Below are 54,681 nucleotides of genomic sequence, written 5' to 3'. Positions count from 1 at the left end.
GCTTTTTCCAGCACGTAACCGGTCAGGAAGGCGAGTGTCTGGGTGTTAGCCACTTCGCGTCCTGCGCTGCCTTCCAGATACCACCAGAAAGCGGCGCTGAACAGCAGTGAGACGGAAACCCAGATCAGCGACCAGATCGCCGCCTGTTTAAAAGACATGGTCTGCGCGCCGCGGCGTCCCTGCAACAGCAGGTCGATAGCCAGCATGATAAGCACCACAACCGCAAAGCTGCCCCAGAGTAAAGGTGTCCCCACAGTTTGCATATTCGTATCCTGTCTGAAAAATAAAAAAAACGGCTGAAGTCAGAAGACATCAGCCGCTTATTTTTGTGTAAGCAAACCTCGCCTTCCGGCAAGGTCTCACTTACAACACAGAAATTGATTCCGGGTTGCCTGACGACCGGATGCTTGCGCAACGTAGTGACGATCAATCAGATTACAAGTTACTCCCCTTTGCAGAAAGCTACGTTACGGTTTCACCGCCCAGGAAGCAACAGCTCGCAGACATATTTAGAAATATTTACACAACCCTCCGGTCGGCCGGGAAGATAACACCGGTCTGCCGACGGATTTCAGTCAGCAGTGCCGCCGTGGTGCGTGAGATCGCAAGCCCGGGATGCGCCACCTGACGCTGCGCCACCAGCCGGGCAAATTCGGCCGCTTCATAACGCATCGTATTGCTATGCTGCGGCTGACTTAGCACCTGCTTTTCTCCGCCGCGGGGCATAAAGGTCAGCTGCTGACACTCTGATAACTTCTCAATAAGCAGCGATCCGGCTTCTCCCTGAATCTCGCTGGGCAGGCTGGAGTCACTGACTTTCGAGTGCAGAATCGTCACGTCGAAATCGCCGTAGTCGAGCACCACCACCCCATGCCCGTCCACGCCGCTCTCAAGCAGGGTGGCGCTGGCCTGCACCCGCTGCGGCGCGCCCCACAGTGCCACCGCCGAGGCCAGGCAGTAATAACCGATATCCATGATCGAGCCGTTCGACCAGCGCGGATCAAAGGTGTTGGGATTTTCGCCGTTGAGATAGCGCGGGTAGCGCGATGAATACTGACAGTAACTCAGCAGGGCTTTCCGCATCCGCCCCACGGCGGGCAGCGCTGCTTTTAAATGCAGGAAATTGGGCAGGCTGGCCGTTTTGAACGCCTCAAACAGCACCACCTGATGTTCCCGGGCGCAGGCGATCATCTGCTCCGCCTCGGCCAGATTGGAAGCCAGCGGCTTTTCACAGATGACATGCTTGCCGTGCGACATAAACAGCAGTGCCTGCTGGCAGTGCAGGGCGTTAGGGCTGGCAAGATAGACCGCATCGATCGCCGGGCTGGCGGCCAGGGCCTCCAGCGAGGTAAAGGTTGCCTGGCAGGGATAGTCGGCGATAAAGGCGTCCGCCTGCTGCTGACTGCGCGAATAGACCGCACAGAGTTGCATCCCGCCGGTTTCATGCGCGGCATCAATAAACTGGCGTGTTATCCAGTTTGTTCCCACAATGGCAAAACGAATCACGTTTTCTCTCCGGCAGCGGTAAAGCGGCAGAGTAACATCTCTCCGGCGCGGTGCAATGGGGAGGGGCGGGCAGGGATTGATCCTGCGATCCCGATTCCAATACTATGCGGGAGCGATGAATGTCAGGCACCAACCAGGGAGCGCAGGTGAAAGCAAGTAAGCACGCATTAAACTGGACCACACTGCTGATCGCCATTCCGGTCGGATGTGCCGCATCGCTGGTGACGCTGGCTTTTCGCGGCGTGATTGAACTGATCAACCATCTGCTGTTTGCCCGCAGCGGGGAGATTAGCGGGTTACTGCCGCTCTGGCCGTGGATTTTCTGGCCGCTGCTGGTGGGGGCTGGTGGTGTGCTGGCGGGCTTTTTTCTGCGTTATGCGGTCGCCATTGAGCAGCAGCAGACGGTGAAAACCGACTATCTTGAGGTGATCAACGCCCGGCTCGATGCGGTGCCGACCCGAACCTCACTGTTCCGCGCCTTGTCCTCCATCGCCAGTATCGGCAGCGGCGCGTCGATAGGGAAAGAGGGGCCGATGGTGCAGCTTTCGGCGCTGTGCGGCAGCGCGATTGGCCGCCTGCTGCCCGCCTCGCTTAACCTGAAAAACAGTGACGTGGTGGCGATGGCGGCGGCGGCGGGGCTCTCATCGGTCTACCATGCGCCGCTGGCTTCGGCGATATTCGTCGCCGAAATCGCCTTTGGCATCTCCGCCCTGCAGCGGCTGATCCCGCTGATTATCGCCTCTGCCACGGCGGTGATGACCATGTGGACGCTGGGCTTTCGCAGCGTGCTCTACCCGCTGGCGGAGGCGAACTTTGCCATGGATCTCAGCAGCCTGCTGATGACGGTGCTGATTGGTTTGTGCGCCGGGCTGGCGGGCTGGCTGCTGATTAAGTGCATTGCCCGCAGTAAAGCGCTGTTCAGCCGGGTCGCCTCCCTGCCGCTGCGCCTCGGTGCAGGCGGACTGGCCGTGGGCTTACTGGCACTGCTCTCAACCGATATCCTCGGTAACGGCTACGAAGTGATTGTGAAGGTAATGGCGGGCCACTATCTGCTGCCGGGCCTGCTGCTTCTGCTGCTGCTGAAAACCGTTGCCACCAGCCTCTCGGTGGGCTCGAATGCGGTCGGCGGGCTGTTTACGCCGTCACTGCTGATTGGCGCGCTGCTCGGCGTGATCCTGGCGACGCTGGGGGCGATGCTGCATCTGCCGCTCGGTAATGTGCTGCTCTATGCCGCTATTGGCATGGCGGCGGTGCTGGCGGCGGTCAGCCAGGCCCCGCTGATGGCGATGCTGATGGTGCTGGAGATGACCCTCAACAGCAGCCTGCTGTTTCCGCTGATGATCGCCACGGTGCTGGCCTCCATGGTGGTCTATCGGCTGCAATCGGCCAGCACCTACCCGGTAGTAAGCCATCACTTCACCCGTTCAGAAGCGAAATATGATTTCGATAACATGCGCATTGCCGAGCTGATTATTCCCGGCGCGGCGTTGCAGCCGGAAGCGTCGGTGGGGCAGGCGCTGGCGGTCAGTTCACTGAAGCGCGAACGCTACGTCTATGTGATCAACGCTGAGGGGGCTTTCCTCGGCGTGGTCTCCATTCATGAGATTTCACGCCGGGTGCTGGCGCAGGAGATCACCCTCGACTCGCCGGTGCAGTGCGTGATGGATCAGGATTTCCCGGTGATCTATCAGAACCAGAGCATGCGTGAAGGGTGGGAAGCCTTTGCCGCCGTCACGCTGGAGCGGTTGCCGGTGCTGAACAACCCCGCTGAGCGCCATTTTGAGGGCGCGCTGACCAAAACCAGTCTGATCCAGAAAGCGCAGGAGTTTCTTTAAGCCGCGTTGCCGCGCATCGCCTGGTCGGTCATCCAGAGCCGCGCATCAAATTCGAGCTGGTGGTAATCCGGCTCCATATGGCAGCAGAGCTGGTAAAACGCTTTATCGTGATCTTTCTCTTTCAGGTGAGCCAGCTCATGCACCACGATCATGCGCAGAAAAGGCTCCGGCGCGAGGCGGAAAAAGGTGGAGATACGGATTTCCGCTTTTGCCCGCAGTTTGCCGCCCTGCACGCGCGAGATAGCGGTATGCAGCCCCAGCGCATGCTTCATCACTTTAATTTTGTTGTCCCACACCACCTTACTGATCGGCGGCGCGTTGCGCATAAAGCGGTTTTTCAGCGCCTGGGTGTAGTCATACAGCGCCTTATCGCTCACGACATCGTGGGTATCGGGATAGCGTTCCTGCAGAAACGCGCCTAAGCGCTGATGGGTAATCAGGGTCTGCACCTGTTCAAGAAGGGGAGCAGGATAACCCTGAAGGTAGATGAGTGAGGACATTAGGGATTCCAGGCGAAAAAGAGTATACTGCGCGCCCTTTTTATCGGGGCGAAAATTAATCAAAGTGTACCACGCCGGAGAATTCATGAGCCAACTTGAACTGAACGATCGCACACTGATCCTGCATCGCTTCCCGCAGATGCGTGACGAAAGTCCATTACAAGCCTGGGATGCGGCTGATGAGTATCTGTTGCAGCAGGCGCTGCCAGAGGGGCCGGTGCTGGTATTCAACGACAGTTTTGGTGCCTTAACCTGTGGTCTCAATCCGCGTCCCGTCTGGCACGTCAGCGACTCCTGGCTGAGCCAGCAGGCCGCCCGGCAGAACCTCTCTTTCAACGGGATGGATGACAGCGACGTCCACTTTATTGACAGCCTGGCGGCGCTGCCTGCTTCCCCGGCCGCGGTGCTGATTAAAGTGCCGAAGACGCTGGCGCTGCTGGAGCATCAGCTGCGCGCGATTCGTGAAGTGGTGACCCCGGAGACGGTGATTCTGGCGGCAGCCCGCGCCAAAGAGATCCATAACTCCACCCTGCAGCTGTTTGAACAGATCATCGGCGAGACGAAAACCTCGCTGGCGTGGAAAAAAGCGCGGCTGATCTTCAGTCAGTTCAGCCAGCCTGCCCTGCGCGAAGCCCGTCCCACGGAGGTCTGGCCGCTGGATGGCACCCCTTATCAGATCCACAACTACGCCAACGTTTTCTCACGCAGCTCGCTGGATATCGGCGCACGCCTGTTTGTGCAGCATCTGCCGGAAAATATCGAAGGCGAGATTGTCGATCTGGGCTGCGGCAACGGCGTGGTGGGGCTGATGGCGCTGGCACAGAACCCGCAGGCTGAGGTGCATTTTCTGGATGAGTCCTACATGGCGGTCGCCTCCAGCCAGCTTAACGTGGAAGTAAACCGTCCGGAAGATCTGTCACGCTGTCAGTTCCTGGTCAATAACGTGCTGAGCGGCTATCCCTCGGACCGGCTGCACGCGGTGCTGTGCAACCCGCCGTTTCACCAGCAGCACGCCGTCACCGATCACCTGGCGTGGCAGATGTTCCGCGATGCCAAGCGCTGTCTGCAATATGGCGGCGAATTGCGCATCGTCGGCAACCGCCACCTCGACTATCACCAGAAGCTGAAAAAGCTGTTCGGCAACTGCACGCTGGTCGCCTCTAACCAGAAGTTCGTGGTGCTGCGCGCGGTAAAAATGCGCTAGTCAGACACGCAGCGCCAGCGCGGTCGCCTGTGCGATGGCGCGGCGCGCATCCAGTTCCTGCGCCACATCGGCACCGCCGATCACCGTCACCTTCTGTCCCCGTGCACGCAGCGCCGCTTCCAGTTCGCGCTGCGGCTCCTGTCCGGCACAGATAATCACATTATCGACCGCCAGCAGCAGGGTTTCACCGTTGCGCCGCAGGTGCAGCCCGCGATCGTCAATCGCCAGATACTCCACGCCGCCCCACATCTCTACGCCGCGCGCCTGCAGGCTGGCCCGGTGGATCCAGCCGGTGGTTTTTGCCAGCCCGGCGCCGGGTTTGCCTGTGCGGCGCTGCAGCAGCCAGATCTGCCGCAATGCGGCGGGCGGCTCCGGGGCCACCACGCCGCCGCGCTGCGTCAGGCTCTGATCGATACCCCACTCAGCGTAAAAGGCCGCGCGATCCGCGTCATGCGAAGGCTGCGACAGAAACTCCGCTACGTCAAAACCGATACCACCGGCTCCGATAATCGCCACCCGTTTCCCCACCGGACGCCGATCGCGCAGCACCTCAAGGTAGCTCAGGACGCTGGGGTGATCGATGCCCGGAATATCCGGCGTGCGTGGCTGAATGCCGGTGGCCAGCACCACCTCGTCAGCATCACCCAGCCCCTCGGCTGTGACCCGGTAGCCGGTCCTGACCGTCACCCCGGCGGCCGCCAGCTGGTGGCGGAAATAGCGCAGGGTTTCACTGAACTCCGCTTTGCCGGGGATCAGCCGGGCAATATTGAACTGGCCGCCGATATCGGCGGCGGCTTCATACAGCGTCACCTGATGTCCGCGCCCGGCCGCCTGCAGGGCAAAGGCCATTCCGGCCGGGCCACCCCCGACCACCGCCAGCCTGCGCGGGGCGCGACTGGGGACCACCGGCATCAGCGACTCGTGGCAGGCGCGCGGATTGACCAGGCAGGAGGTGATCTTTCCGGCGAACACCTGGTCGAGGCAGGCCTGATTACAGGCGATGCAGGTGTTAATGCTGTCCGGTTCGCCGCGCTGCGCTTTGCTGACAAAGGCGGCATCGGCGAGGAAAGGGCGCGCCATCGACACCATATCGGCGCAGCCTGACTGCAGCAGCTCTTCGGCGACGGCGGGGTGGTTGATGCGGTTAGTGGCGATGACCGGCACCGACACGTGAGCACGCAGGCGCTGCGTGACCCAGGCAAAGGCCGCGCGCGGCACGCAGGTGGCGATGGTCGGGATGCGCGCTTCATGCCAGCCGATACCAGTATTGAACAGCGTGACCCCACACCGCTCCAGCTCGCCCGCCAGCAGCAGCGTCTCCTCCAGCGTGCTGCCCTCTTTAATCAGATCGAGCATCGACAGCCGGAAGATAATGATAAAACGGTCGCCGGTAGCGGCACGCACCGCGCGGCTGACTGCCAGGGCAAACTGCATTCGCTGGCGGAAGTCGCCGCCCCAGCGGTCGCTGCGCTGATTGGTGTGCTTCACCAGGAACTGATTAATCAGGTAGCCTTCAGAGCCCATGATCTCCACGCCGTCGTAGCCGGCCTGGCGGGCCAGGCGGGCGCAGCGCGCAAAGTCATCAATAGTCTGTTCAATCGCCGCCTCGCTCATCGCCTGGGGCGTAAACGGATTGATCGGCGCCTGAAGGGCAGAGGGGGCGACCAGATCGGGCTGATAGCTGTAACGGCCGGTGTGCAGGATCTGCAGGGCGATTTTGCCCTGATGCTGATGAACGGCATCGGTAATCTGCCGGTGCCAGTGACACTGCGCCTCCTCTGTCAGCATCGCACCGTGGGCGGTGGTAACACCCTGCGCATTAGGGGCAATGCCGCCCGTGACAATCAGCGCGACGCCTTCGCGCGCGCGCTCGCCATAGAAAGCCGCCAGCCGGGCTGCGCCATCCGGGTGCTCTTCCAGGCCGGTGTGCATGGAGCCCATCAGGAAACGGTTTTTCAGTCGGGTAAAACCCAGGTCCAGCGGCCTGAACAGCGCGGGATAGTCGGAATGAACGGCCATGAGCAGCACTCACGATAAAGTGGTCGGATGAGTTAACTCTAGCCATTTCTGTGTTAAAAAAAAGTGAAAGAGTGTCAGGGTGTGAGTGAAATCAACATCAGCCGCGACAGGCCGTGCGTCCGCCGTGGCCGATTTTCAGGGCGGGCGCGATTATCGCCGCCGGATCCAGGAGTAGCGGGAGTGATAGCCGCTGCCCGTATGGGTGTTGAAGCGGTAGCTTGAACCGCTCTCGGCCATGCAGTAGGTGCAGACGCCGACATTATCGATCTGCGCAGCCGGAACGCCCGCATCGACCAGCATCTGCGTCGCCAGCGCCGGCAGATCGAACCAGAGACCCTGCTGACGCGCCGTCGCCTGCGGGCGCTGAGCCTCAGCATTGACCGGCTGCTGCCTGTGCCAGCGCAGCCCGCGGGCCAGCGCCGGATTCCGGGCGATCTCCGCCAACTGAGGCTCGCCCAGCTCATAACAGCAGGGGCCGAGTGCCGGGCCGATCGCCACCAGCAGATTCTCTGGCTCGCTGCCCTGTTCGCACAGTTTTTCCACGGCGCGGATCAGCACGCCCGCCAGCGTGCCTTTCAGTCCGGCATGCACCGCCGCCACGATGCGCTGCTGAGGATCGGCGATCAGCACCGGCAGGCAGTCAGCGGTATACACCGCCACTGGGCGCGTCCCGCTGCTGATAATGCCATCCGACTCGCAGCTTTTGGATGGGGTGTTTTCGACGTCGAAGACGACCGTGGCACTGTGGCGCTGATGACCCCAGGCGCCGTCGGCGGGCGGTGGCTCACCGGCGGGCTGAAAGGCATAATCCACCCAGTCCAGCGAGTCGAGCAACGGCGAGCGCGGGATAACGGCCATAGGAATCTCCTGTGATAACAGCGTGCATTGGGCTGCCAACAGCTTACGTTAACTGCTACATTTTTGAAGCGTCTCCTCAGCCCTTTCTCACCTTAAGGATGAAATGATGAAAACCTCCGCAAAACTTGCCGCCTCCGGACTGGTTGCCCTGCTGCTGACCGGCTGCGCCTCCTCGTCACATCAGACCGCTCAGCAGCAGCTCGGGCAGCAGTCGGTGCTGGCGGTCAACTGGTTCCAGCAGTCCGGCGAATATCAGGCGCTGACCTGGCAGGCGTTCAACACCGCACGCATGGCGTTCGATCAGGCACCGTCGCTGACCGGCAAACCGAAAGCCGTGATTGTCGATCTGGACGAAACCATGCTGGATAACAGCGCCTACAGCGCCTGGCAGGCGAAAAACGGTCAGCCGTTCAGCAGCAAGAGCTGGTCAGCCTGGACCCAGGCGCGACAGGCGAAAGCGGTGCCCGGCGCGGTTGAGTTTGCACGCCACGTCACCCAGAACGGCGGCACGCTGTTCTATGTGTCGAACCGCGATCAGAAAGACTACGCCGCCACGGTGGCGAATATGCAGCAGCTCGGTTTTCCTGGCGTCAGTGAAAAAACGGTGCGTCTGAATACCGACAGCTCCAACAAGCAGGCGCGTTTCGATGCCATCAAAAATGCGGGCTACAACGTGGTGCTCTACGTGGGCGATAACCTCAACGATTTCGGCGGGGCGACCTGGCATCAGGGCAATCAGCAGCGTCGCGATTTTGTGAATCTCAATCATCAGCAGTTTGGCACGCAGTTCATCGTGCTGCCGAACCCGCTTTACGGCGACTGGGAGAGCGGTATGGCGGAGAATTACAATAAGCTGACGCCGGAACAGCAGCTCTCCGTGCGGGAATCGCGCCTGCAAAGCTGGAACGGTAAATAATTCGTCAAGAAAAAGAGCCTGACCCGTTCAGGCTCTGTTAAATTCTGGTCCTGATTTACTTTCCGCTGTCACTATTTTGCTGCGAATTAAATTAATCATCTCTTGCTTTATTCTTATCTCAAAGCAGGCGTATTTAACTGGCTCTTTGTTATTAAGATGGTTGATTGTGCTAATGGTTAATTTTTTAATTAAGAGTAATCCTGGTAAAAGTGGGGCGAACGGGCAGGGCAAGAAAAAGCCATGCGGTTAGTGTTTGTATTTATTTGTCAGCAATAAATTAAGTCTTTTATTTTATAGTTTTTAACTGACTGATATATCTTGTTTTAATCTGCTCTGTTTATGTGTCCTCATTTTTCTCCTGCTGAATTAAATTTACTTTCTTCTGACTTTTGCTGACGTTTAATTGACAAATTACGCCATGTTAAAGCGTTGTGAAATATTGCTCGTGCATTGGCAATGGTTAACGTCTATAACCTTTTTCTGTGACCTGGTTCTTATTTACCTGGCGGCTCTCACGCTATTAGTGAGCCGATACACTTTGTGATCAGCCAGGATGCGACATCCCGGTAGTAGAGAGAAGATGAATGTGACGACACTTAAACCCTTATTAGCGAAAAATCGCAGTTGGGCATTACAGCGCCGCCAGCGTAATCCAGACTATTTCAAAAAATCTCTTCATCAGCAAAAACCGCACTCGCTCTGGATTGGCTGTTCAGACAGCCGTGTTCCGGCCGAAGTGCTGACCGGCTCCCACCCAGGCGAACTCTTTGTGCACCGCAATATCGCCAACATGGTGCTGGAGGAGGATGACAATCTGCTGAGCGTGCTGCAATACGCGCTCTTCTTTCTCAACGTGAAACGCATCGTGCTCAGCGGCCATTACGGCTGCGGCGGGGTTGAAGCCGCACAGAACCTGCCAGGCAGCGTGCTGGAAGGACAGGACACCGCACTGGGAAGGCGTATTCAGCGGCTGCGTGATGACATTCAGCAGGGGCTGGCCGAGGAAGGGCCAGCAGACGCCACCCCCGATGAACAACGCGATCGGCTGGTAGAAGCCAACGTTAAAGCGCAATTCGCCAGGCTGGTGAAGTCTGAGCCGGTCAGGCAAATCTGGCAATCGGGCCAGGAACTGGAGGTGTTTGGTTGTGTTTATGACCTGCGCTCCGGCCATCTCAAAGAGCTGATTCATCAATCTTCAGAGGAGCCTTCATGATGAATTCTGATACCCTGCGCCGCGACATCCCGGCGGGTCTGGTGGTTTTCCTGGTGGCTTTACCGCTCTGTCTGGGTATCGCTCAGGCCAGCGGGCTGCCGCCGTTTGCCGGTCTGCTGACCGGGGTGATTGGCGGTCTGGTCGTCACCTCGTTAAGTCCCTCCCGCTTTGCCGTCAGCGGTCCGGCGGCGGGTCTGGTCACTATCGTTGTCGCCTCAATGGCGACGCTGGGCAGCTTCTCCGCCTTCCTCACCGCGCTGATTATCGCCGGGGCATTGCAGTGCCTGTTGGGTCTGTTGCGTGCCGGACGGTTTATCTCGCTGGTGCCGGGCAGTGTGATTAAAGGCATGCTGGCGGCGATTGGCCTGCTGCTGATCATGCAGCAGATCCCGGTGGCGCTGGGCGCGGCGGGCGATGCGGAGCTGGTTTCGCTGGTCAATGGGCAGATGACCTTCTCACTGCCGTCGATTGTCGTGGCGGCGGTCGGTTTAGCCATTCTATGCCTCTGGACAACCGCCCCGATCAAATGCATTAAGGCGCTGGCCTGGATCCCCGGGCCGCTGATTGCGGTGCTGGTCGGCTGCGTCGCCACGGTGGCAGGCGGAAGGCTGTTCCCGGAGATGGCGCAGGGGCTGGCACGCATCTCGCTGCCCGCCTTCGACAGCGTCTCTGCGCTGGTGGCTGAGCTGGAAACGCCTGACTGGATGGCCTGGCAGAATCCGCAGGTCTGGGTCGTCGCCGTGACGCTGGCTCTGGTTGCCAGCCTGGAAACTCTGCTGAGTCAGGAAGCGCTGAAAAAGCTGCGTCCGCAGACGCCCGCGCCGTCGCCCAACAAAGAGATGTTCGCTCAGGGCATCGGTAATCTGACCGCCGGTTTTCTGGGCGCGATGCCGATAACAGCGGTGATTGTGCGCAGTTCGGTCAACGTCAGCGCGGGGGCGCAGACAAAGCTCTCCATCTTCATTCACGGTGTGCTGCTGCTGATCTGCGGCATGTGGTTCAGTGAGATGCTGAACGCCATTCCCCTGGCCAGCCTGGCCGCGGTGCTGCTCTACACCGGCTATAAACTGGCGACCCCTAAACTCTTTGTCGAACAGTTCCGGATGGGGGCCCAGCAATACGTGCCGTTCCTGGCGACCATCGTCGGCATTATTACGCTGGGGATGCTGGTCGGTATCGGCATCGGTATCGCCACGCAGATCCTCTACAGCATCTATAAAAGCCATCGCAACGCGCTGCAGCTTACCCGTTATGACGACCACTACGTCCTGCGCTTTCAGCAGAACCTGACTTTCATGCACAACCCAAAGCTGCAGGGATTGCTGGATGAGATCCCGGAGAACAGCGTGGTGATTATCGATAATGACAATGCGGAATATATCGATCCCGATGTGAAAGCGGTGCTGAAAGATTTTGGCGACAACGCGGACAAGCGCGGCATCCGCCTGAGTCAGTGGCCGGTGGCCGTAAAATAGCCTGAAGCGCAACGGTAGTATCAGCAGAAGAGCAAAAATCGGATATCTCGGATAGCCGATTTTTTTACTGGCGGGGCATAATAAAGCCCCGTTTTCTGCTGTCATCTGCTGTGCTTACCCGGCACTGGGTCATTTTATTGAGTTAGCCCATGAAGTGGGGTTTTATCGCAGGATGACATTGAGGGCATTCAGGATTTAATCATTCTGACACCACGCGCCTGTTCAGGCTGGCGTGGAGAGCCAGCCTCACCGCGATAAGGTCCGGACGCATGCGCACACCGCTGTTTGAAGAGCACAACGCAAAGAAGAACGCAGTTTTGCTGTTTTTAATCACGCTGCTGTTTTGTTTTATCGGCGGACATCTGCGCTTTCCCAAAGAGCTCTCTCTCTTCTGGCCGGTCAATGCGATCGTGACGGGCGTCATCGTCCGCAATCCCTTTCTGCACCGGGGCCGCTACTACCTGGCTATCCTGGCCGCCATGGTGTTCAACGACACCGTTTTTTCGGGCTGGGCGTTCTCAGCGTTAACCCTTAACGTGGCGAATGTGCTGTTTGTGCTGGTGGCGGTGACGCTGCTGGTCAGGCATCTTCAGCACGATTCCGGCAGTGAGCGGATTACCAGCGTGCTGCGAATCTTCCCGGCCTGCCTGCTGGCGGCGTTCACCTGTGCCAGCTGGGGCGCGCTGGCGCAGCAGGCTGATTTTGATACCGGGCTGGCGGTGGCATGGGCTGACTGGTTCAGCGAGCAGTTCTCCACCGGGCTGATGCTGCTGCCGTTTTTGCTGACCCGCGACTGGTCGTCGCTGTCGCCCCGCCAGTTTCTGCACATCCGCAAGCTGCTCCCGGTTATCGCCGTGGCGGGTTCGCTGACAATCGGGGCGATGATGGGTGGCGCGGGCAGCCTGACGTTCCCGGTTCCTGCGCTGATCTGGTGTGCGGTGGTATTGCCCATGCCGCTGACCAGCCTGGTGATTTTACTGACCGGCATTACCGAAATTATCCTGGTGTCGCACGGCGTGATGAACATTCAGGGCAGCGACGCGATGCTGCCGCTTAACCATCTCACCTCGGCCCGGCTGGGGGTGGCGACCATCTCCATCAGCCCGCTGATCGTGGCCGCGAGTATGGATGCGATCCGCCAGCTTAACCAGCGCCTGGCGCTGCGGGCGAATTACGACTTCCTGACCCGGTTGCTGTCGCGCTCCGGTCTCTATGAAAGCCTGCGCAGTGAACCCATCTTCCCTGAACGCAAAGCGGGCGTTATCCTGCTGGATGTCGACTACTTCAAAGCCATTAACGACAATTTTGGTCACGACGCGGGCGACAGCGTGCTGGAAGAGATCGCGCGCCGGATGCAGCGGGTGGTGGGCAAAGCGGGACGCATCTGCCGTTTTGGCGGCGAGGAGTTTGTGGTGGTGCTGTTCGATCAGAACCCGGAGAGACTCTATTTTCTGGCTGAGAATATCCGGCAGACGATGGCGAAAGAGAAATTCTGGCTGCAGGGGAATACCGTGACGGTGACCGTCAGTCTGGGACTGGCGCATGACAGCGCCGCTGAGGCGACGGAGTGGCCCCCCGTCATCAACCGGCTGATCTCAGCGGCAGATAAAAACCTCTATCTGTCGAAACGCAACGGCCGCAACCAGACCTCACCGGTTAACTACCGTACCTTCACCAGCGACGTGGCCTGACGCCACGCCGCCGATGTACTCAGCTGACGCTGCTTGTCAGGGTGCTGGCCTGCTGGTGGCGCTCGATGGCCAGGTCGATCAGGCGGCTGATCAGATCCTGATAGCTGAGTCCGGCTGCCTGCCATAATTTCGGGTACATGCTGATATTGGTGAAGCCGGGCAGGGTATTCACTTCGTTGACAATAATCTCGCCGTCGTCGGTTAAAAACACATCGACGCGCGCCATACCAAAACACTCCAGTGCCGTGAAGGCTTTAATGGCGACCTCACGAATGGCATCGCTGGTTTCCGTGGAGAGGGCGGCGGGCACCACCGTCTGCGCACCGCTTTCCGAGATATATTTGGTGTCGTAGGAGTAGAAGGCATCATGCACCACCACTTCGCCACAGGGGCTGGCTTCGGGCGCATCGTTGCCCAGCACCGCGCACTCAATTTCGCGCCCTTTAATGCCCTGCTCGATCAGCACTTTACGGTCAAAGGAGAAGGCGAGCGCCAGCGCGGCGTCAAATTCCTCCAGGCTGTCCACTTTGCTGACGCCGACCGATGAACCCTGATTGGCGGGTTTGATAAACAGCGGCAGGCCAAAGCGGGCAATGACAGCCTCTGCATCCAGCTGGGCGCGCTGCGCCTGGGTGACGCTCAGCCACGGGGCGACCTTCAGACCGGCATCGCGTAACAGGCGTTTGGTGAAATCTTTATCCATGCTGACCGCAGAACCGAGTACGTCGGAGCCGACAAAGGGTAACGAAGCCATCCGCAGCAGGCCCTGCAGAGAGCCATCCTCACCCAGCGTGCCGTGAACGATAGGGAAGATGACATCGATCTGCGACAGCGGATGTGCGTTGTGACGGGTGATAACCTGCTGCTGAGTATGACCGGGTACCAGCGCCACATCGTCAGCCGCGCGATTCAGGGCGATCAGTGACGGATTCTCAGCGTTCAGTAAGAAGTTGGACGCATCGTTAAGACGCCAGTGCCCCTGTTTGTCGATGCCCAGCAGCACCACGTCAAACCGGGTTTTGTCTATCGCCTCAAGGATATTTTTGGCCGACTGCAACGACACTTCATGCTCAGCCGATTTCCCGCCAAACACGATCCCTACCCGCAACTTAGTCATCAATTTTGCCCACTGAAAAATCAAAACCTTAAGATAGCATGGGGTTTGCGCGGGAAAACAGGGTAAGGCGCGAGATAATTTTTCAGCGGCCGTTAACCCTCATCGCTGACGATAAAGCTGCCGTTAAGCTGCCACTGTTTCCGCTCACTCACCCGGGTGGCATCGGCAGCCAGCCAGGTGACTATCGTCACTTTTGCACGCAGCGTGCTGCCGGAGGCGATCTGGCCCTCTTTGCGGAACTGCAGAGGCTGACCGGCGCTGAACGCCATCGCTGCCGCCTCTGTTCCGGCTCGTTCGATCGTGACCGGACGATCGTCGAGCGTCACATCATGCAGGGTCAGTGTCGCCCGGCCCTGTTCGCCAAACAGATAGCTGTCGGCGTCTTTCGCGGGCCCGCTGAACATCAGTTTCAGCGGTGTCGGGCGGTCACAGATGACCGTGATCTCTGACTCTCGCGGGTCACCCATCCGCAGTTCGACGGCAGTCAGCGCATTGCCCGGGCGGCCGAGCAGCTCGCCCCGTGTCATTTCACCGTAATCAATCCGTGGATCGCTGAGCTGAATTTCGCACGCCGCACGGGCAGGGAGTGCGGCAAAAAGGCCACTGAAAGCCAGCAGCAGAGGCAGAACAGAGAGCTGTTTCATGGGACGCATCTCGCGGAAAGTGAGGCATAAAGGGTGCCGGGCTGGTTATACCAGGGCGTAAGCATATCGATGGCACACTGGCTGCCATTGCGGTCGAGGCTGAATAGCGGCTCGTCCGGCAGGTCGTCGAAAAAGAGCGTGCCATCCTCATTCACAAAGGCGATCAGGTGACCTTTGCCATTTTTGACAGGGGCACCCGGTGCCGGACTTTGCTCTGGCGGGAAGCTCACCAGCGCCCGGCGAACCGTATAGGCGGGCAGAATCACCGGCACTACCGCGCCGCGGTAAGGCGTGATGTCTGCAATACCGCTGATGACCTGGACATTGTCAGGCAGGCTCTGGTTTTCGATCTGTACGGTATTCTTCTGCCACGGTGTCCAGGAAGTGATGGCATGACCCGTGTGGTCGCTCCACACCACGCCGCCAGGGGTGTGGATACTGACGTCAGGCTGGGGGCTGTTGAGGGAAATAATGCCAAAGGTATCGCCTGTTTTGCGGGGCGAAAAGGTCACTCCCTCACTATGCAGGACGGCGCTGCCGCGCGCGCCCGCGTTGTAACTGGTGCTGTTTTCATTATGCGAAACGCCGCCGCTCAGCTGACTGTATTTGGTGGTCCAGGTTGCGGAACCCGCAACTGACGCATCCTCACGCTGACTTTTCTCCCCGGAGACGCTCCAGGCAAATTTATCATTCAGGGTGCTGTCAAAACCCATGCCGGCGCGTGTTTTTCCCCGGGTGTCATTAACCCAGCTGCGCACGCTGCTGCGGCTGCCGAGCGGAACAGCGAAATTGAGGTAAACGTAATGGTCATCAGTGTGGCGCTGATCCTGCGTGAGCCGGTTTTTCTGGATGCCGAGATTGACGTTCACTTTTCCGAAGGTGCGGCCCCAGCTGAACATGTAGCCCAGACTTTCTGCATTCTGCCAGCTCTGTGACAGGCTGCCGGAAAAGGCGAGTACGCCGAGCTGCGGCTGGCTATAACTTATCCCCGCGGCGTACTGTGAACGGATCTGTCCATTCTCCTGACGGGCGTCTCCGGCGCGCCATGAACTGCCGGGATCCCTGAAATCACGGCTGCGAAAGCTGGCGGAAGAGGTCAGTGATAATCGGGGCGTCACGCCTGCGCTGATGCTGAGCTGGTGATTGAGGCCCTGCATGTTGCCTCGCTCCCCGGCCGAATCCTGCACCTGCGAGGCGGTCTGGGTCAGGGAAGCGATAAGGCGTTCTGTCAGCCGCAGCGTGGTGCGCCAGGAGGCGGCCTGATAGTGCTCGCTCATCAGCCCGCCTGCCGTCACGGCCATGAAACCATTCTGATAAAGCCCGGCGGAACCGACGAACACCGGGAACGACTCATCGGTCAGGCGCAGACGTCCGGCGGCCAGAGAGAGTCCGGCATTCGCCAGAGAAACCGTGGTCTGAGCCTGAATATAGGGGATCGTCTGCTGCTGACGATGACCGGACTGGTCATGGCTGACGATCTCAAAATCATCGGACTGATTGATCGCCGGGATGTCAGCCAGTGTGTTCATGCCTGCTGTGACCTGATAGGTCTTCAGCAGGATGCCTGCCTGCCAGACCTCGGCAGTACCGGCTTGTGAGAAGAGCAGATTCAGTGACACGCCGCTGTTTCCGCTATTTTCTGCACTGCGTTCTGGCATGAGTTGTGCGCCCAGCAGGTTGATGCCGGAAAACAGGGTGTCGCCCGCGGTGATCTCACCTATCTGCACGACCGACGCCCAGCCGGGAAGGGAGCGCTGGGCATAACTGTAGAGTCGGGTCAGCTGGTGGTGTTCATTCTGGCTGGTATAGCTCTGCCCGCTGCGGAGTACCCAGTTGTTGATATTGCCCCCAATCTCGGAGGTCAGCGTCTGCGAGTGGTGGTTTTGTCCGGCGCGCGTCTGGTACTGATAGCGTCGGCCATCGTAATTCATCACCAGCGCATTCCCCCCGCTGGAGAAGCGCGGATGCGCAGACAGGTCGCCTGCCGGGACCTTGAGCAGCAGGCTGCTGCGATCAACCTGCTGCTCCAGCAGAGTCGGGCTTTCCGGGGGCAGCTGCAGGCAGCGCGCATCCTCTGCCTGACGAAAACGATCGGGGATGATCCCCAGCTTCTCTGGCAGATCGGCTGGCCAGCAGGGATTACCGGCCTGATCAAACGTCAGGATATGCACCCCTTTGCTTTGACCGTTAACGACAATATTGACGGGCTGTTTCCCCGGCAGAAAGTGCGTGCCTGCATCAAGCAGTTCAGCGGCACTGGCGTCGTAGCCGAGCGCTTTGAGCATCTCTTTGTCATAGCGGTTTGCCGCCTGCACACAGGCTGAACTGACCACAAGGCTGAGTATCAGAAATTGTTTCATGGATAAAGGTGAACGGACTCAGAGCGGCACATTAAAAGGGGCGGTTAAAATTCCATATCGGGTGACGGGGTGCAGAAGCAGGGCTTTCACCTTATTCGCGGAGGCAGCAGGCAGAGCCACATCAAACTTTTCACCCGGAAGAATGTAGGAATTTTTCAGTTCAACCGACCCTTTGCCGGGCAGTAAATTAATCTCTCTGGTGAGCCTGACGATATAAGGTGTCGGATTTTCAATGTGCAGAGAGGCACCTGAAAGATGGAAGGTCAGCCCTGTCCAGGGCGCGGTGTTTACCGGCAGGCTGGCGGGGGAAATAATGACCGGAATATTCTGGCCAATGAGAATGCGGGCGCGATTCTTTTTACCATCATCCTGCGGGATAGAGACAAAATTAATTCGCTGCATCTTCTGGGTATCCAGCCTGACACCCTCTTTTAACACCACCCGGATCTGCTGGTTTTTCCCTCCATCGACACGAACCAGTTGAGGGGTAATAATCAGCCGGTTTTCAGGGTCTTCAGGAATTGTCTGCAGGCTGCTGTGCAGCAGCGCCGTATCCCTGTCTGTGTTCAGTACATTAACCGTCACTTCACGATTCTGGTCATCAAGAAATAAAGCCGGTACTTCAGGCTTCATGCCGGCTGCAAATACGCCGGATACAGATAAGGAAAAGAGAATGGCAACAGAGAGAATTATTTTCATTTTATTTTTACCCTGTATTTAAAACGCGAAGGCCGGACGGCCTTCGCTGACAATCATGAAAAATTACAGATAAACCACAGAGAAAGTGACGTTACCGTCAATAGGCACTTCTTCACCGCTCGGGTAGGCATCCGCTTTCTTCAGAATCATTCTTGACGCAATGGAATAAGAGGCTTTAGTCATGGCTGCCGGGGTGGTGCTATTGGCATCCGCCGCCAGGGTAAAATAGCCGTTTTTGGTCAGCGTTGCGGGTGCTGTAGCCGTCACATGAGTGAGGGACCATGCCGCTTTATCGCTACTGGTCAGCACATTGGTATTCGCTGCACCGTCGGCGGTTGCGTCGGTAATCGCCAGTGCCATCGCCCCCACATGTCCCTGAGCGCTGTCTGTCCCTAAGCCAAAAATGTGTGCATCTGATAAGCCTGAAACGGTTGCTTTCATCTCTTCAGACATGTTCGCCAGCGTCATGGCACTTGCCGCACGGTTATCTGTGGTCTGAACGGCAATCGCCACAGGCGCTTCACAATCCACATTCAGGGTAACGGTGTTGCCCTGTTTAACATTGCTGTCCTTCAGCAGCGTCGCTGCGGCGATGGTGCCAAGATCAATGCTTGCAGAGCTTAATGCCACACCACAGGCGGCTGGAGTGATGGTACCCGTGATGGAAAGGGTCGCAGATTCTGCAGCCTGACCCGCAAAACTGACGGACGCCATCGCGGCAATAATAGCGGTGCTTAATAATAATTTTCTCATATTATCTCTCTTATCAGATTTGTTATAAATGAGCAGTTCTGAACAGACGGAACGCTCTCTTTGCTGTGCGGAGTAATCAGCGTGCAAAGTGATAATGAATAAGAGATATGAGGCGCATAATATTCTTATCCCTTAAACTGAGCGCACTGATTAATCGCCTTCTCCTGATTTTTAATTTTGATTCAGGAAGGTCAGGCTAACATAGAATTTTATTAATGGTTTAGTTAACGAATAAGTAAAGTTGTCTTCATTTGAAGGTGAGTGTTTATAGCATGTTTGATGCGTTATAGTTTTTTCTGTTTAACCTTATATTTATAATTGAAAATTAACGGCAGGGGGAAAATGGTAATAAAAACCTCCTCTGAAATAGATCTCTTTTAAAAACAAGATGTCTAAGCGCGGACAGTTTTGGGGACCGTAAGCAATCCTGCCTGCTAATGCGCAAGAGGTGGGGTATGCTCTGGGTGAGTGGTGAACACGGCTGTCAGCGATCGGGGTGTCGGGGATAACGTTAATCGGCATCATGCCACCCCCGCCCTTAAATCAGCATCATTATCAGCGGCGTTTAACGCGCTTGTTTTCGATAGATTCGATCACAATGAATGCCAGCATAAGGGCGGGGATTTTTGAAGTCCGTTATTTTAGCGGTCAATTTCTGCCATTCGCTACGGCAAAACTTAAAGGCTGAGTTTATCCGGGAGGGGTAAGGATTTACGTCAGCATTTATTTGATCGGTGATAACGGGCTGTGCTGTTATACCAGCAACTGTGAACCGCTGGTACCGTAGTTGACGCGGAAGTCAGCAGCGTATGCGGCGACAGCATCTTTTCCCCACAAGGCACCCATAATGACGCATACGGCCGGGCCAATGACGCCGCCCAGAACCGCACCACAGAGTTGAGCAATAGGTCCGAATACAGCACTGCGGCTTGCACTTCCACCGACCGTGACACCGGTTGCCAGACCTTCGATAAAGCCCCAGATAGCCCCTTCAAGCGCCCCTTCAATGGTAGAGACAAATTCACCACCGCTTACGGTTTCAATTTCACACAGAGTTAAATCACGCATATTTCAATTCCTTTTAATGTATTTTCGGTTAGTTAAAGCATCTTTACTGCTGTTATACCCGCGTTATGAAGCTGATGCCTTTTAAAAGCGCGCCACTGCATTACGCTGAGTTCTTTACCTCCAGGCCGATACCTTAAGCGACTAATGCTACATGAACGAAAAGAGGGCCTGTTAAATACTACCGTTTACCATACTGCGGAAATCCTTCCGCCTATGCCTGCAGCGGGAAACGTTGCCTGACTGAAAATCGTGGTGAATTGAATCATCTTTAAAACTGTACCCCGGCTCACTGAGTTTTATCGGGCTGGCCTGGCGATGAATAACGGAATAATCTTCTCTCTGTAATAAGCTTTTTTGCGGAATGTAACAATATATTTTTTTATGCATAAATAAAGTTTTTTCTGATGGCTGGAATCACTTATTTGTCCTCATTTTGCATCATTTGTTTTTTATTTTTACATTTTATCAGTGAGTCGACTCATCGTCGTCTGGCTAAAATGGCTGCCTGTTCATTTGAGTAACTGTCTGATATCAGGGTTTTTATTTAGTGTTTAATTTGCCTTTTTCTGTATCAATAATACATAACCGCTATCACCGCGGATAAACCGGAGTATTAAGAATAATAAGTAGGCCACGGGTCTCTTTTTTAAACAGGGCGCCGTCAGGTTATAGAACCAGCGGTCTTGTCGGTCCCCTATGAATATCACCGGAAAAAAGGGAGCATGGCATCTGTTAACAGAAGAACTTCACGGAATCAGTCAGATTTAATCCGATGTTCTGTGAATTCATCGGTGTAATAGAAAAAGCAGCGCGTCATGCATGATGACTTATTACAGATGTGCTGAAATTCGCTGGCAGGCCAGCCCCCAGGGCGTGCGGAACGTTCTGTCTGCCACCATCTGCCGAAGATCGCGATTGGTGGCGGCGATCAATCTTACATCCACCGGGATCAGCCTGTTTCCCCCGACACGCTCGAACTCCTGCTCCAGTAAAATATACAGCAGCTTCTCTTTCAGGCTCTTAATCTGCTGACAGGCGAGCGCATTATCTACCGCAATCGCAATACGCTCAGCAATCTGCTGTAACACCCGCAGATTAGCTGCAGTAAAACTGTTGAACTGGCACTGAACCAGTTTCAGCACCCCCAGCGTTTTAAGGTAAAACCCAGTGGCAGGATAGTGAGGGTTTTGCTCTGATCGCGCCAGGACTCGTGAAAAAGGGAACGCTCATAATCTTCTGGCTCCTCGTTTGGGCCAACATGTATCAGCAGCATCTCTCCACTTGTCATTACCTGCTGATCTGCAGAGCCGGCCAGCAGCATGCGCGACTGTTCACGCTGAGCCACCTGAGGCTGAAGATAATGAGTCACATAAACACTGGCCTGCTTACTCTCTTTATCCGCCTCACAGAGCACAATGCCTATCGCGTTGATCATCATCTATTGTTGGGGCTATTTTACAATTTCGACAGTAGACTCAGATTTAGTTAAGAAAATTATAATCTGGTTGAGTAGTGGTATTTATCTACGCCATCAATGAGTGGTTCTTGGCCATCACCAACTGAAAGTGACAATGAAGGTTCAATTTCAGCAAATGAATGGTTAGAAAACGATGATCAAATAACAATGGATTTGAATGTTTATAATGGTAAATTCGATGGAGTAATTTCAACTCCAGCTATCAGGAATTTCATTCGAGCAACACCACAAATTACTGATTACTTCTTATTGAAAGGATACAAACAACCTTTAGAAATTCGGGCGTTGGATATGTCTATGCAATTATTATGGGTAAAAAATATTTATTTGCAGTTGTTGACGTAAAGTTAGAGGGGGAAAGCCTGGTATTAACTGACAAAACAGAAGGAGGAAGTGAATTACTTCCTGAAGATATCACCCTTCTGAAAAGGCCGGATGAGGCCACACTCCTCGGATAGAGTTAAGCAAAAAAATGTAACAGTTCAGCAAGGCTCGATAACGAGCAGGGGAATGATGAGGTTACAGGATGCGGATTCGAAGAGCTGTGTTTCAGTTTCACTAAGTTTGGCGTTCTTACATGCAATTGTGAAGTTAAATAAAAAATGTGGGGGGACAAAAAGGGGGGCATTAATTTGCAGAAACAAAAAAGCCACCCTGAAAGGTGGCTCTAATTTGCTGATTTAACAGCTAAAATTTGGTGGCCCCTGCTGGGTTTGAACCAGCGACCAAGCGATTATGAGTTCCTGTGAGGCCAACCTATTATCAATGATTTGCGAAGTGAATCAATGACATAGTCTGACAGTGTTTGCCACTGATGACACATTGTTTATCATCTCTATCGCCATCTCATCGCCACTCTTTATGACTTAAAACTTTAAGAGGGTAGGAGAGAAGCAATATCTATAGAGTCATCCTCAACAATTTCTTTTAAAATTTTATCGTATTTTTCTTTTTCTAAAAGCGAGCCTTTTAATGCCTTCTCCCTTATTTTTGGTATTGAGCTGAAGTTGTTATTAACTATTTTTTCAGGATGTGTTGCACCATAGACTTTAGCCTTGTAAATTCCAGCAAGGATGCTGAAGCATTGCTTTTCGCTAAAAAGGTTAACGAATTCATCATCCATGCTTACTATAAATTTCGCAAAGTCGTTAGCCGTTTTAAAATCGTAAGCTTTTGCCAAGTTAAAGAATGTATCAAATAGAACATCAATCATCCAGCTTGTATTTTTTATTATTTCGTAAAGATCTGTATTGTACTTATATTTTTTTATTATGGCTTCCGTGGCATCAAATAGTTTAGTTTTAGCAACTTCATGTTCAATCTTAGATATTGACTTTAAGTTTTGCAAAGGGTTTTTTGGTTTGTTAGTAGGTGTTGTAATATCAACTTGGTCATTGTTGTTTTTGATTACCTGATTCATTCTTATGTAAGTTGGATCATTCAGTCCTTCAAGTAATTTATGGTTGCATGAAATTAGTAAAATGATGCAGTATTCTCGTTCTTTATTATGTATTTGTTTCTCTATTAATATCCTCCGTAAGTAGGATAGTATTTCCTCTTTTGCGCCATCATTGCCCATCCCTAAAATGAATCTAAGAGCATTGCTCTGTATTAAGTCATTTTTATCATCAAGGCTTTGTATTAGTTTGTTTAATAAATAAGGTATCCCCTCAGTAGTTAGTCTTGAAAGTTCATGACGGGCAATGACTGCGTAGTCTGAAATTTTTAATGTCGGAAATAAATTGCCGCCGCCCAAACTTTCTAAAATCTCATCTGAAACTTGATGGGCTGATAAGATAGGTTTCGATAAAAAACGAGTAATGCATTCAGAAAATATATATCTTGCCTCTTCGGCTGAAGGAGAGTGTCCTGAGGGATGAGCAGCTTTATTTCTTAACTTGCCTAATATTTCAATAAATGATGCATCTAGTTTAGATATAATATTCTCTTTTGAAAGTTTATCAATCATATCCTTTTCAAAAACTGCTTGGTTTTCTTTTAATGGGCTTATTTCTTGGAATATTTTTTTTGCTGTACTATTAACAAGTGAAAGCCTGTCTAACTTTGTGTATATATTTTCATGAATTGTAATGAATGACATTATTATACAGGCTCGATGTGCGTCTGTCATATAACAGCGTAAAGCCTCTCGCATATAAATCTGCATATTAACATCTTCAATTGTACCAATTAACTCTTCCATGTCTCTAAGGTGTGCCATTTGGTTCTCCGTTGTATAAGGTTTTAGTCAAATACTGCAGGTCTTTAAGGTTGATATTACGACTGTGTTTATCTAATGAAGTCGCTGAAAAAGGCCTAATTCCTTTCTTTCATTGTGACTGTTTGTGTAAGCGGATTGAGCCTAACAGCATCTTCTAGATGGTCGGGTGAAAAATGCGCATATCGCATAGTCATTTTAATATCACTATGACCGAGTACTCGCTGTAAAACTAATATGTTACCACCATTCATCATAAAGTGACTTGCAAAAGTGTGGCGTAAAACATGAGTAAGTTGTCCAGCGGGCAATTCAATGCAAGTTCTTTCCAGTGCTGTTCTGAAAGCGCCATAACAATCACTAAATAGCCTGCCTGTTTTGTTTTTAGGTAGAGAATCATATATATCTGTGCTGATGGGGACAGTACGATTTTTCCTGCCCTTTGTATTTATAAATGTGAGTTTGTATTTAGCGAGCTGACTTTTTCTCAGGCTTTCAGCTTCAGACCACCGAGCGCCAGTGGCGAGACAAATTTTCACCACGATTTCTAAATCTGGATGATCGTGCCGTCTGCACTCTCCGAGCAATTGTGCAATCTGGTCTTGAGTTAGCCAAGCCATTTCCATTTCCTCTGTGCGGAAAGGGCGCATAGTTTTTAGAGGATTTTCGTCTTTCCATTCTCCGAGGCGGCTTAACTCATTGAACACTGCGCGAAAGTAGGCTAACTCAAGATTAAGCGTGCGGGGTGATACTTCTATAACCCTGTTTGATCGAGCATACTCACCTTTCAACCGCTTTTCCCTATAGCGGGAAAACATCTGCGCATTAAAGTCGCGTGCGAGTGGTTCACCCATGCACTCAAAAGCATGGTACATAGCTAACCGGCGTTTTAAGCCATCTTTTAGGGTAATCCCATGAGCGCCGTACCATGAATCAACCAATTCCTTTACGGTACGCCTGTCTTCCTTTTCTTCCTGCCATGGAGTTTTAACCGCGTATAGCTCAAACGCCAGTGCCTCACCTTTGGTGGCGAATTTCTTTCGGATGCGTTTGCCTCCAGCGCCGTTTGGATAAATCTCGCAAAGCCAACCTCCTGTTGGCAGTTTACGCACGGCCATTATTTAACCTCGCGATAAACGCCAGTGACCCTACCCAGTACACGTATATCCTCGGCTAAGCACTCAAACGGAATTTTTCCGCCAGTGACGTGAAGCCGCTTACCAGGTAAAACCGCGATTTCACGAATGCTGATTGTTCCATCAACGTCGATTAGCTTTTTACCCTCTGAAACTGTGCTGCTCTCTTCAATGATGTAAATAGAAGAGTCAGCTTCTACGCAAAAGACGTTCCCCATAGGGCTGCTCAAAACATTCGCATCAATAACAAAGCTACCCACAGAGCAAAGCTTGCTTTCACTAATTGTGAATTTTTCAAGGTTTATGGATTCTCTTTTGTTTAACTCATCTTTTTGGTTTTGAATCCGCTGCTGACCTTCACCGGTCATCAACCACTTTAAGTCTGCGCCCGTTTCGAGAGCGCACAAGACAGCGAAGTCATACGAGACATTACCGCGTGTGTAGCGGTTTTGGAGGGAGCTTGCTGCGATATTGAAATGATTCGCTAGCTGGATTTTCTGATGAAAGCCATAAACCTCACAAATTCTATTTAGTAACTCTTCGTTATTAAAGTTGGTATTTATCATTAAAATTAGCATCCGATCGTTGCGCGATACTAAAATTAGCATTAATATCGCTGCTTATGGTGGTGATTGGTGGCAAAAGTTGGCAAGACTTAGGCAATCACTGGCTGAAATCTCAAAAAAGGAATCATGCTATATGGCTTCTGAAATCGCAATCATCAAAGTATCTTCACCTGTAGTAACTGCTGAGCAATTCGCAGCTTTAGAGGGTGTTTCTGTACGCACCGTATATCGGTGGACAACTGGCGATAATCCGCAGTTGCCAATCGAACCGCGCACCATTCGTAAAGGATGCAAAAAAGCCGGAGGGCCGATCCGTATCTACTACGCACGCTGGAAAGAAGAGCAGTTGCGTAAGGCGTTCGGGCATTCCCGTTTCCAGCTCATTATTGGCGGCTAATTCACATTAAGTGAATAGGGAGATTCGCACATGTTTGATTTCAAGACTTCCACCCATAACCACTATGACGACGCCTGCCGCAAGTTTGCGCTGACACACAGCATGGTTGAGCTGGCGCAGCGAGCAGGCATGAAAGCACAGACTCTGCGCAACAAGCTGAACCCGGATCAGGTGCATCAGTTGACGGTTTCAGAATTGCTGTTGCTTACCGATCTGACCGAAGACGCCACGCTGATAGACGGCGCGTTGGCACAACTGCATTGCCTGCCATGCGTACCGGTTAATGAGCTGGCAAAAGACAAGTTTCAGTCTTATGTGCTGAAAGCGACTGCTGAAGTCGGAAGCATGGCCGCCAGTGCCGCAAACCCGGAGCGGATAACTGCAACATGCCGTCGCAGTATTCTGGAGGCCGCAAACACTGGTATTCGCTGCATGATGCTGGCCGCGCTGACCGTGCAGGCCCGCGTTCACTCTAACCCGACCTTAGCCTCAACCGTTGACGCTATCAGCGGGCTGGGTGCTTCGATTGGTATCAGCTGAGGGCGCACGATGATTTCATTTGCAGCGCACCTCAGGCGCCAGAGTCCGTCAATGTCCTACGGGAATGGCTGGATCATGGGTGAGAACGGCAGGCGCTGGCATCCGGTATTAAGCCAGCAGGTACAGGCAAAAGAGATAAGAGGTAAATCATGGCTATCGAGGGCGATTCTATGCTGGTCGAGCTTACTGCAGGTCAGCGGGTTTCGGCGCTGAATCACGTTGCGTTAATTCGCGCGCAACTGATGGGTGGTAACTGTGAAAAGGATATGGCCCGTTTTTTCTGTGAAATGCGCGATGTGACTGACAGTAATTACCGGGATAACAAGCGCGCACTGAGCGCAATTCTTTTCCTGGCTAACATCGGTAAAGACAGGCACGACGCTGAATTTAGTGAACTGACTACTGATGAAAGAAAGGCGCTTATTTGTGCAATGAATCATTTAAAAGCAGTCGTGAGTTTATTTCCAAAGCGAATGACCCTTTCTAACTAAATAACCCGATGTAAATAAATGGCGTAAACCCGCCGGGCATTCTTTTGCCTGAATTACGGAGAAAGCGAAATGCGAAATATTAAGACACTGAAATTTGATGCAGAAACTGAAGCGCTGGCAGCGGTTATCACTAAAGCGCGTATTGAGGAGCGCAAAGAGCGGGCGCAGGCAGTTTCCGGGCGTCTGGCCGAAATTGCCCTGCACGTTCATCAGCAGGGGCTTTCCGGCATTGAAGCTGCTGATCTGATCCGCCGCGAGGCTGAGCGTTATCAGAACGAATCACAGGAGCTGCACTGATGGCCGACTCAATGGACATGGCGCAGGCTCGCGCCGACGAGCTGCTGGCACGCAATATCGCCAGCGTGGTTAACCGCCCGGTCAGCGTAGCGGCTTCCTTCTGTGAAGACTGCGACGCGCCAATACCGGAGCAGCGCCGCCGCGCCGTGCGTGGCGTAATACGCTGTGTCAGCTGTCAGGGCGTGGCCGAAATGCGTGCGAAACTTTCTAAAGGCGGTGGCGTATGAGCACGATCCTGAAGTGGGCGGGCAACAAGTCCCGCGTAATGCCGGAACTGAAGGCGCACCTGCCAGAAGGTGATCGCCTGGTCGAACCTTTCGCCGGTTCCTGCGCAGTAATGATGAACACGGATTATCCGGCCTATCTGGTTGCGGATATTAACCCTGATCTCATCAACCTCTATCGCCAGATAAAAGAGCATACCCGCCCATTTATCATTGTGGCGGCCAGCCTGTTTAATCAGAACAAAACCGGTGAAAGCTATTACGAGGTGCGGGAAGCATTTAATCATGATCCCTCGCTGCCTCTTCTGGAGCGCGCCGCTTATTTCCTGTACCTGAACCGCAATGGCTATCGCGGCCTTTGCCGCTACAACAAGCGCGGTGAATTTAATATCCCGTTCGGTAACTACGCAGAACCCTATTTCCCGCTGACCGAGATAGAGGCATTCGCAGAAAAAGCGCAGCGAGCAACGTTCATCTGCGCCGACTTCCGCGAAACGCTGCGCCTGACTAAAGCTGGCGATGTGGTGTACTGCGATCCACCTTATGACGGGACGTTTTCAGACTATCACTCGGCTGGTTTCAATAAGGATGAGCATCATGATCTGGCAAGCCTGCTGCTCGACGTTTCGGAGCGTTGCCCGGTTGTCGTTTCAAACAGCGACACGCTCTACACCCGCAGCATTCTTCGCGATTTCACTATTGCCAGCATCACCGTAGCCCGCTCGGTTGGCGTTGCTGCAGGTAAGAGCAAACGCGCCCCGGAAATCATCGCCGTTCGCCATCCTGCAGCTGCGCCCGTCTGGTCTGGATTTGATCCGGCAGCAGGCGCTGACTGGTCTGCAGAAGTGCAGGCGTCTCAATGATTCAGGAATACGCTTACCCGTGGAATGCTCCACGGGAAGCCATCGCCAGTCCATATCCTACCTATGAGGAAGAGCGCAGCCGCAGTCAGATGATTGCGGCTTTAGTGCGTGCACAGGAATTACTCGCAAAGCAGCCGACCCTGATACAGCTCGACGTAAAACGCCGTGTCAGTGATCTGGAAAAGACACAGGGAGCAGCCCGCGCCAATGCGTACTTAACGAAGACATTTGTTGAGCGCACATTGCCACGCGTTGAAGCCGTTAACGCTCAGTATCGCCTCAGTGAAATGAGTCACGGCACGTTTAACCTGCTGGCCGGTAACGTCACGAAAGAGGCTGGCGCGGCCAGTGCAGGCGGTCAGTTGTGGGAGCTGATGCGCCGCTTTAATCGTCTGCCGGATATGGCGCGCGCCGATGTCGATCTGCTGGCCGGGGATATTGCTAATTTCATCCTCGCCGAGCTGGTACAGGCGCACGCGCAGGCCTGCGACGAGTCCGATTACAGATACACGCACCGCGTTTACATGACAGCCGCCATCATCACCCGCGAGCTGAACCAGACGCCGCCGCTGTGGGAAAAGGTCACGTCACGTCTGTTTGACCCGGAGGAAGTCACCCCGGCAATCCTGCGTATGCAGACCGAAAAATGGTGGAAGGGAAGACTTCGCCGCGTGGCCGCATCATGGCGTGAACATCTTCAGATTGCCCTGGCTAACGTCAGCAAAAAGCATACCCCCTACGCCAGCAGCATGACCGTTTCAGAGTGGCGCGAGCAGAAGCGCCGCACGCGTGAATTTCTGAAGGGAATGGAACTGGAAGACGAGGAGGGCAATCGCATCAGCCTGATCGAGAAGTACGACGGCAGCGTAGCCAACCCGGCGATCCGCCGCTGCGAGCTGATGACCCGCATTCGCGGCTTTGAAAACATCTGCAACGAAATGGGCTTTATCGGCGAGTTTTATACGCTGACCGCTCCGGCCCGCTATCACGCCACAATCAAAACCGGGCATCGTAACCGCAAATGGAACGGGGCCAGTCCGGCAGACACGCAGCGTTATCTCTGCAGCGTCTGGCAGAAAATCCGCGCCAAGCTGCACCGGGAAGAAATCCGCATCTTCGGGATCCGTGTCGCCGAGCCTCATCACGATGCAACCCCGCACTGGCACATGCTGATGTTCATGCGTCCGGAGCAGGCTGAGCGCGTGCGCGAAATTATGCGCGACTATGCCTGGCAGGAGGACGGCGGCGAGCTGACAAGCGACAAGGCCAGCAAGGCCCGCTTTCATGCAGAAGCTATCGATCCGGAGAAGGGCAGCGCGACGGGCTACGTCGCTAAGTACATTTCAAAAAATATCGACGGTTATGCGCTGGACGGCGAAACGGACGACGAAAGTGGCAAAGACCTGAAGGAAACCGCCTCGGCCGTTTCTGCATGGGCGGCGCGCTGGCATATCCGTCAATTTCAGTTTGTGGGCGGCGCGCCGGTCACGGTTTACCGTGAGCTGCGCAAGATGGCTGATAGTGAAACCGCGCATGGCCTGAGCGTTGAGTTTGCGGCCGCACATGATGCAGCCGATGCGGGAGACTGGGCAGGTTACGTTAACGCGCAGGGTGGTCCGTTCGTGCGCCGCGACGAGCTGGCCGTGCGCACCTGGTATCAGCCCAGCGAAGACGTGAATGAGTACGGCGAGGAAACCGTGCGCATTAAGGGCGTTTACGCGACAGATGTTGGTGACGATACGCCGATCTTAACCCGCCTGACACAGTGGAAGATTGTCCCGAAATGTGCCGTTGATTTGGCTTTTGAATTTAAGGACGCGCCCGCGTCCTCTCGGAGTTCTGTCAATAACTGTACGGGAGGTTTGAGATCTGAGGATTCAAATCCACCGGAAAGTTTCGAAAAAATCGACCTGGACGGCATGAGCAGGAAGGAGCGGCGTCAGCTTTTAAGCCGGATCAGGGCGGAAAAGCCAGAAAGGAAGCATATAAAGCTGAGGCGGCCGGATAAAATCGAAGCTGCGTGCGACAACGTAATAGCCCAGGTGCGGGATTTAAGCGGTGAAACTATTAGTCGCGGCCTGGCTGTGCGACTGATTGGCGGCACGCAGACCGAAATCGGTGGCTATTTGTTCCGCAGCCTGCCTAATGGTGAACTGGCCCGGCCAATACTGGAGCCGAAAAGGACTTTCGTATTAGAACGATTTAACCGTTTAGCAGAAAAGCACCGTACAAAAAGCGAAAAATGATAGCCTCCAGCTTGAAATTCCTAAGTAGCTGACAATCAGATCATTAAGTTTTCCGACAGGCTGATTTTGAGATGAGGCACGGATAAAAATCTTCTTTATCAGCCAGATAAAAAGTTAATTCGGCTGGGACATTTTTCTTCCTCAACCTGTAAATGCTGTGATACTGTATAAATAGACAGTGTTTTATTGGGGAGGGCACATGGATAACGGTTTAAAAGAGCGAGTGATGCTTGAGCGGGTAGAATTGATTGCGCGGCTTACTTCTGAGGGGATCTGCAGGGACCAGGACAGGGTGATCGCCCTAAATCTCATCGCAGAAATAGCGCGTAACACCTCAATGGCCAATCAGCAGTTTTCGGTCGTCTTTTCAGCTGTGCCGCTTGATAAGTAAAACGGAGGCTTAGTAGTGACTCGACTTGATGGTTTTTTTAATTTTAAATCAAAGGCCTATTTGTTTTTTGGTCGCCCAGATTTACGTTGAGGATGTAGCCATAAACAAAATGAATGATGTTTAACATCCGGGGTCTATCAACTGCATTTGATAAGCAAGCTACTTCTCAAAAACGAAGTTTTAATGACCTATCTTAGGTCTTAAAAAGACATTTTGCTTCTTGTCAAAAACAGTTCTTTGAGCTTAATTTAAGTAAAAAATGCAACCACAGAGCCGATAACGTGTCATAACGGTATCGGTTGTAGGCGCAGGTAGAGGTGAGTATAATCTTGCGCCATCTTGATGGAGGAGGAAATCATGTCGCTGTCATTGGCTTTCAAACAAAGCTTGTCAGGTCGAAACCCCCAAGAGCGCCTTTCTAAGGTGCTGAAAAAGAATAAGAATCGCTTCAATATCAGCAAGGATGGCTTTATCAACATGGATTTAGATAATCAGGAAGTCAAAGAAGAGATTGAGAAACAGATTACAAAACTTGAAGGTTTTCAAACGATTACTGGAAAATGTGTAACTAGATGAACACGATCCTACTGGTAGTAATTTTGATCAGTGGATACGTATATGTAAACAGGTCTTTGTCTGACCGCTATCAATTTAAGCGTTCTACTGGGTGGGACGCTTATTTTTTTGTGGCAGCATGGGGGACGTTGTTCGTTACGTTATCTTGGGGATTATGTTCACTGCTCAGTATCACAGGTTTCCTGCGCTGGTCAGTCAATTCTTTGCTGAACCTTTCCGGCCTCAGTGGGAATGCGATTGAACGCGTCTTTCCTTTGAGTAATGAAGAAGCAAGTCGCTTTCGAGACTTAAAGTTTGCTTTATGCGGGATAATCTCGTTATCAATGGCTTATGTCGTCGGTAGTCTTAAAAAACTGTGGTACAAAGAATCCAACAGAAGAATCGACGCTTTAGTAAAAGCTGTTGGGGACAACGCACTTGAGAATATGTTGATGGAGGCCTCTGCAACACAGCAAGCTATCATCACAACTCTGCAATCACGAAAATTCTATGTTGGTTTTGTATATTGCCCGGCTTTTGAACATGGAACCTTTGATTATTTAGAGATGCTTCCGCTCTTAAGCGGATATCGCGATAAAGATGACCTAACTATTAATGTTACGACTAATTATCATGAGCACTATGAAAATTCAGGTATTTTAAAAGGCGCTTCAGAGCTTGAGCTTTCAGACTTTAGAGTAGTAGTCCCTAAAGCTGAAATTGAAAGCGTTTCATTCTTTGACTTAGACACATACACAGCCTTCAAAGAAACCGAAGCGAAGCAGAAAAAGGCTAAAAGCTTCTTGGGAAGAATCAAAGGTAGCTCATAGCGAGGCGCTATGCATGCATAAGGTGCATGCATTTGCATGTTTAAAACATGGCTAAAAACATACGACGGGGCCAGTGCTGGCCCCGTTTTTTTTGTTCATGCAATTGCATTAAAATCGCTGCATAAAGCGGGCAGGCGTGGCGGGGATAGCATTGCGCGCGAGGGGTGCAAACATGTATGCGGAGGATGCGCCAGCCGCATGGAGGCGGTCGTAAGCCATGGCAGCGAGTGCGAGAGTGCGAAATGGAAAACCCCCTCAAAATGCACCTTAATGCGCCTGGCGAGCCAATTAGGATGTGGGCTTTTTGATTGCGGCGATGTATAGTTTTTTGGTTGAAAAATGGTCGTGCCAGTGCTTCTAAAAGGAGGTTGAGATGCTGTGTGGGAAAAGGGTATCTGATAGTGAAAAGGTGTTTGCAATAACTTCTGTACGTGAGCATGCACCGTTTGCATGTATCACTTGCGGGGTTGAGCTTGTACTAAAAAAAGGCCAGATAAAAATTCACCACTTCGCACATAAGCCGCCTCATAAATGCAGACGAAGTGAAGGTGAGTCAATTGAGCACATGCGTTGTAAACTTGAAATTTACAACGCCTTGTTAAAATGTGAGAACGTTTCTGATGTGCAACTGGAGCATGATTTGGGGACTGCAATCGCAGACGTATATGCGGTGATAGATGGTTCTCCAGTAGCTATTGAAATTCAGCGAAGCAAGCTTACCGTTAATGAAATCGTTAGAAGAACAGAAGAATATACGCGGTTAAAGGTCAACGTGTTATGGATTGCACTTTACAGCAGCCGATTAACTGAAGACAAATTTAGCCCAAACGCTTGGGAGAAGTGGTGTCATGCTGCGTACTATGGACGCGTATATTACTGGTCTGAAGGTCTAAAGCTTACCCCGTATCATTTTGGTGAATACAAACTCTACGTTGAATCAAGCTCTTATTATGACCAGTCTGGGCAAGAAGTTAGCCATGGCGGGTATGAAAAGTTTTCAAAACGATACAGAACTCCTATAGCTGGGCCAGTAGTTAATTTAGCTAGGAGCTTTGATCGTAATTTTAGGAAGAGTTGGAGCAAGGCAACTATCGTTATACCGGATTGCAGACTGTATTTAGATAACAAGAAGAAATGGTGGTAATGAAAAACGGCTCCATAGGAGCCGTTTTTCAGTTATTCAGAAGTGATGGCAAGTTCATACGGTCGGAATTTAATAACTTCTTCACCAATCCAGTAGTTAATTTCTTTCAAGCGTTCCTGCAGGGGTGTCAGTTCGTTACGTACAAAGACCTGCGCCGCTTTCACCGCATCACCAAATCCGCCGGAGTTGTCCGGGATAATTCCCATCATCTGCGGCGGTACGCGGTGTGCGCTTAACAGGTCGTCGCGGCTGGCTTTCTTGATGTTAAAGAAATCGTCTTTCGTCGCAACTTCACTCAGCGGCAGAATTTTGATCCCGTCCGGCTTACCGTTCGGCGCGTACATGAACAGGTTGCGGAAGTTACCGAGGCCTTTCGTGTCACGCATCGCCTGGCGCATCCGGTCAACGTCGCTGCTGCTCTGCGCCGCGTCGGTCATATACAGGATGTAACCGGCGTGTGCGCCGTTCTGGTAATACTTGCGGCGGAACAGCGTTGCCGCCTCATTCAGCCAGGCTGAGTTAAGCGCGCTGAGGTATTCCGGCAGGCCGTAAAGCTCCTGATTAATATCCGGCTCCAGCAGGTGAAACACGCTGCCGGCCGAAAATTCGTGCGGCTCTTTCCAGTCATTCACAAACCAATAAACGCCATCCTTCACGCCCCTGCGGGTGAATTTGGCCGGGGTGGTTTCAAGGCGCAGCGGCTTACCCAGGCCATTACGGCGCAGCTCGGCAAAAGCATTGCCAAAGACCAGATAATCCAGCGCAAACTTGCTGAACTCCTGCTGGCTCATCATCGGGTGCGGGATAAAGGTTGATGCCAGAATGTTGCGCTTTACGTAAATCGGCGAGCTGTGATGCACGGCCGAGCGCAGGCTTTTAGCCAGCCCGCTAAAACTGACCGGCGGCTCAAACCAGCGCCCGTTACCGATGCACTCTGCATAATCCAGAATGTCGCGCTTATCCATAACCGGCGTGGGGTCGCCAAAGGTAAACGCCTCGGCGTGCTGCTGCGGTGCGGTTGCCTGTACCGACTGCGCGGTGGCGGTGTGAGCCTTGCGGCCTCTGCGTTTGCTCATCAGTAAAATTCCAGAATTGAGGGGTTAGCGCCGCCGCTGGCTGCGGTAAGCGGTTCGTTTAACAGTGCGTGCATGATGGCCCAAGCGACGTCGGCGTGGCTGGCCTCTTCGCTGCGGCTCGCCTCATAGGTTGAGCGGTTGCCGCTTGCCGTCATGGTTTTGCGGATAGCCATAAAAGACTGCGTGATGTCCGTCGCCCCGGCGTCATACTCAAGCCGCCCGCTGCTGATGGTGTCCTTCGCTTTCAGCACCATTGCGGTTTTCACTTCCGGCGAGTATTTGATTTCCCGCGCGGCCGGGTAAAACTGGCGTACCAGCTGGAAAACGCCCTGGCCGATGCCGGTTGCATCCACGCCGATATATTCCACAGTGTATTTTTTCGTTAAGTCCTCAATTGATTTTGCCTGCGCGGCAAAGTCCATGCCCCGCCACTGGTGACGCTCCAGCACGCGGAATTTACCGCCCGCAACGAGCGGCGGCGCGATAACCGCACAGCCTGCGCTGTCGCCGGTATGCGACGGGTCATAACCGATCCAGACTGGCCGGTAAGCAAACGGGCGCGGCAGATAGGGGTTAAAGTCTTCCCACTCTTCCAGGCTGTCGATCATGCAGCTCTGCAGCTCGGCGAACGGGAACACGCTTGCCTCGTCGTCGACAAACTCACACATCAGCAGGTTCTGATATTCCGCCGGGCTGTACTCAAGCTGCAGCTGGTCAATGTCGAACAGGTTGCAGCCGCCGGTCAGTGCATCCTCGACCGTGACAATCTGCCGCCACTGCCCGTCTCCGCACAGCGCGCCTTTTGCCAGGTGAGAATGCGAAAGGTCTATCTCGATGCGATCATCTTTGCTGCGTCGCCCCTTGTTAAACAGCTCGCCCGACCAGAACGGATAGGCGCTGTGCGACAGGGCCGACGGCGTGGAAAAGTAGGTCGTGCGCCACTTCTTGTGCAGCGACATGCCGCTGGCGACTTTGCGCAGCTCCTGGAATTTCGGGATCCAGAAATACTCATCCAGATAGAGGTTGCCGGTGTAGCTCTGCGCGGTACGCACGTTGGTGCCGAGGAATATCAGGCGCGCGCCGTTCGGCAGCACGATGGGATCGCCTTTCAGGTCAACGTCAGCCAGTCGGGCGAAGTCGAGAATATAGTTTTTAAAGACATGCGCCTGCGCCTTGCTGGCCGAAAGAAAAATCTGGTTGCGCCCGGTGGTCAGCGCATCGATCAGCGCCTCACGGGCAAAGTAGAACGTTGCGCCAATCTGGCGCGACTTCAGGATATTACGGATGCGGTGAGTCAGCCCGGCTCGGTGCCAGTTGAGCTGATACTCAAAGCAGTTATCCAGAAACACGCCGCTCAGCTTGTCTACCTGTTCCTCGCTGAACTCATTTTTAACAACCGGTTGGCGCTCGCCTTTGTTGCGGTTGCGCACGTTGGGGTTTAAGTCGGCCTCGTTGCCGCTGCTGCGGTAGCGCTCAACGCGGGCAAGGCGCTCAATCTGACGTCCGAGCGCGTCTATCTCTTTGTAATCACCATTCCCCTTTACCTCTTTCATGATGAGCTGAATCAGCCGGGCTTCCATGCTGGATTCCACACGACTGATGGGCGCAACGTCGTCCCACGCGTCGCGCAGTTTCCAGCTCTGCACGGTTGGCGTTTTCTGTCCGAGCGTCTCCGCAATCTGGCGCACGGAGTAACCCTGCCAGTAAAGCAGCGCGGCCTGACGGCGCGGATCGCTGATGATGGTTGTCGGTGTCGTTTTCATACCGGCAAGGCTACCGGTGCCGAAAATGGCGCGCCTGCTGTGCCTGTTTGCTGATGCATCAGCGGGCTGGCATTCGTTGAGGGATTGTGTAGCGACGGGGAAACTGGCCCCGAACCGACCCAACACCTGACCGGAGCCTGATTAATGGCAGCAATCAAAGCAAAGCGTTTTCGTATCGCAGTTGAAGGCGCAACCACTGACGGCCGCGTCATTTCCCGCGACTGGATTTCGCAGATGGCGAAAAACTACAGCCCGGAAATGTACGGCGCACGTATCAATATGGAACACATCCGGGGCTATGCCGCTGACAGCACTTTCCGCCGCTTTGGTGACGTGACCGCCGTCGAGGCTGAAGAAATCGGCGACGGCCCGCTCAAAGGCAAGCTGGCGCTGTTCGGCTGGATTGATCCAACGCCTGAGCTGGTCGAGCTGACCAAAGCGCGCCAGAAAATCTACACCTCGATTGAAGTTAACCCTGAGTTCGCCGACACGGGCGAGGCGTATCTGGTCGGCCTGGCCGTCACCGACGACCCGGCAAGCCTCGGCACGGAAATTCTGAGCTTCAGCGCCACGGCCAAAGTTAATCCGCTGGCGTCCCGCAAGCTGGATAAAGGCAACCTCTTTACCGCCGCTGAAGAAACCGTGATCGAGTTTGAAGAAGCAGCGGAGCCGTCACCGTCCCTGCTGGCGCGCATCTCGGCGATGTTCTCTGCCAAAAAGAAAACCGATGGCGAGCAGTTCGCCGACGTCAGCGCGGCGGTAACGGCCGTCGCTGAGCAGGTGCAGCTGAACGCGGAGAGCCAGACGCAGGAGCTGTCGGCGCTGGAGCAGTCCGTCACCGCACGCCTGGAGGCTATCGAGCAGCAGGCCGGGGAAGATCGCGCTGCTTTTGCTGCGCTGCAGGGCCAGCTTTCACAGACCGACGGCAGCTTTAATCGTCGCCCGGCGGCAACCGGCAGCGATCCGAAGTCCGGCGCGCAGACCGACTGCTAATCAGGCGTTGCCTGAACGTTAAAACCCAACACAGAGATAAACAGGAACGCCAATGCGTAAGAATACCCGCTTTAAGTTTAACCAGTTTATAACCCGCCTCGCCGAGCTGAACGGCGTCGAAACCGACGACATGAACAAGAAATTTACCGTTGAGCCGACGGTCACTCAGACGCTGATGAACCGCGTGCAGGAGTCTTCCGATTTCCTGACCCGCATCAACATCGTGCCGGTGTCCGAAATGAAGGGCGAGAAAATCGGGATCGGCGTATCCGGTTCGATTGCCAGCGTGACCGACACGGCAGGCGGCGACGAGCGCGAAACCGCTGATTTCGCCGCGCTGGATAAGCAGGGTTATGAGTGTGTGCAGGTCAACTACGATTTCCACATCCGCTATAACACCCTCGACCTGTGGGCGCGCTATGAAGATTTTCAGGCCCGTCTGCGTGACGCCATCGTGAAGCGCCAGGCACTTGACCGCATCATGATCGGCTTCAACGGCGTGACCCGTGCCAAAACCTCGAACCGCGCCAAATTCCCGATGCTGCAGGACGTGGCCGTAGGCTGGCTGCAGAAGTACCGCAACGACGCCCCGGCGCGCGTGATGAGCAAAATCACCGAGGAAGACGGCACCGTTATCTCTGAAAAAATCCGCGTCGGCAAAAACGGCGACTATGCCAGCCTCGACGCGCTGGTGATGGATGCCACCAACACCCTGATTGAGCCGTGGTATCAGGAAGACCCGGAGCTGGTTGTCATTGTGGGCCGTCAGCTGCTGGCTGATAAATATTTCCCGATCGTCAACCAGTCGCAGGCCAATACCGAGCAGCTGGCCGCTGACGTGATTATCAGTCAGAAACGCATCGGCGGTCTGCCAGCGGTGCGCGTGCCGTACTTCCCGGCCGACGCCATGTTTATCACCCGCACCGATAACCTGTCGATTTACTGGCAGGAAGGCACGCACCGCCGCCTGATTGACGAAGTGCCGAAGCGCGACCGCATCGAAAACTATGAGTCCATCAACGAGGACTACGTGATCGAGGATTACGCGGCCGGTTGCCTGGTTGAAAACATCGAAGTCGGCGAGTACGCGGCACCTGCTGTCACCACGCAGGAAGCAGCGGCAGAAAGCGGCAGTGCTGACGGCACCGATAAAACGGAGGCGTAACGCATGTTAAGTCCTGCCCGACGTCACCGCATGCGCCAGCAGGCTATCGAAGCCTCGCAGAACGCCGACAACCCGCTGCGCCACGCCAGCGGCTATGAGCAGATGCTCATCAAGCTGAACGACGACAAGCGCCGCCTGAAGAAAGTGCACTCTAACGAGCGCAAGGCGGAAATGAAGCGTCAGCTGCTGCCTGAGTACCTGCCGTGGGTGTCCGGCGTGCTGGAGAAAGGCAAAGGCGCACAGGATGCCGTACTGATGACCGTCATGATCTGGCGGCTCGATGCGGGCGACGTGCCCGGCGCGCTGGAGATTGCCCGGTACGCGCTGACGCATGGCCTTGTGTCGCCTGACGGCTTTAAGCGCGCCAGCCTGCCGTATCTGCTGGCCGAGGAAGTCGCCAGCGCGGCAACGCGCGCCTGGACGGCAAAAGCGCCGGTCGATGTTGACCCGCTGCTGGCAACCATTGCGATGACGGAATCCGAAGACATGCCCGACCAGGTGCGCGCCAAGCTGCACAAGATAACCGGGTATGTGCTTCGCGATGCGGGCAGGGCTTCGGAGGCGATGACCCATCTTGCACGAGCGCATCAGCTGCACGACGGCTGCGGCGTCAAAAAAGACATTGAGCGGCTGGGAACGGCGATGAAAAAAGAAGCCATCGCCCGCCGCTGACCGAACGCGACCCCGCGCACGGGCGGCAGGACGGCAACGCACTTTCAGTGTCTGCGCCGTCCTCCACCGCCCACCTATTTCAAAGGCCGATTATGAATAACACGGTTGTTATCCCCGCCCCGCGACCGGCAGACGCTGCCGAGCCGCCGGTAAAGAATACGTTTTTCTGGCCTGACGTTGACCTGCAGCAGCTGCGCGATTCGCTGCGCTATGAGGGAACGGTCACGGCGCAGCGCCTGCGCCTGGCCGTGAAAACGGCGATTTCAGAAGTAAACGCCGAGCTGTACGACTGGCGCGCCGCGCAGATGGCGGCGGGCTTTAAGACGCTGGCCGATGTGCCTGCGGAATCGCTGGACGGCGATAGCGAAAAGGTTACGGCCTACCTCGCCGCCGTCGGCGCGCTGACCGCCGCCACCATCGCTGAGCGCTATCGCGGCTATGACGCCAGCGGCACAAAAAAGGCGGGCGAAATCGAGGCCAGCGCCGACGAGTACTGGCGCGATGCGCGATTCAGTATCAGCCGCATCGCCGGTAAGCCCGGCTGCATTGTGGATCTGCTCTGATGATCGTTTACGCACAGCAGGGCGATACCGTTGACGAAATCTGTCAGCGCTATTACGGGCGAACCGGCGAGGCTGTCGGGCTGGTTTACGCGGCTAATCCGGGCCTGGCCGAAAGCGGGCCGGTGCTGCCGCACGGCTGCGAGATGACGCTGCCTGAGCTGCCGGGATCATCAGCAGGCGAAACCGTTAACCTGTGGAACTAAAAATGGAAAAAATCAGCTCTGCGATCAACTACCTGGTTGGCCTCATCCTGATGTGGCTCGGCCGTCATACGCCGCAGGATATCGCCTTTATGGTCGGTTCGGGCGTGGCCGTTATCACGCTCATTACTAACGTGGCGACGTTCTTTATCAACTGGCACTACCGCCGCAAAACCTATGAGCTGCAGCGCCTGCGGGGGGTGAACCTTGAGCCAGACCGTTAAACGCTGCGCCGTGGTGGCCGTGCTGGCGATTGCTGCGCTGCTGCCACAGTTTAAAACCCTGAAAACGTCCGAGGCCGGGCTTGCGCTTATCGCCAACGCTGAGGGGTGCCGCACCTCGCCCTATCAGTGCAGCGCCGGAGTCTGGACGAACGGCATTGGTCACACCGAAGGCGTGACGCCGCAAAGCCAGGTCAGCGAGCGGCAGGCGGCGGTTAATCTGGTGTATGACGTGATGCGCGTCGAGCGCGGGATCGATGCCTGTATGGCAGTGGAAATGCCGCAGCGGGTTTATGACGCGACCGTTTCTTTTGCCTTTAATGTCGGCGTGCGCGCGGCCTGCAGCTCGACCTTTGCCCGTTATATCAGGCTGCAGCACTGGCTTGATGCCTGTAATGAGCTGCGGCGCTGGGTGTTCGTTAAGGGCGTGAGAAATCGCGGGCTGGAGAACCGCCGCACTGCGGAGACAGCCTACTGCCTGCGGGGTGTGTCATGACGCGCCTGATTGCCGCTTTGCTGGCCGTGGCGCTGCTGGCGCTGGGCGTGACCGGCTGGCAGTGGAAAGTCGCAAAAGACGACCTGACCAGTGCGCAGCGCATTATCGGTACGCTGTCGGCCGGTATCGAGAGCCGCGACAAAGCGATAGCCAGGCTGGATGCCGACGCGAGGGCCAGCCAGAAGCGCGAGGCCGAGCTTCGGCTGATGCAGGGGCGCGCCAGCACAGCCGCGCTTAACCGTGAAATGACCATACAGAGAGAAACTGATGCAAATCCGATACTGCGTGACTGGTCTGCTGCTGCTCTGCCTGACGATGTTATCCGGCTGCACGCCCGTCCGGCCTTCGCCAGCGCCAGAGATTATCTGGACTGGGTGTCCGCGCGTGACAAGCTGCCCGGTGCCGGGAAACAGCCTTAAAACGGCGGGCGATCTGGCGGCGGACAATCGCCAGCTTGAGGCCGCGCTCACCGCCTGCGGGCTGCAGGTCGAAATCATCAAAGACTGCCAGGAACAACACGATGCTGAAACCTCAACAACTGCGGCAGGCACTGACCGACAGCGTGCCGGAGCTGCAGCGAAACCCTGACGCACTGAACGTGTTTATCGACAGCGGGCGCATCGTCTCGACGCTTGCCAGCTCACTGTCATTTGAATACCAGTACCGGCTTAACATGGTCATTACCGACTACGCCGGTAACATCGACCTGCTGATCGTGCCGCTGCTGGCATGGCTGCGCACGAATGAACCCGACATTATGGCAACCGAGGAAAAGCGCCGCACGGGCTTTACCTTTGAGGCGGATGTGATCAGCGATACGGCCAGCGATATCAGCATTGAGCTGCAGCTGAGCGAGCGCGTGATCGTGAAGCGGGCCGACGACGGGCTGCACGTGACGCACGTCGGCGAGAATCCGCTGCCGGAGGATGACGCGCGGCCGGTGCAGCTTTATGTTCACGGCGAGCTGGTCAGCGAGTGGCAGACATGAGCGGGCTGCAGCTTGTAAATGAGCGTCTGGAGGCGCTGATCAGCAGTCTGTCAGCCCCGGCACGTAAAGAAATGGCGCGCAGCATTGGCCGTAAGCTGCGCGCGAGTCAGCAGCAGAACATCAAACGCCAGCAGGCACCTGACGGCACGCCGTTTAAGCCCCGCAAAACGCAGCCGGTGCGGAGCAAAAAGGGTCGGATAAAGCGCGAGATGTTCGCAAAGCTGCGCACGGCTAAATACATTAAGATGCAGGCCAGCCCGAATGAAGCCGTGATCGAGTTTGCGGGTAACGTGCAGCGCATGGCCCGCGTGCATCATTACGGGCTGCGCGACCGGCCATCTCAGAAAGGAAAAGAAGTGCGTTATGAATCGCGTAATTTGTTAGGTATTTCAGAAAGCGATATGAAAAATATTGAGGATTTTATTATCAATTCACTCCATAATTAAAAGCCAAACAGACATGAATTTTAGGTGAGGGCAATGAAAAAAAGCTTATATGCGGGTTACTGGACTGGAGAGATCAAAGGTACAAACCAAGGGGGTATAGCATTTACGCTTAATGTTGAGGGCGATAGGGTCAGCGGTGAAGCTCAAATCAGTGAGCGTAATTTGGGTCAATACCAATATATAATAGGAGGTAGTATAGATAATGGTCTAAACCTTCAGCTCACTCCTGGGAAACGAGACCCTCACATCAACCTTGGCCGTGTTCGAGTTATCTGTAACTTAAATGCTGAAAATAATTTATCAGGTCGCTGGGAGTCTGAAATAGGGACTAGTGGAATATTTTTTGCTGAGAAGTTTGATCAGGCAGCTATGAAGGAAGAACTACCTAATAATAACTCTGTGTTCTTAGTTCACGGTCATGATGAGGGGGCGAAATATAGTGTAGCAAGATTCCTAGAAAAGCTAGGTGTGGAGCCTGTAATACTTCAAGAGCAAATTAATAAAGGGATGACTATAATTGAGAAGTTCCAAGAATTTGCAAAGCGCGCTGGTTTTGCTGTTATATTGATAACTCCTGACGATTACGGCTACCCTGTTGGTAAGGAAGAACATAAACGGCATCGTGCACGGCAAAATGTTTTACTGGAGTTAGGTTACTTCACCGCTCTTTTAGGCAGGGATAAAACAATGGTTCTTGTAAAAGGCGATGTAGAATTACCTTCAGATGTTATTGGCGTAACATATGAAAAAATAGATGATGGTGAGGGTTGGAAAATGAGGCTGGCGAGAGAACTAAGAGAGGCTGGTTTTAAAGTGTCTCTCGACTCGGCTCTGTAATCAAAAGATCACATGCAAGCTCTAAAACTTTCACTTGCATGTGATTTCATTTAGGACAAGGCTTTCCTGATCTTTTTCATCATTTCAGAGGCCTTGAGTGCATGCGAATTAAAATTTATTTTCATGCAATGTCCATAAATAACCATAAGCCTAACTAGTGAAATGTTTAAAACATCTTTATGTAATTGCACTTCGCTTTTAGTTAAAATGTTATTAGAATATCTAAGGTTTTTTTTGCTGTTCTTTAAGCTTAGTGAGTGATTTTTAATGATTCCAGCTTCTTTTTTTATTTCAAATTCAATATCTCTCACTGATGTTAAGACTCTTTTCGAAAACAGAGTTTCGTTATATCTATAATGGTTTATATCCTTATCTCTAAGGTAGAAATCGTAATAACCGCTTCTTTTTATAGAGTTAAATATTAGCATTTCAACTCTGCGATTATTTAAATCATACACGCACTGAAATATATCATTTATACTTTCTGGGTACTTTTCATGTTCAGCAAGTATTTTTTTTGCATCATCAACCCACTGCTTAGTCTGTAATGCATGTTCATCATGAATGCTAGGTTCAAGAGCATGTTTTATTTCATGAGGAGTAGCTATTTTAATCGCACTTTCAACAGAATGTAGAAGTGGAGATCTTTCTAAATCGCCCGGCGTGCAATAATTGATATTGTCAACTAGGGCAATTCCCACATGGGAATAGCTCTGGGCTACTAGCCTGGAACAGAACTGCCCCTTAAATATTTCCGGCGATGGTTTTTCTGGTAATACGGATTTTATTGCTTGAGTCTTATTGTAGCCTGAGCCAACAGTAGTCGAAGCATAAAAACCTATAGCATCGATAAGTTCATCTGATAATGGTTCTATCAATCTCATTACTTTTACGTCGTCTCTATTTATGAATGCGAACCTATTAGGTATTCTGCTAAAGACCCCTCTATCTGGAGTAGCCTCCAAAAGTTTATCACCCGTAAATATCATGGCGTGCGAATAGTGACTTTTAAGAATTTTACTTATTTGAATGCTGTTAGGGTGGTAGCAATGCTCAAGAATTATATCTCCCGCTTTTAGATGATTTAAGTCCAATATGAATTTCATCGTTGTTTGTTGTGAATGCGCAGGCATTTTATGGCAATCCCTTAAGATCATGTTCGTTGATATGTAGGCAAACGAGACTTTCTAGCAAGTATTCTTTAGATAATCAATGATTCTTAGATGAACGAACAACTCGCAGAAATTCAGCGCCTGCTGCGCAACCTGATCCGCATCGGAACCGTGTCGGCCGTCAATCTCGACGGCGGCCTGTGCCGTGTCGATACGGGAAAAAACACAACCGGCTGGCTGCACTGGCTGAGCGCCCGCGCGGGTAAAACCCGCTCCTGGAATGCGCCGTCAGTGGGTGAGCAGGTGCTTATTCTGTGCCTCGGCGGCGAACTCGATACCGGCTTTGTGCTGCCGGGTATTTTCTCCGATGACAACCCGGCTCCGTCAGCCTCGGCCGATGCGCTGCACTGGTCATTTCCCGACGGCGCGGTGATCGAGTACGAGCCGGAAAACGGCGCGCTGACTGCAACCGGCATACAGACCGCAACCATCAAAGCGGCGGTAAAAATCCTGTTCGACTCGCCGGAAGTGGAATGCACAACGCTGCTTAAAACTGCGCAGCTGGAAGTCACTAAGGGCGGCACGATGAAAGGCGACGTGACGCATACCGGCGGCAACCTTTCCTCAAACGGCAAGGTGCTGCATTCGCATATCCACCCGGGCGACAGCGGCGGCAAGACGGGGGCACCAGTATGACGACCGCAAAATATACCGGCATGAATCGGGAAACCGGCGGCGCGCTGACCGACCTTGATCATATCCGGCAATCGGTGCGAGACATTCTGCTGACCCCGCTCGGCTCCAGGGTGATGCGCCGCCAGTATGGTTCGCTTTTATCCGCGCTGATTGACCAGCCGCAAAACGAGGCGCTGCGCCTGCAGATTATGTCGGCCTGCTATCTGGCGATCCTGAAATGGGAGCCGCGCGTAAAACTGACCGCCATCAGCTTTGGGTCGGATATCAACGGCGCAATGGTGGTTGAGCTGTCCGGCAACCGCACCGACAGCGCGCAGCCTTTTTCCTTAACCGTTCCCGTGAGCTGAGACTATGGCAACTATCGACCTGAGCCAGCTGCCCGCGCCCGATGTGGTGGAGTTGCTGGACTATGAAACCCTGCTGGCCGAGCGCAAGGCGACACTGATTTCCCTTTACCCGGCTGATCAGCAGGAGGCCGTCGCCCGCACGCTGACGCTTGAATCAGAACCCATCGTTAAGCTGTTGCAGGAGAATGCCTATCGAGAGCTGATCTTGCGCCAGCGCATTAACGAGGCAGCAAAGGCCGTCATGGTTGCCTATGCACTGGACAGCGACCTTGACCAGCTCGGCGCGAACAATGGCGTAACCCGCCTGACCGTTACCCCGGCCGACGATACGACCATCCCCCCGACCGCTGCCGTTATGGAAAGTAACGACGATTTCCGGCTGCGCATCGCCTCAGCCTTTGAGGGAATGAGCGTGGCCGGGCCGACCGGCGCGTATGAGTATCACGCCAGAAGCGCCGACGGCCGGGTAGCCGATGCGTCAGCTATCAGCCCGTCACCCGCCGTTGTCACTGTGACGGTGCTCGCACGTGAGGGCAACGGCGCAGCGACAGACGATCTGCTGGCCGTGGTTAACGCTGCGCTCAATGATGAGGACAAGCGCCCGGTTGCCGACCGGGTGAGCGTGCAGTCAGCGAAGATTGTTGAATACGAAATCGAGGCTGAGCTGTACCTCTATCCGGGGCCGGAGGCTGAGCCAATCCGCGCCGCAGCTGAGGCAAAGCTCGCCGCCTATATCAGCGCGCAGAAGCGTCTCGGCCGTGACATTCGCCTGTCTGCGCTGTATGCCGCCATGCACGTTGAGGGCGTGCAGCGCGTTAACCTTATCAAGCCTGCTGCTGACGTGGTGCTCGACAAAACACAGGCCGCTTACTGCACGGGCTACACGCTGACCGTGGGAGGCTCGGATGAGTGACCGCCTGCTGCCGACCGGCTCGTCAGCGCTTGAGGTTGCCGCCGCTGAGGCGCTGGCAAGCCCCGGAGCTATGAGCGTGCCGCTGCGCCAGTTATGGAACCCGCAAACCTGCCCGGTGGCGCTTCTGCCTTATCTGGCGTGGGCGTGGTCAGTTGACCGCTGGGATTCAGCCTGGCCGGAATCGACAAAGCGCGCCGTTGTTGCTGCCTCGCAGTACGTGCACCGGCACAAGGGAACGATAGGCGCTATCCGCCGCGTCGTTGAGCCGCTGGGCTATCTCATCAGAATCATTGAGTGGTGGAAAACCAACGAAGCGCCAGGCACGTTCCGGCTTGATGTAGGCGTGCTGGATACCGGCATTACGGAGGAAATGTATAACGAGCTGGAACGCCTGATAGCCGATGCGAAGCCCTGCAGCCGTCACCTTATCGGCCTGTCTATTAATCTGGACATAAACGGCGCGCTGCCGGTTGCCGTTGCCAGCTACAGCGGCGACGAGCTGACCATTTATCCTTACACACCTGAACTTATCAGCGTCGGCGGGCCGGGTTATTCCGGCGTGGCGATGCATCTTATTGACCTGACGGAAGTGAGCGCATGACGACAAAATATTTTGCCCTGCTGACCAATCAGGGCGCGGCTAAGCTGGCGAACGCCGCCGCGCTCGGCACGAAAGTGGATATCACCTCGATGGGTGTCGGGGACGGTGGCGGCACGCTGCCGACGCCTGATGCCGCACAGACAAAGCTCATCGGCGAGAAGCGCCGCGCGCAGCTTAATTCGCTGACCGTTGACGCGGCCAACAGCAGCCAGATTATTGCGGAGCAGATTATTCCCGAAAGTGAGGGCGGTTTCTGGATCCGCGAAATTGGCCTGTACGACGCCGACGGCGTGCTGATTGCTGTTGCTAACTGCCCGGAGACTTACAAGCCTCAGCTGGCCGAAGGCAGCGGCCGGACGCAGACCGTGCGCATGATTTTAATCGTGAATAGCACAACCGCCGTCACGCTGAAAATTGATCCGTCAGTGGTGCTGGCAACGCGAAAGTATGTTGATGATGCTGTGATCGAGGTGAAAGCCTACGCTGACAGCGTAATGAGAACGCACACCGATGCTAAAAACCCACACAGCCAGTACCTGCAGATCGCAAATGCTCTTGCTGAAATCAAAGACGCCGGGCTGATTGCAGACGTTCTCAAAAACCTCGGTTTAGGCGAAGGCACGCCCGTTATTGGATCGCCTTTCCCCTGGCCGCACGCGAAAATGCCAAACGAGCTGTTTCCTACGATGGCTGGCATGGTCTTTCTGAAAAGTAACGGGGCGACATTTAGCGGCACGTTGTATCCAAAGCTGGCGCAGGCTTATCCGGGATTAAAACTGGCCGATCTTCGTGCTGAGTTTATCCGTGGCTGGGATGACGGGCGCGGCGTTGACAGTGGCAGAGCATTGCTTTCTTCACAGGAAGCAACGGGGGTTGCCATTACGCTGGGCGGATTCACGGGTTACAGCGGAATTGATATTGAGGATTTCGAAACTGGAAAATCTCACCCAACCTATGCTGTCTATACGGCTCAGACAACATTAGCTTCAACCGGAACAACGTATCGTAAGGTTCGCCCGCGCAACGTCGCGTTTAACTTCATCGTGAGGGCTGCATAATGGCTAAGGTCATGCTTGATAAAAATGGCCAGGCCAAATCGGCCGGCACATTGACGATTTATAATTTCGACGCGATAAGCGGAGAGTTTACCGGCTGCAGCGATGAGTTTCTGGTACAGGGCGTCGGCCTGCCTGCTAACGCCTGCCTTACTGCACCGCCTGCAACTAAAGCTGGTCGCGTAGCGCTTTATTGTAATGGCAGCTGGCTGGATGTTGCCGATCACCGAGGGGAAACGGTTTATTCCACTACTGACGGTACGGCACAGTTGGTTACCGGATTAGGGGATTATCCTGTCGGGACGACGACGCTTGCACCGGCAACGGTATTTGATAAGTGGGACGGTGACAAGTGGGTGACGGATGCTGAGGCCCAGCGCGCCACAGCTATACTTGAGATAGAAAGAGAAAAAATAGCGAGAATCGGTGAAGCTAACAGCATAACGCAGGCATGGCAGACGCAACTCCAACTTAACATGATAACCGATGAGGATAAGGCTTCGCTAATAGCGTGGATGAAATACATAAACATTCTACAGGCTATTAACGCGCCTGAAATGAATATTATATGGCCAGAAAAGCCTTCTTAAATTTTTGGTATACACCTGACACCATAAATTTATCAAGCCGCCTTGCATATAATTGAAATTAAGGCGGTCTTGATCATTTAAAAGAAAATATGATTTTTATTTCATGGAGTAGTCTGATATTTTTTTTAAAAGTGGGGAGGGGTTCTTACCAAATGCCCCTAGTGGTTTGGTATTTCTGTAGTGTGCGCCATCTCTCAAAAGATATGATTTTATATCGAATCCCTCAACTAAAATTTTCTCACCTATAAAAAATTTAACATCCATGTAGTTGTCTTGATCGATATCTAAAGGCGGATGTTGGGAATCTCCAACTGAAAGATGTTCTAACATAGAGTACCGATAAATTAATTTTTGAAAATTCCCTTGATCGCAAACATCTTTCAAACCATTAAGGAAAAGTAATGATAGTTCATCGGTTGACAACTGTGCTCTCAATATTCTTGAATAAGAAATCTTATCTCTTATGTCGAGATTGGAACCATCAATAATCTTCAGCACCCTGTATAAAGTTCGGAAGTAATGCCCTAAGTATTGATTGTGTGTTTTATTGAAGTTTGTGTATTTTTTTTTGGCACTTTCGGTTGAATAATCTTTTGCTGTGAAATCCCTTTTAGTTGATTCGATAAGAGGCGAGGAGTTACTAAATTTTTTATTCGTTAAAAACTTATCCTCAATAATTTTTTCAAAGCACTCCTCTCCTTCAAACTCCTTATATTTTAACTTACTCCTGGTGGTTACGAATAATGTAAGCATATTAAAGAAAGTCCCTTCAAAGTTAAGCTTTTGAGACTCATGGGATTGTTTTAGCTGCAAATAAACAGTAAAAAGGACTGCTGTGAAAGTGATAAATGCTAATATTGGATTGCTGATTCCACCAAAGTAATCGCCAAGCGTACCGTATGCGGCCATTTTCCCTGAAGATAATTTGGCATGAGCTTTAATATAAAATAACACCAAGGCCAAAAGAATTATTGATAATACAACAAAGTACCATATTGGTCTTATGTTCTTTCTTGACTGCATACATTGCCTTTTAAAAGTTGCTTTTTATTTAGGGGGGGATAGCTTAAACGTTGTCTGGTCATCTGTCAGCAAAATCAAAATAAATGCTATGGTTTTGCATAAAAGGCAATCTGAGCACACCTTCAAAACGGAGTGCATCAGATGTCTGATTATCATCATGGTGTCCGCGTCGTCGAAGTCAACGACGGCACGCGAACCATCACAACAGTATCAACCGCAGTCATCGGTATGGTCTGCACCGCGCAGGATGCGGATACAGCAACCTTTCCGCTCAATACGCCGGTACTTATCACCAATGTACAAGGCGCTGTCGGTAAGGCTGGCAAAAAAGGCACGCTTGCGGCTGCGCTGCAGGCCATAGCTGACCAGTCAAGGCCTGTAACCATCGTCGTGCGCGTGGCTGAAGGTGCTGACGAAGCCGAAACCACGTCCAATATCATCGGTGGCACAGATGAAAACGGGCAGTATACCGGTATGAAAGCACTGCTCGCTGCGCAGACCCAGCTCGACGTGAAGCCGCGCATTCTGGGCGTGCCGGGGCTGGATTCACTGGAAGTGGCGACAGCACTTGCCAGCATCGCGCAGCAGCTGCGCGCCTTTGCCTATGTCTCGGCATGGGGATGTAAAACCATTTCCGAAGCCCGTCTGTATCGCCAGAACTTCAGCCAGCGCGAGCTGATGGTTATCTGGCCGGACTTTCTCACCTGGAACACCGCGACCAGCAAATCCGGTACCGCCTTTGCAACCGCCCGCGCGCTGGGCCTGCGCGCGAAAATCGACAACGACACCGGCTGGCATAAAACCCTATCCAACGTCGGCGTCAACGGCGTGACAGGCATTTCCGCTTCAGTGTTCTGGGATCTGCAGCAGACCGGCACCGATGCGGACCTGCTCAATGAGGCCGACGTTACGACGCTTATCCGTAAAGACGGTTTCCGCTTCTGGGGCAACCGTACCTGCAGCGATGACCCGCTGTTCCAGTTTGAGAACTACACGCGCACGGCGCAGGTACTGGCTGACACGATGGCTGAAGCGCACATGTGGGCGGTTGACAAGCCGCTGACGCCGGTTCTGGTGCGCGAGATTATCGCGGGCATTAACGCGAAATTCCGCGAGCTGGTAAATGACGGTTATCTGCTGGGTGCTTCCGCCTGGTATGACGAAAGCGCCAACGATAAAGACACCCTGAAAGCGGGCAAGCTCTTTATTGACTACGACTATACGCCGGTTCCGCCGCTGGAAGATTTAACGCTGCGCCAGCGCATTTCCGACAAATATCTGGCGAACTTCGCCGCATCCGTAAACAGCTGAGGAGCCGGATAAATGGCACTGCCACGCAAACTGAAGGGCATGAACCTTTTTAATAACGCCAACAGCTATCAGGGTGTCGTCACCGCCGTCACGCTGCCGAAGCTGGCGCGCAAGCTCGACCCGTTCCGCGCGGGCGGCATGAGCGGCGCGGCCTTCATAGATAACGGTCTGGAAGATGATGCGCTTGATATGGAATGGAGTATCGGCGGCATTGATGAGCTGGTACTCACGCAGTGGGGAGCCTCCGACATTCCCCTGCGCTTTACCGGCTCTTACCAGCGCGACGATACCGGCGAGGAAATCGCGGTAGAGATTGAGGTGCGCGGTAAGCATCAGTCTTTCGACTTTGGCGAGGCCAAGCAGGGTGAAGACTCGGAAACCAAAATCACCAGTAAAAACACCTATTACAAGCTGACCTTCAACGGCAAGGAGCTGATCGAAATCGACACCATCAACATGGTGGAGAAGGTTAACGGCACTGACCGCCTTGAGCAGCGCCGTAAAAACCTCGGCCTGGTATAAACCCTGACGCCAGCGCCCGCCGCTGGCGTTACCTGACTACAGTGAACAGAGAACAATCATGGAAAAGAAAGAAAACGTTGTTGAGTTTGAAACCCCGCTGCTGCGCGGCGAAACCGAAATCAAAAGCGTGGAGCTGATTAAGCCGACCGCCGGAAGCCTGCGCGGCGTACGCCTGGCCGATCTGTGCCAGTCGGATGTTGACGCGCTGCTGACCGTGCTGCCGCGCATTACCCTGCCAGCGCTGACAAAGGCTGAATGTAACGCCCTCGATCCGGTTGACCTGATTACGCTGGGCGGAAAGGTGATCGGTTTTTTGCAGTCGAAGTCGGACGAATAGACTGGCCTCGCGGCCTGACGGTTAACGACCTGATGGCCGACATTGCCACGATATTCCACTGGCAACCCTCCGAGATGTACGACATGCCGCTGGCCGAGCTGATCGACTGGCGGCATAAAGCCTTTATCCGCAGCGGAGCGAACCCGGATGAGCAATAACCTCAAGGTGCAGGTGCTGCTAAATGCGGTAGACAAAGCCTCGCGCCCCTTCAAAGCCGTTCAGACTGCCGCTAAAAATCTGTCGTCTGACATTCGCCAGACACAATCAACGATTAAGGAGCTGGACGCGCAAGCCGGGAAAATTGACGGCTTCCGTAAGGCCAGCGCGCAGCTGGCCGTCACGCAGCAGAGCCTCAAAGACGCGAAGCAGGAGGCAGCAGCGCTGGCCGTGCAGTTTAAAAACACGGAGCGGCCAACTACTCAGCAGGCCCGCGCACTGGAAAAGGCCCGGCAGGCGGCGGCAGAGCTGCAGACGAAAACCAACAGCCTGCGCCTGTCGGTGCAGCAGCAGCGCGAGGCGCTTAACACGGCGGGGATTTCCACCAAAAGCCTGAGCAGCGAGCAGCAGCGCCTGCGAACCGCATCAGCGCAGGCAACCGTCAGCCTGAGCCGTCAGAAAATGGAACTTCAGCGGCTGAATGCACAGCAGGAACGACTGAACCAGACAAGTGAGCGCTACCGGAAAGGCCAGGAGCTGTCGGGCAAGGTGCGCAATATGGGTGCGGCCGGTATCGGGGCTGCAACGGTCGGCGGCATGGCGGCAACCTCGCTGCTAATGCCGGGCTTTGATTTCGCACAGAAGAACTCCGAGCTGCAGGCCGTGCTCGGCGTGGCGAAAGATTCAAAGGAGATGACCGCACTGCGTGCGCAGGCGCGGCAGCTGGGTGATACAACGGCCGCCTCTGCCGATGATGCGGCAGGTGCACAGATCGTTATCGCCAAAGGTGGCGGTGATGCAGCTGCCGTTCAGGCCGTTACGCCGGTTACGCTCAACATGGCGCTGGCAAACAAGCGCACGATGGAAGAAAACGCCGGGCTGCTGATGGGGATGAAGTCAGCCTTCCAGCTTTCAAACGATAAGGTGGCACACATCGGCGACGTGTTGTCGATGACGCTGAATAAAACGGCCTCTGATTTTGACGGGCTGAGTGATGCGCTGACCTACGTCGCCCCGGTGGCGAAAAATGCAGGCGTCAGTATCGAGCAGGCGGCAGCAATGATCGGCGCTCTGCATGACGGAAAAATCACAGGCTCGATGGCCGGTACGGGAAGCCGCGCTGTGCTGAGCAGGCTGCAGGCTCCTACCGGCGAATCATTCAAGGCTATCAAAGAGCTGGGGATTAAAACCGCAGACGGCAAAGGAAATACCCGGCCGATCTTCACCATCCTGAAAGAAATGCAGGCCAGTTTTGACCGTCACAAGCTGGGAACGGGCCAGCGCGCTGAGTACATGAAAACCATCTTCGGCGAGGAGGCCAGCTCATCAGCCGCCCTGCTGATGACTGCTGCCTCAACCGGCAAGCTCGACCAGCTGACCGCCGAGTTTAAAGCCTCTGATGGTAAAACGGCCGAGCTGGTTCAGGTCATGCAGGATAACCTCGGCGGCGATCTGAAAGAGCTGCAGTCTGCGTATGAGGCTATCGGCACCGACCTTTTTGATCAGAACGATGGCGCTCTGCGAACACTCACCCAGGATACAGCGGCGCTGCTGCTTAAGGTTGATGGCTGGATTAAAGCTAATCCTGAGCTGGCGGGCGGTATTGCTAAGGTGGTAATGGGCGGGCTGATGTTAGCCGGGGCGCTGGGCGCTATCGGGCTGGTAGCCTGGCCGGTGATTGCGGGCGTGAATACCCTGATTGCCGGGGCGGGCTTCCTCGGCACGGCATTCAGCATCGCGGGCGGAGCGATAACGGCGGCGCTCGGTGCTATCACTCTGCCGGTAGTGGCCGTCGCGGCGGCAATCGTGGCCGGTGCGCTACTGGTTCGTAAATACTGGGAACCCATCAGCGCCTTTATTGCAGGCATGGCCGAAGGCTTCACAGCTGCGATGGGGCCGATCAGTGATTCTTTCGGCTCGCTGAAGCCCGCTTTTGAGTGGGTAGGCGGTAAGGTCAAAGAGCTTTGGGACTGGTTCGGCAAACTGCTGGAGCCGGTCAAATCCACGCAGGCTGAACTTGCCGCCGCCGGAGACATGGGTAAGCAGTTCGGCAACATGCTGGCCGAGGCGCTGAAAATTCCGGGGCATGCGCTTGATCAGCTTATGGGTGGCATAGATTGGGTACTGGATAAGCTCGGCATTATCGACACGAAATCCGATGGCCTGAAAGACAAGGTTCCGACGCCCGATGCGGTAGCAACCGGCGGCGCGGGCGCAGATACCGGCGGGCTGCAATACAACATCGCCTATGGTGGCGCGCCTTACCGCCCGGTTTCAGCTCCGTCAGCCGGGGGCGGATTCACCGACCGCAGCCAGAATACCTATCAGTATGAAATCAACATGCACGAGGGCATGACCAAAGACGACGCAATGGCGCTGATGGCGCAGCACCAGGCAAAAGAGCAGCGCAATCGTCAGGCGCAGAACCGCAGTAAAATGGGCTGGGAGGATTAACCGATGATGATGATTTACGGCATGATGCCGTTTATGCGGCAGACCCTGCCTTACGGGGATATGCAGCAGAATATCGACTACCGCTGGCCCACTAACAGCCGGTTCGGGCAGCGTCCGTCGGCGCAGTTTATCGGGCCGGGTGATGAAAAAATCACGCTTTCCGGTGAGCTTCGCCCGGAAATCACAGGCGGCTCGGTGTCGCTGATGACCGTCCGCCTGATGGCCGATGAGGGGATGGCGTGGCCGCTGATTGGCGGCAGCGGCATGATTTACGGCATGTATGTGATTGAGAGTATTTCAAACACCTTCAGCGAGTTTTACCCCAACGGAACGGCCAGCAAAATCATGTTTACCCTGAGCCTGAAGCGCGTTGATGAGTCGCTCACCTCGATGTTTGGCGATCTGAAAAAGCAGGCTGACGGGCTGATCAGCGGCTCCGCCAGTCTGCCAGGTCAACTTACGTCAGCAATCGACGGCGTGAGGTCGGCGGCCGGTAGCCTGATTTCAACTGCAGGGGGGCTGCTCGGATGATCGGGATAAGCAGCCTGCCGGTGCAGGCCGGGGCGCAGATGACGCCGGATTTCATGCTGAAGGTTAATTCTAATGACGTCACAACCAACATCCGGGATCGCCTTATCTCGATGACGCTGACCGATAACCGCGGCTTTGAAGCTGACCAGCTGGATATTGAGCTGGACGACGCCGACGGGCAGCTGGCGATGCCGGTACGCGGCGCAGTGATAACGCTGTTTCTCGGCTGGAAAGGACAGACGCTTTTCGGGAAAGGCAATTTCACCGTTGATGAGGTTGAGCACCACGGTGCGCCGGATACCATGACAATCCGCGCCCGCAGTGCAGATTTTCGTGGCTCGCTCAATTCCCGCCGGGAGGTGTCCTATCACGACACTACC

The 54,681-nt window shown here is 54.1% G+C and carries 62 protein-coding genes and 1 pseudogene (2 of these 63 only partly in view); 44 read left to right on the top strand and 19 right to left on the bottom strand.

From position 1 onward, the window contains the following. Both OXR04_RS12090 and OXR04_RS12085 read right to left on the bottom strand, forming a co-directional pair. Positions 1 to 263 carry the 5' portion of a TerC family protein gene (locus OXR04_RS12090; RefSeq protein ID WP_046102583.1) on the bottom strand. The gene continues 706 nt to the left of window position 1, outside the view, so 263 of the gene's 969 nt are visible here — the first part of the coding sequence; the start codon lies at positions 261 to 263; its stop codon lies beyond the left edge, outside the window. Positions 264 to 519: 256 nt separating this feature from the next. Beyond that, positions 520 to 1,506 (bottom strand): Gfo/Idh/MocA family oxidoreductase, encoded by a 987-nt coding sequence (locus tag OXR04_RS12085; protein ID WP_267369903.1) that lies wholly within the window; start codon positions 1,504 to 1,506, stop codon positions 520 to 522. A gap of 146 nt (positions 1,507 to 1,652) precedes the next feature. Here OXR04_RS12085 and OXR04_RS12080 point away from each other — a divergent pair, with 146 nt between their 5' ends. Beyond that, positions 1,653 to 3,341, top strand: a complete 1,689-nt coding sequence (locus OXR04_RS12080) for a chloride channel protein (RefSeq protein ID WP_267370125.1) — start codon at positions 1,653 to 1,655, stop codon at positions 3,339 to 3,341. On the opposite strand, the gene OXR04_RS12075 is transcribed toward OXR04_RS12080, so the two are convergent. Further along, positions 3,338 to 3,841 (bottom strand): M48 family metallopeptidase, encoded by a 504-nt coding sequence (locus OXR04_RS12075; protein WP_009087337.1) that lies wholly within the window; start codon positions 3,839 to 3,841, stop codon positions 3,338 to 3,340. The two genes, OXR04_RS12080 and OXR04_RS12075, sit on opposite strands and share 4 nt — an antisense overlap. A gap of 85 nt (positions 3,842 to 3,926) precedes the next feature. Here OXR04_RS12075 and rlmG point away from each other — a divergent pair, with 85 nt between their 5' ends. Further along, a complete protein-coding gene (rlmG, locus tag OXR04_RS12070; RefSeq protein ID WP_009087335.1) occupies positions 3,927 to 5,045 on the top strand; it encodes a 23S rRNA (guanine(1835)-N(2))-methyltransferase RlmG in 1,119 nt (372 codons plus the stop codon). Here rlmG and OXR04_RS12065 read toward each other — a convergent pair whose 3' ends face one another. Beyond that, entirely contained in the window at positions 5,046 to 7,064 is a 2,019-nt protein-coding gene (locus OXR04_RS12065) for an NADPH-dependent 2,4-dienoyl-CoA reductase (RefSeq protein ID WP_267369904.1), read from the bottom strand. Positions 7,065 to 7,214: 150 nt separating this feature from the next. Continuing rightward, complete coding sequence (locus OXR04_RS12060) at positions 7,215 to 7,922, bottom strand: polyphenol oxidase family protein (protein ID WP_046102579.1); 708 nt, start codon at positions 7,920 to 7,922, stop codon at positions 7,215 to 7,217. 106 nt (positions 7,923 to 8,028) lie between these two features. On the opposite strand from OXR04_RS12060, the gene OXR04_RS12055 reads away from it, so the two are divergent. The 4 genes from OXR04_RS12055 (at position 8,029) to OXR04_RS12040 (ending at position 13,217) form a co-directional block, all read left to right on the top strand. Beyond that, on the top strand, positions 8,029 to 8,838 hold the full coding sequence (locus tag OXR04_RS12055) for a 5'-nucleotidase, lipoprotein e(P4) family (RefSeq protein WP_267370126.1): 810 nt from the start codon (positions 8,029 to 8,031) through the stop codon (positions 8,836 to 8,838). Positions 8,839 to 9,418: 580 nt separating this feature from the next. After that, complete coding sequence (locus OXR04_RS12050; protein ID WP_033736060.1) at positions 9,419 to 10,051, top strand: carbonic anhydrase; 633 nt, start codon at positions 9,419 to 9,421, stop codon at positions 10,049 to 10,051. Next, the gene (locus tag OXR04_RS12045) at positions 10,051 to 11,526 is read left to right on the top strand and encodes a SulP family inorganic anion transporter (RefSeq protein ID WP_267370128.1); all 1,476 of its coding nucleotides are present in this window, start codon (positions 10,051 to 10,053) and stop codon (positions 11,524 to 11,526) included. Before OXR04_RS12050 ends, OXR04_RS12045 begins: the two co-directional genes overlap by 1 nt. 269 nt (positions 11,527 to 11,795) lie before the next feature. Further along, the gene (locus tag OXR04_RS12040) at positions 11,796 to 13,217 is read left to right on the top strand and encodes a GGDEF domain-containing protein (protein WP_009087321.1); all 1,422 of its coding nucleotides are present in this window, start codon (positions 11,796 to 11,798) and stop codon (positions 13,215 to 13,217) included. Positions 13,218 to 13,236: 19 nt separating this feature from the next. On the opposite strand, the gene ddlA is transcribed toward OXR04_RS12040, so the two are convergent. The 7 genes and pseudogenes from ddlA to OXR04_RS21550 form a co-directional block, all read right to left on the bottom strand. Next, entirely contained in the window at positions 13,237 to 14,334 is a 1,098-nt protein-coding gene (ddlA, locus tag OXR04_RS12035; protein WP_267369905.1) for a D-alanine--D-alanine ligase, read from the bottom strand. Between the two features lie 92 nt (positions 14,335 to 14,426). Beyond that, the gene (locus tag OXR04_RS12030) at positions 14,427 to 14,978 is read right to left on the bottom strand and encodes a hypothetical protein (RefSeq protein ID WP_009087317.1); all 552 of its coding nucleotides are present in this window, start codon (positions 14,976 to 14,978) and stop codon (positions 14,427 to 14,429) included. Further along, a complete protein-coding gene (locus OXR04_RS12025) occupies positions 14,975 to 17,338 on the bottom strand; it encodes a fimbria/pilus outer membrane usher protein (protein WP_267369906.1) in 2,364 nt (787 codons plus the stop codon). Before OXR04_RS12025 ends, OXR04_RS12030 begins: the two co-directional genes overlap by 4 nt. A gap of 18 nt (positions 17,339 to 17,356) precedes the next feature. Beyond that, entirely contained in the window at positions 17,357 to 18,037 is a 681-nt protein-coding gene (locus OXR04_RS12020) for a fimbria/pilus chaperone family protein (RefSeq protein ID WP_111208126.1), read from the bottom strand. Positions 18,038 to 18,100: 63 nt separating this feature from the next. Continuing rightward, on the bottom strand, positions 18,101 to 18,790 hold the full coding sequence (locus OXR04_RS12015; RefSeq protein ID WP_009087311.1) for a DUF1120 domain-containing protein: 690 nt from the start codon (positions 18,788 to 18,790) through the stop codon (positions 18,101 to 18,103). 753 nt (positions 18,791 to 19,543) lie between these two features. Further along, positions 19,544 to 19,858, bottom strand: coding sequence for a hypothetical protein (locus tag OXR04_RS12010; protein ID WP_009087309.1), 315 nt, complete (start codon positions 19,856 to 19,858; stop codon positions 19,544 to 19,546). An 872-nt stretch (positions 19,859 to 20,730) separates the two neighbouring features. Further along, a pseudogene (locus OXR04_RS21550) lies at positions 20,731 to 21,290 on the bottom strand (sigma 54-interacting transcriptional regulator); the annotation flags it as partial. Between the two features lie 102 nt (positions 21,291 to 21,392). Between OXR04_RS21550 and OXR04_RS12000 the strand changes: the two are divergent. Next, complete coding sequence (locus OXR04_RS12000) at positions 21,393 to 21,680, top strand: hypothetical protein (RefSeq protein WP_267369907.1); 288 nt, start codon at positions 21,393 to 21,395, stop codon at positions 21,678 to 21,680. A 529-nt stretch (positions 21,681 to 22,209) separates the two neighbouring features. On the opposite strand, the gene OXR04_RS11995 is transcribed toward OXR04_RS12000, so the two are convergent. The 3 genes from OXR04_RS11995 to OXR04_RS11985 form a co-directional block, all read right to left on the bottom strand. Beyond that, on the bottom strand, positions 22,210 to 23,556 hold the full coding sequence (locus OXR04_RS11995; RefSeq protein ID WP_267369908.1) for a hypothetical protein: 1,347 nt from the start codon (positions 23,554 to 23,556) through the stop codon (positions 22,210 to 22,212). Positions 23,557 to 23,651: 95 nt separating this feature from the next. Beyond that, positions 23,652 to 24,671: a tyrosine-type recombinase/integrase gene (locus tag OXR04_RS11990; RefSeq protein ID WP_267369909.1), complete on the bottom strand. Its 1,020-nt coding sequence runs from the start codon at positions 24,669 to 24,671 to the stop codon at positions 23,652 to 23,654. Next, positions 24,671 to 25,297 (bottom strand): phage repressor protein CI, encoded by a 627-nt coding sequence (locus OXR04_RS11985; RefSeq protein ID WP_267369910.1) that lies wholly within the window; start codon positions 25,295 to 25,297, stop codon positions 24,671 to 24,673. Before OXR04_RS11985 ends, OXR04_RS11990 begins: the two co-directional genes overlap by 1 nt. A 91-nt stretch (positions 25,298 to 25,388) precedes the next feature. Between OXR04_RS11985 and OXR04_RS11980 the strand changes: the two genes are divergently transcribed. The 12 genes from OXR04_RS11980 (at position 25,389) to OXR04_RS11925 (ending at position 33,233) form a co-directional block, all read left to right on the top strand. Continuing rightward, positions 25,389 to 25,652: a hypothetical protein gene (locus tag OXR04_RS11980; protein WP_267369911.1), complete on the top strand. Its 264-nt coding sequence runs from the start codon at positions 25,389 to 25,391 to the stop codon at positions 25,650 to 25,652. Positions 25,653 to 25,682: 30 nt separating this feature from the next. Then, complete coding sequence (locus OXR04_RS11975; protein ID WP_267369912.1) at positions 25,683 to 26,192, top strand: phage regulatory CII family protein; 510 nt, start codon at positions 25,683 to 25,685, stop codon at positions 26,190 to 26,192. A gap of 9 nt (positions 26,193 to 26,201) precedes the next feature. After that, entirely contained in the window at positions 26,202 to 26,405 is a 204-nt protein-coding gene (locus OXR04_RS11970; protein WP_267369913.1) for a phage filamentation protein Fil family protein, read from the top strand. Further along, positions 26,342 to 26,683, top strand: coding sequence for a DUF5347 family protein (locus tag OXR04_RS11965; protein ID WP_267369914.1), 342 nt, complete (start codon positions 26,342 to 26,344; stop codon positions 26,681 to 26,683). Before OXR04_RS11970 ends, OXR04_RS11965 begins: the two co-directional genes overlap by 64 nt. A 69-nt stretch (positions 26,684 to 26,752) precedes the next feature. Then, a complete protein-coding gene (locus OXR04_RS11960; RefSeq protein ID WP_267369915.1) occupies positions 26,753 to 26,980 on the top strand; it encodes a DUF2732 family protein in 228 nt (75 codons plus the stop codon). Then, on the top strand, positions 26,980 to 27,207 hold the full coding sequence (locus tag OXR04_RS11955) for a TraR/DksA C4-type zinc finger protein (RefSeq protein ID WP_267369916.1): 228 nt from the start codon (positions 26,980 to 26,982) through the stop codon (positions 27,205 to 27,207). The genes OXR04_RS11960 and OXR04_RS11955 overlap by 1 nt, the downstream gene beginning before the upstream one ends. Then, entirely contained in the window at positions 27,204 to 28,067 is an 864-nt protein-coding gene (locus tag OXR04_RS11950) for a DNA adenine methylase (RefSeq protein ID WP_267369917.1), read from the top strand. Before OXR04_RS11955 ends, OXR04_RS11950 begins: the two co-directional genes overlap by 4 nt. Next, positions 28,064 to 30,313, top strand: a complete 2,250-nt coding sequence (locus tag OXR04_RS11945; RefSeq protein ID WP_267369918.1) for a replication endonuclease — start codon at positions 28,064 to 28,066, stop codon at positions 30,311 to 30,313. Before OXR04_RS11950 ends, OXR04_RS11945 begins: the two co-directional genes overlap by 4 nt. A 199-nt stretch (positions 30,314 to 30,512) precedes the next feature. Next, complete coding sequence (locus OXR04_RS11940) at positions 30,513 to 30,704, top strand: hypothetical protein (protein WP_267369920.1); 192 nt, start codon at positions 30,513 to 30,515, stop codon at positions 30,702 to 30,704. Positions 30,705 to 31,061: 357 nt separating this feature from the next. Next, positions 31,062 to 31,280: a multidrug ABC transporter ATPase gene (locus OXR04_RS11935; RefSeq protein WP_267369921.1), complete on the top strand. Its 219-nt coding sequence runs from the start codon at positions 31,062 to 31,064 to the stop codon at positions 31,278 to 31,280. Next, the gene (locus OXR04_RS11930) at positions 31,277 to 32,089 is read left to right on the top strand and encodes a hypothetical protein (RefSeq protein WP_267369922.1); all 813 of its coding nucleotides are present in this window, start codon (positions 31,277 to 31,279) and stop codon (positions 32,087 to 32,089) included. The genes OXR04_RS11935 and OXR04_RS11930 overlap by 4 nt, the downstream gene beginning before the upstream one ends. Before the next feature lie 373 nt (positions 32,090 to 32,462). Further along, positions 32,463 to 33,233, top strand: a complete 771-nt coding sequence (locus tag OXR04_RS11925) for a competence protein CoiA family protein (RefSeq protein WP_267369924.1) — start codon at positions 32,463 to 32,465, stop codon at positions 33,231 to 33,233. 32 nt (positions 33,234 to 33,265) lie between these two features. Here OXR04_RS11925 and OXR04_RS11920 read toward each other — a convergent pair whose 3' ends face one another. After that, positions 33,266 to 34,309, bottom strand: a complete 1,044-nt coding sequence (locus OXR04_RS11920; RefSeq protein WP_267369925.1) for a phage portal protein — start codon at positions 34,307 to 34,309, stop codon at positions 33,266 to 33,268. Next, the gene (locus tag OXR04_RS11915) at positions 34,309 to 36,072 is read right to left on the bottom strand and encodes a terminase ATPase subunit family protein (protein WP_267369927.1); all 1,764 of its coding nucleotides are present in this window, start codon (positions 36,070 to 36,072) and stop codon (positions 34,309 to 34,311) included. The genes OXR04_RS11920 and OXR04_RS11915 overlap by 1 nt, the downstream gene beginning before the upstream one ends. Positions 36,073 to 36,216: 144 nt before the next feature. Here OXR04_RS11915 and OXR04_RS11910 point away from each other — a divergent pair, with 144 nt between their 5' ends. The 12 genes from OXR04_RS11910 (at position 36,217) to OXR04_RS11855 (ending at position 42,653) form a co-directional block, all read left to right on the top strand. Next, a complete protein-coding gene (locus tag OXR04_RS11910; protein WP_267369928.1) occupies positions 36,217 to 37,065 on the top strand; it encodes a GPO family capsid scaffolding protein in 849 nt (282 codons plus the stop codon). A 52-nt stretch (positions 37,066 to 37,117) separates the two neighbouring features. Then, positions 37,118 to 38,230, top strand: a complete 1,113-nt coding sequence (locus tag OXR04_RS11905; RefSeq protein WP_267369930.1) for a phage major capsid protein, P2 family — start codon at positions 37,118 to 37,120, stop codon at positions 38,228 to 38,230. A 3-nt stretch (positions 38,231 to 38,233) separates the two neighbouring features. After that, complete coding sequence (locus tag OXR04_RS11900) at positions 38,234 to 38,902, top strand: terminase endonuclease subunit (RefSeq protein WP_267369931.1); 669 nt, start codon at positions 38,234 to 38,236, stop codon at positions 38,900 to 38,902. Between the two features lie 92 nt (positions 38,903 to 38,994). After that, a complete protein-coding gene (locus OXR04_RS11895; protein ID WP_267369932.1) occupies positions 38,995 to 39,465 on the top strand; it encodes a head completion/stabilization protein in 471 nt (156 codons plus the stop codon). After that, the gene (locus OXR04_RS11890) at positions 39,465 to 39,668 is read left to right on the top strand and encodes a tail protein X (protein WP_267369933.1); all 204 of its coding nucleotides are present in this window, start codon (positions 39,465 to 39,467) and stop codon (positions 39,666 to 39,668) included. The genes OXR04_RS11895 and OXR04_RS11890 overlap by 1 nt, the downstream gene beginning before the upstream one ends. Before the next feature lie 2 nt (positions 39,669 to 39,670). Beyond that, on the top strand, positions 39,671 to 39,889 hold the full coding sequence (locus OXR04_RS11885) for an HP1 family phage holin (RefSeq protein WP_267369935.1): 219 nt from the start codon (positions 39,671 to 39,673) through the stop codon (positions 39,887 to 39,889). Beyond that, a complete protein-coding gene (locus OXR04_RS11880; protein WP_150053514.1) occupies positions 39,873 to 40,382 on the top strand; it encodes a lysozyme in 510 nt (169 codons plus the stop codon). The genes OXR04_RS11885 and OXR04_RS11880 overlap by 17 nt, the downstream gene beginning before the upstream one ends. Then, positions 40,379 to 40,801, top strand: a complete 423-nt coding sequence (gene lysB / locus OXR04_RS11875; protein WP_267369937.1) for an Rz-like lysis system protein LysB — start codon at positions 40,379 to 40,381, stop codon at positions 40,799 to 40,801. Before OXR04_RS11880 ends, lysB begins: the two co-directional genes overlap by 4 nt. Beyond that, positions 40,698 to 40,970: an Rz1-like lysis system protein LysC gene (gene lysC / locus OXR04_RS11870; RefSeq protein ID WP_267369939.1), complete on the top strand. Its 273-nt coding sequence runs from the start codon at positions 40,698 to 40,700 to the stop codon at positions 40,968 to 40,970. Before lysB ends, lysC begins: the two co-directional genes overlap by 104 nt. Further along, a complete protein-coding gene (locus OXR04_RS11865; protein ID WP_267369940.1) occupies positions 40,903 to 41,370 on the top strand; it encodes a phage tail protein in 468 nt (155 codons plus the stop codon). Before lysC ends, OXR04_RS11865 begins: the two co-directional genes overlap by 68 nt. Further along, positions 41,367 to 41,816: a phage virion morphogenesis protein gene (locus OXR04_RS11860; RefSeq protein ID WP_267369942.1), complete on the top strand. Its 450-nt coding sequence runs from the start codon at positions 41,367 to 41,369 to the stop codon at positions 41,814 to 41,816. The genes OXR04_RS11865 and OXR04_RS11860 overlap by 4 nt, the downstream gene beginning before the upstream one ends. A 33-nt stretch (positions 41,817 to 41,849) precedes the next feature. Continuing rightward, on the top strand, positions 41,850 to 42,653 hold the full coding sequence (locus tag OXR04_RS11855; RefSeq protein ID WP_267369944.1) for a nucleotide-binding protein: 804 nt from the start codon (positions 41,850 to 41,852) through the stop codon (positions 42,651 to 42,653). A 50-nt stretch (positions 42,654 to 42,703) separates the two neighbouring features. On the opposite strand, the gene OXR04_RS11850 is transcribed toward OXR04_RS11855, so the two are convergent. After that, on the bottom strand, positions 42,704 to 43,786 hold the full coding sequence (locus OXR04_RS11850) for a YiiX/YebB-like N1pC/P60 family cysteine hydrolase (protein WP_267369946.1): 1,083 nt from the start codon (positions 43,784 to 43,786) through the stop codon (positions 42,704 to 42,706). 90 nt (positions 43,787 to 43,876) lie between these two features. Between OXR04_RS11850 and OXR04_RS11845 the strand changes: the two genes are divergently transcribed. Genes OXR04_RS11845 through OXR04_RS11820 form a run of 6 tightly spaced genes read left to right on the top strand, consistent with a single transcriptional unit; the run spans position 43,877 to position 47,967 of the window. Continuing rightward, positions 43,877 to 44,461, top strand: coding sequence for a phage baseplate assembly protein V (locus tag OXR04_RS11845; protein ID WP_267369947.1), 585 nt, complete (start codon positions 43,877 to 43,879; stop codon positions 44,459 to 44,461). Next, positions 44,458 to 44,808 carry a GPW/gp25 family protein gene (locus tag OXR04_RS11840; RefSeq protein ID WP_267369948.1) on the top strand — a complete coding sequence of 117 codons (351 nt, stop codon included), beginning with the start codon at positions 44,458 to 44,460 and terminating at the stop codon, positions 44,806 to 44,808. Before OXR04_RS11845 ends, OXR04_RS11840 begins: the two co-directional genes overlap by 4 nt. Positions 44,809 to 44,812: 4 nt before the next feature. Further along, the gene (locus OXR04_RS11835; RefSeq protein WP_267369949.1) at positions 44,813 to 45,721 is read left to right on the top strand and encodes a baseplate assembly protein; all 909 of its coding nucleotides are present in this window, start codon (positions 44,813 to 44,815) and stop codon (positions 45,719 to 45,721) included. After that, positions 45,714 to 46,322, top strand: coding sequence for a phage tail protein I (locus tag OXR04_RS11830; protein ID WP_267369951.1), 609 nt, complete (start codon positions 45,714 to 45,716; stop codon positions 46,320 to 46,322). Before OXR04_RS11835 ends, OXR04_RS11830 begins: the two co-directional genes overlap by 8 nt. Further along, positions 46,319 to 47,380, top strand: coding sequence for a phage tail protein (locus OXR04_RS11825; RefSeq protein WP_267369952.1), 1,062 nt, complete (start codon positions 46,319 to 46,321; stop codon positions 47,378 to 47,380). The genes OXR04_RS11830 and OXR04_RS11825 overlap by 4 nt, the downstream gene beginning before the upstream one ends. After that, positions 47,380 to 47,967 (top strand): tail fiber assembly protein, encoded by a 588-nt coding sequence (locus tag OXR04_RS11820; protein ID WP_267369953.1) that lies wholly within the window; start codon positions 47,380 to 47,382, stop codon positions 47,965 to 47,967. Before OXR04_RS11825 ends, OXR04_RS11820 begins: the two co-directional genes overlap by 1 nt. 96 nt (positions 47,968 to 48,063) lie before the next feature. Here OXR04_RS11820 and OXR04_RS11815 read toward each other — a convergent pair whose 3' ends face one another. Then, on the bottom strand, positions 48,064 to 48,990 hold the full coding sequence (locus OXR04_RS11815) for a putative phage abortive infection protein (RefSeq protein WP_267369954.1): 927 nt from the start codon (positions 48,988 to 48,990) through the stop codon (positions 48,064 to 48,066). 141 nt (positions 48,991 to 49,131) lie between these two features. Here OXR04_RS11815 and OXR04_RS11810 point away from each other — a divergent pair, with 141 nt between their 5' ends. The 7 genes in view from OXR04_RS11810 to OXR04_RS11780 are tightly spaced (at most 58 nt apart) and all read left to right on the top strand, a layout consistent with a single transcriptional unit that may run on beyond the window. After that, entirely contained in the window at positions 49,132 to 50,301 is a 1,170-nt protein-coding gene (locus OXR04_RS11810; RefSeq protein ID WP_267369956.1) for a phage tail sheath protein, read from the top strand. A gap of 12 nt (positions 50,302 to 50,313) precedes the next feature. Next, entirely contained in the window at positions 50,314 to 50,823 is a 510-nt protein-coding gene (locus OXR04_RS11805; RefSeq protein ID WP_128086081.1) for a phage major tail tube protein, read from the top strand. Positions 50,824 to 50,881: 58 nt separating this feature from the next. Next, complete coding sequence (locus tag OXR04_RS11800) at positions 50,882 to 51,160, top strand: phage tail assembly protein (RefSeq protein WP_267369959.1); 279 nt, start codon at positions 50,882 to 50,884, stop codon at positions 51,158 to 51,160. Between the two features lie 32 nt (positions 51,161 to 51,192). Continuing rightward, positions 51,193 to 51,318 carry a GpE family phage tail protein gene (locus tag OXR04_RS11795; protein WP_128086079.1) on the top strand — a complete coding sequence of 42 codons (126 nt, stop codon included), beginning with the start codon at positions 51,193 to 51,195 and terminating at the stop codon, positions 51,316 to 51,318. Further along, positions 51,308 to 53,770: a phage tail tape measure protein gene (locus OXR04_RS11790; protein WP_267369960.1), complete on the top strand. Its 2,463-nt coding sequence runs from the start codon at positions 51,308 to 51,310 to the stop codon at positions 53,768 to 53,770. The genes OXR04_RS11795 and OXR04_RS11790 overlap by 11 nt, the downstream gene beginning before the upstream one ends. A 3-nt stretch (positions 53,771 to 53,773) precedes the next feature. After that, positions 53,774 to 54,301 (top strand): phage tail protein, encoded by a 528-nt coding sequence (locus tag OXR04_RS11785; RefSeq protein ID WP_089414085.1) that lies wholly within the window; start codon positions 53,774 to 53,776, stop codon positions 54,299 to 54,301. After that, positions 54,298 to 54,681: the beginning of a phage late control D family protein gene (locus OXR04_RS11780; RefSeq protein ID WP_267369961.1), read on the top strand. The gene runs 789 nt beyond the window's last position; the window shows 384 of its 1,173 coding nt (coding positions 1-384); it begins with the start codon at positions 54,298 to 54,300; its stop codon lies beyond the right edge, outside the window. Before OXR04_RS11785 ends, OXR04_RS11780 begins: the two co-directional genes overlap by 4 nt.

Origin of the sequence: Pantoea sp. GM_Pan_3, from assembly GCF_026541045.1 — a bacterium.
Classification (GTDB): domain Bacteria; phylum Pseudomonadota; class Gammaproteobacteria; order Enterobacterales; family Enterobacteriaceae; genus Pantoea; species Pantoea anthophila.
This window is presented reverse-complemented; position numbering and strand designations above follow the sequence as displayed.

Excerpts from the sequence above, each read along its gene's own strand:
- OXR04_RS12075 (WP_009087337.1), bottom strand. The coding sequence starts at position 3,841 with ATGTCCTCACTCATCTACCTTCAGGGTTATCCTGCTCCCCTTCTTGAA.
- rlmG (WP_009087335.1), top strand. The coding sequence starts at position 3,927 with ATGAGCCAACTTGAACTGAACGATCGCACACTGATCCTGCATCGCTTC.
- OXR04_RS12065 (WP_267369904.1), bottom strand. The coding sequence starts at position 7,064 with ATGGCCGTTCATTCCGACTATCCCGCGCTGTTCAGGCCGCTGGACCTG.
- OXR04_RS12060 (WP_046102579.1), bottom strand. The coding sequence starts at position 7,922 with ATGGCCGTTATCCCGCGCTCGCCGTTGCTCGACTCGCTGGACTGGGTG.
- OXR04_RS12055 (WP_267370126.1), top strand. The coding sequence starts at position 8,029 with ATGAAAACCTCCGCAAAACTTGCCGCCTCCGGACTGGTTGCCCTGCTG.
- OXR04_RS12050 (WP_033736060.1), top strand. The coding sequence starts at position 9,419 with ATGAATGTGACGACACTTAAACCCTTATTAGCGAAAAATCGCAGTTGG.
- OXR04_RS12045 (WP_267370128.1), top strand. The coding sequence starts at position 10,051 with ATGAATTCTGATACCCTGCGCCGCGACATCCCGGCGGGTCTGGTGGTT.
- OXR04_RS12040 (WP_009087321.1), top strand. The coding sequence starts at position 11,796 with ATGCGCACACCGCTGTTTGAAGAGCACAACGCAAAGAAGAACGCAGTT.
- ddlA (WP_267369905.1), bottom strand. The coding sequence starts at position 14,334 with ATGACTAAGTTGCGGGTAGGGATCGTGTTTGGCGGGAAATCGGCTGAG.
- OXR04_RS12030 (WP_009087317.1), bottom strand. The coding sequence starts at position 14,978 with ATGAAACAGCTCTCTGTTCTGCCTCTGCTGCTGGCTTTCAGTGGCCTT.
- OXR04_RS12025 (WP_267369906.1), bottom strand. The coding sequence starts at position 17,338 with ATGAAACAATTTCTGATACTCAGCCTTGTGGTCAGTTCAGCCTGTGTG.
- OXR04_RS12020 (WP_111208126.1), bottom strand. The coding sequence starts at position 18,037 with ATGAAAATAATTCTCTCTGTTGCCATTCTCTTTTCCTTATCTGTATCC.
- OXR04_RS12015 (WP_009087311.1), bottom strand. The coding sequence starts at position 18,790 with ATGAGAAAATTATTATTAAGCACCGCTATTATTGCCGCGATGGCGTCC.
- OXR04_RS12010 (WP_009087309.1), bottom strand. The coding sequence starts at position 19,858 with ATGCGTGATTTAACTCTGTGTGAAATTGAAACCGTAAGCGGTGGTGAA.
- OXR04_RS12000 (WP_267369907.1), top strand. The coding sequence starts at position 21,393 with ATGAGTGGTTCTTGGCCATCACCAACTGAAAGTGACAATGAAGGTTCA.
- OXR04_RS11995 (WP_267369908.1), bottom strand. The coding sequence starts at position 23,556 with ATGGCACACCTTAGAGACATGGAAGAGTTAATTGGTACAATTGAAGAT.
- OXR04_RS11990 (WP_267369909.1), bottom strand. The coding sequence starts at position 24,671 with ATGGCCGTGCGTAAACTGCCAACAGGAGGTTGGCTTTGCGAGATTTAT.
- OXR04_RS11985 (WP_267369910.1), bottom strand. The coding sequence starts at position 25,297 with ATGCTAATTTTAGTATCGCGCAACGATCGGATGCTAATTTTAATGATA.
- OXR04_RS11980 (WP_267369911.1), top strand. The coding sequence starts at position 25,389 with ATGGCTTCTGAAATCGCAATCATCAAAGTATCTTCACCTGTAGTAACT.
- OXR04_RS11975 (WP_267369912.1), top strand. The coding sequence starts at position 25,683 with ATGTTTGATTTCAAGACTTCCACCCATAACCACTATGACGACGCCTGC.
- OXR04_RS11970 (WP_267369913.1), top strand. The coding sequence starts at position 26,202 with ATGATTTCATTTGCAGCGCACCTCAGGCGCCAGAGTCCGTCAATGTCC.
- OXR04_RS11965 (WP_267369914.1), top strand. The coding sequence starts at position 26,342 with ATGGCTATCGAGGGCGATTCTATGCTGGTCGAGCTTACTGCAGGTCAG.
- OXR04_RS11960 (WP_267369915.1), top strand. The coding sequence starts at position 26,753 with ATGCGAAATATTAAGACACTGAAATTTGATGCAGAAACTGAAGCGCTG.
- OXR04_RS11955 (WP_267369916.1), top strand. The coding sequence starts at position 26,980 with ATGGCCGACTCAATGGACATGGCGCAGGCTCGCGCCGACGAGCTGCTG.
- OXR04_RS11950 (WP_267369917.1), top strand. The coding sequence starts at position 27,204 with ATGAGCACGATCCTGAAGTGGGCGGGCAACAAGTCCCGCGTAATGCCG.
- OXR04_RS11945 (WP_267369918.1), top strand. The coding sequence starts at position 28,064 with ATGATTCAGGAATACGCTTACCCGTGGAATGCTCCACGGGAAGCCATC.
- OXR04_RS11940 (WP_267369920.1), top strand. The coding sequence starts at position 30,513 with ATGGATAACGGTTTAAAAGAGCGAGTGATGCTTGAGCGGGTAGAATTG.
- OXR04_RS11935 (WP_267369921.1), top strand. The coding sequence starts at position 31,062 with ATGTCGCTGTCATTGGCTTTCAAACAAAGCTTGTCAGGTCGAAACCCC.
- OXR04_RS11930 (WP_267369922.1), top strand. The coding sequence starts at position 31,277 with ATGAACACGATCCTACTGGTAGTAATTTTGATCAGTGGATACGTATAT.
- OXR04_RS11925 (WP_267369924.1), top strand. The coding sequence starts at position 32,463 with ATGCTGTGTGGGAAAAGGGTATCTGATAGTGAAAAGGTGTTTGCAATA.
- OXR04_RS11920 (WP_267369925.1), bottom strand. The coding sequence starts at position 34,309 with ATGAGCAAACGCAGAGGCCGCAAGGCTCACACCGCCACCGCGCAGTCG.
- OXR04_RS11915 (WP_267369927.1), bottom strand. The coding sequence starts at position 36,072 with ATGAAAACGACACCGACAACCATCATCAGCGATCCGCGCCGTCAGGCC.
- OXR04_RS11910 (WP_267369928.1), top strand. The coding sequence starts at position 36,217 with ATGGCAGCAATCAAAGCAAAGCGTTTTCGTATCGCAGTTGAAGGCGCA.
- OXR04_RS11905 (WP_267369930.1), top strand. The coding sequence starts at position 37,118 with ATGCGTAAGAATACCCGCTTTAAGTTTAACCAGTTTATAACCCGCCTC.
- OXR04_RS11900 (WP_267369931.1), top strand. The coding sequence starts at position 38,234 with ATGTTAAGTCCTGCCCGACGTCACCGCATGCGCCAGCAGGCTATCGAA.
- OXR04_RS11895 (WP_267369932.1), top strand. The coding sequence starts at position 38,995 with ATGAATAACACGGTTGTTATCCCCGCCCCGCGACCGGCAGACGCTGCC.
- OXR04_RS11890 (WP_267369933.1), top strand. The coding sequence starts at position 39,465 with ATGATCGTTTACGCACAGCAGGGCGATACCGTTGACGAAATCTGTCAG.
- OXR04_RS11885 (WP_267369935.1), top strand. The coding sequence starts at position 39,671 with ATGGAAAAAATCAGCTCTGCGATCAACTACCTGGTTGGCCTCATCCTG.
- lysB (WP_267369937.1), top strand. The coding sequence starts at position 40,379 with ATGACGCGCCTGATTGCCGCTTTGCTGGCCGTGGCGCTGCTGGCGCTG.
- lysC (WP_267369939.1), top strand. The coding sequence starts at position 40,698 with ATGTTATCCGGCTGCACGCCCGTCCGGCCTTCGCCAGCGCCAGAGATT.
- OXR04_RS11865 (WP_267369940.1), top strand. The coding sequence starts at position 40,903 with ATGCTGAAACCTCAACAACTGCGGCAGGCACTGACCGACAGCGTGCCG.
- OXR04_RS11860 (WP_267369942.1), top strand. The coding sequence starts at position 41,367 with ATGAGCGGGCTGCAGCTTGTAAATGAGCGTCTGGAGGCGCTGATCAGC.
- OXR04_RS11855 (WP_267369944.1), top strand. The coding sequence starts at position 41,850 with ATGAAAAAAAGCTTATATGCGGGTTACTGGACTGGAGAGATCAAAGGT.
- OXR04_RS11850 (WP_267369946.1), bottom strand. The coding sequence starts at position 43,786 with ATGCCTGCGCATTCACAACAAACAACGATGAAATTCATATTGGACTTA.
- OXR04_RS11845 (WP_267369947.1), top strand. The coding sequence starts at position 43,877 with ATGAACGAACAACTCGCAGAAATTCAGCGCCTGCTGCGCAACCTGATC.
- OXR04_RS11840 (WP_267369948.1), top strand. The coding sequence starts at position 44,458 with ATGACGACCGCAAAATATACCGGCATGAATCGGGAAACCGGCGGCGCG.
- OXR04_RS11835 (WP_267369949.1), top strand. The coding sequence starts at position 44,813 with ATGGCAACTATCGACCTGAGCCAGCTGCCCGCGCCCGATGTGGTGGAG.
- OXR04_RS11830 (WP_267369951.1), top strand. The coding sequence starts at position 45,714 with ATGAGTGACCGCCTGCTGCCGACCGGCTCGTCAGCGCTTGAGGTTGCC.
- OXR04_RS11825 (WP_267369952.1), top strand. The coding sequence starts at position 46,319 with ATGACGACAAAATATTTTGCCCTGCTGACCAATCAGGGCGCGGCTAAG.
- OXR04_RS11820 (WP_267369953.1), top strand. The coding sequence starts at position 47,380 with ATGGCTAAGGTCATGCTTGATAAAAATGGCCAGGCCAAATCGGCCGGC.
- OXR04_RS11815 (WP_267369954.1), bottom strand. The coding sequence starts at position 48,990 with ATGCAGTCAAGAAAGAACATAAGACCAATATGGTACTTTGTTGTATTA.
- OXR04_RS11810 (WP_267369956.1), top strand. The coding sequence starts at position 49,132 with ATGTCTGATTATCATCATGGTGTCCGCGTCGTCGAAGTCAACGACGGC.
- OXR04_RS11805 (WP_128086081.1), top strand. The coding sequence starts at position 50,314 with ATGGCACTGCCACGCAAACTGAAGGGCATGAACCTTTTTAATAACGCC.
- OXR04_RS11800 (WP_267369959.1), top strand. The coding sequence starts at position 50,882 with ATGGAAAAGAAAGAAAACGTTGTTGAGTTTGAAACCCCGCTGCTGCGC.
- OXR04_RS11795 (WP_128086079.1), top strand. The coding sequence starts at position 51,193 with ATGGCCGACATTGCCACGATATTCCACTGGCAACCCTCCGAGATGTAC.
- OXR04_RS11790 (WP_267369960.1), top strand. The coding sequence starts at position 51,308 with ATGAGCAATAACCTCAAGGTGCAGGTGCTGCTAAATGCGGTAGACAAA.
- OXR04_RS11785 (WP_089414085.1), top strand. The coding sequence starts at position 53,774 with ATGATGATGATTTACGGCATGATGCCGTTTATGCGGCAGACCCTGCCT.